General features: G+C 70.9%; 57 protein-coding genes, 4 tRNA genes and 1 pseudogene (2 of these 62 running past the window's edge). 27 read left to right on the top strand and 35 right to left on the bottom strand.

Annotated features, from left to right (window positions below; all coding sequences use genetic code 11):
- The 4 genes in view from Dvina_RS43405 to Dvina_RS43420 are tightly spaced (at most 2 nt apart) and all read left to right on the top strand, a layout consistent with a single transcriptional unit that may run on beyond the window.
- Positions 1-509: the end of a LacI family DNA-binding transcriptional regulator gene (locus Dvina_RS43405; RefSeq protein ID WP_223096598.1), read on the top strand. 538 nt of this gene lie to the left of the window's left edge; only the last 509 of its 1,047 coding nucleotides appear in the window; its start codon lies beyond the left edge, outside the window; the stop codon is at positions 507-509.
- Between the two features lie 2 nt (positions 510-511).
- A complete protein-coding gene (locus Dvina_RS43410) occupies positions 512-1,237 on the top strand; it encodes a (Fe-S)-binding protein (RefSeq protein ID WP_223096600.1) in 726 nt (241 codons plus the stop codon).
- Positions 1,234-2,685, top strand: a complete 1,452-nt coding sequence (locus tag Dvina_RS43415) for a LutB/LldF family L-lactate oxidation iron-sulfur protein (RefSeq protein WP_223096602.1) — start codon at positions 1,234-1,236, stop codon at positions 2,683-2,685. Before Dvina_RS43410 ends, Dvina_RS43415 begins: the two co-directional genes overlap by 4 nt.
- Positions 2,678-3,289, top strand: coding sequence for a LutC/YkgG family protein (locus Dvina_RS43420; protein ID WP_223096604.1), 612 nt, complete (start codon positions 2,678-2,680; stop codon positions 3,287-3,289). The genes Dvina_RS43415 and Dvina_RS43420 overlap by 8 nt, the downstream gene beginning before the upstream one ends.
- Before the next feature lie 396 nt (positions 3,290-3,685).
- Here Dvina_RS43420 and Dvina_RS43425 read toward each other — a convergent pair whose 3' ends face one another.
- From Dvina_RS43425 to Dvina_RS43455, 7 genes are read right to left on the bottom strand one after another with little or no spacing between them, the layout of a single operon-like run.
- Positions 3,686-4,348 carry a 4Fe-4S single cluster domain-containing protein gene (locus Dvina_RS43425; protein ID WP_223096616.1) on the bottom strand — a complete coding sequence of 221 codons (663 nt, stop codon included), beginning with the start codon at positions 4,346-4,348 and terminating at the stop codon, positions 3,686-3,688.
- Entirely contained in the window at positions 4,332-4,952 is a 621-nt protein-coding gene (locus Dvina_RS43430; RefSeq protein ID WP_223096618.1) for a helix-hairpin-helix domain-containing protein, read from the bottom strand. The genes Dvina_RS43425 and Dvina_RS43430 overlap by 17 nt, the downstream gene beginning before the upstream one ends.
- Entirely contained in the window at positions 4,942-5,139 is a 198-nt protein-coding gene (locus tag Dvina_RS43435; protein ID WP_223096620.1) for a DUF2997 domain-containing protein, read from the bottom strand. Before Dvina_RS43435 ends, Dvina_RS43430 begins: the two co-directional genes overlap by 11 nt.
- Complete coding sequence (locus tag Dvina_RS43440) at positions 5,139-5,582, bottom strand: hypothetical protein (protein WP_223096622.1); 444 nt, start codon at positions 5,580-5,582, stop codon at positions 5,139-5,141. Before Dvina_RS43440 ends, Dvina_RS43435 begins: the two co-directional genes overlap by 1 nt.
- A complete protein-coding gene (locus Dvina_RS43445; RefSeq protein WP_223096624.1) occupies positions 5,579-7,198 on the bottom strand; it encodes an AAA family ATPase in 1,620 nt (539 codons plus the stop codon). The genes Dvina_RS43440 and Dvina_RS43445 overlap by 4 nt, the downstream gene beginning before the upstream one ends.
- A gap of 58 nt (positions 7,199-7,256) precedes the next feature.
- Positions 7,257-7,679: a hypothetical protein gene (locus Dvina_RS43450; protein WP_223096626.1), complete on the bottom strand. Its 423-nt coding sequence runs from the start codon at positions 7,677-7,679 to the stop codon at positions 7,257-7,259.
- 4 nt (positions 7,680-7,683) lie between these two features.
- Positions 7,684-8,244, bottom strand: coding sequence for a M15 family metallopeptidase (locus Dvina_RS43455; protein WP_246655705.1), 561 nt, complete (start codon positions 8,242-8,244; stop codon positions 7,684-7,686).
- A gap of 159 nt (positions 8,245-8,403) precedes the next feature.
- On the opposite strand from Dvina_RS43455, the gene soxR reads away from it, so the two are divergent.
- Positions 8,404-8,877, top strand: a complete 474-nt coding sequence (gene soxR, locus Dvina_RS43460; RefSeq protein WP_246655706.1) for a redox-sensitive transcriptional activator SoxR — start codon at positions 8,404-8,406, stop codon at positions 8,875-8,877.
- 2 nt (positions 8,878-8,879) lie between these two features.
- Here soxR and fdxA read toward each other — a convergent pair whose 3' ends face one another.
- The 3 genes from fdxA to Dvina_RS43475 are packed head-to-tail and all read right to left on the bottom strand — an operon-like array spanning position 8,880 to position 10,434.
- Positions 8,880-9,200, bottom strand: coding sequence for a ferredoxin (fdxA, locus tag Dvina_RS43465; protein WP_223096628.1), 321 nt, complete (start codon positions 9,198-9,200; stop codon positions 8,880-8,882).
- A 53-nt stretch (positions 9,201-9,253) separates the two neighbouring features.
- Positions 9,254-9,928 carry an anti-sigma factor family protein gene (locus Dvina_RS43470; RefSeq protein WP_223096630.1) on the bottom strand — a complete coding sequence of 225 codons (675 nt, stop codon included), beginning with the start codon at positions 9,926-9,928 and terminating at the stop codon, positions 9,254-9,256.
- Positions 9,925-10,434, bottom strand: coding sequence for a sigma-70 family RNA polymerase sigma factor (locus tag Dvina_RS43475; RefSeq protein WP_246655707.1), 510 nt, complete (start codon positions 10,432-10,434; stop codon positions 9,925-9,927). Before Dvina_RS43475 ends, Dvina_RS43470 begins: the two co-directional genes overlap by 4 nt.
- Before the next feature lie 99 nt (positions 10,435-10,533).
- Here Dvina_RS43475 and Dvina_RS43480 point away from each other — a divergent pair, with 99 nt between their 5' ends.
- Entirely contained in the window at positions 10,534-11,163 is a 630-nt protein-coding gene (locus Dvina_RS43480; protein WP_246655708.1) for a (2Fe-2S)-binding protein, read from the top strand.
- Here the strand turns inward: Dvina_RS43480 and Dvina_RS43485 are convergent.
- Entirely contained in the window at positions 11,160-11,384 is a 225-nt protein-coding gene (locus Dvina_RS43485; protein WP_246655709.1) for a CbtB domain-containing protein, read from the bottom strand. The two genes, Dvina_RS43480 and Dvina_RS43485, sit on opposite strands and share 4 nt — an antisense overlap.
- Before the next feature lie 62 nt (positions 11,385-11,446).
- A complete protein-coding gene (locus Dvina_RS43490) occupies positions 11,447-12,268 on the bottom strand; it encodes a cyclase family protein (protein ID WP_223096634.1) in 822 nt (273 codons plus the stop codon).
- Between the two features lie 179 nt (positions 12,269-12,447).
- On the opposite strand from Dvina_RS43490, the gene Dvina_RS43495 reads away from it, so the two are divergent.
- The 4 genes from Dvina_RS43495 to Dvina_RS43510 all read left to right on the top strand — a co-directional run bounded on the left by Dvina_RS43495 (position 12,448) and on the right by Dvina_RS43510 (position 15,438).
- Positions 12,448-13,368, top strand: a complete 921-nt coding sequence (locus Dvina_RS43495; protein WP_223096636.1) for a DUF929 family protein — start codon at positions 12,448-12,450, stop codon at positions 13,366-13,368.
- Positions 13,355-13,831 carry a vitamin K epoxide reductase family protein gene (locus tag Dvina_RS43500; protein ID WP_223096638.1) on the top strand — a complete coding sequence of 159 codons (477 nt, stop codon included), beginning with the start codon at positions 13,355-13,357 and terminating at the stop codon, positions 13,829-13,831. The genes Dvina_RS43495 and Dvina_RS43500 overlap by 14 nt, the downstream gene beginning before the upstream one ends.
- A 73-nt stretch (positions 13,832-13,904) precedes the next feature.
- Entirely contained in the window at positions 13,905-14,630 is a 726-nt protein-coding gene (locus Dvina_RS43505) for a YcnI family protein (RefSeq protein ID WP_223096640.1), read from the top strand.
- A gap of 403 nt (positions 14,631-15,033) precedes the next feature.
- Positions 15,034-15,438 carry a GntR family transcriptional regulator gene (locus Dvina_RS43510; protein ID WP_223096642.1) on the top strand — a complete coding sequence of 135 codons (405 nt, stop codon included), beginning with the start codon at positions 15,034-15,036 and terminating at the stop codon, positions 15,436-15,438.
- On the opposite strand, the gene Dvina_RS43515 is transcribed toward Dvina_RS43510, so the two are convergent.
- From Dvina_RS43515 to Dvina_RS43530, 4 genes are all read right to left on the bottom strand, one after another.
- Positions 15,435-16,124 (bottom strand): PP2C family protein-serine/threonine phosphatase, encoded by a 690-nt coding sequence (locus tag Dvina_RS43515; protein ID WP_223096644.1) that lies wholly within the window; start codon positions 16,122-16,124, stop codon positions 15,435-15,437. The genes Dvina_RS43510 and Dvina_RS43515 overlap by 4 nt on opposite strands.
- Positions 16,125-16,230: 106 nt before the next feature.
- Complete coding sequence (locus Dvina_RS43520; RefSeq protein WP_223096646.1) at positions 16,231-16,923, bottom strand: hypothetical protein; 693 nt, start codon at positions 16,921-16,923, stop codon at positions 16,231-16,233.
- Between the two features lie 17 nt (positions 16,924-16,940).
- Positions 16,941-21,680 carry a diguanylate cyclase gene (locus tag Dvina_RS43525; RefSeq protein ID WP_223096648.1) on the bottom strand — a complete coding sequence of 1,580 codons (4,740 nt, stop codon included), beginning with the start codon at positions 21,678-21,680 and terminating at the stop codon, positions 16,941-16,943.
- 19 nt (positions 21,681-21,699) lie between these two features.
- Positions 21,700-22,509, bottom strand: a complete 810-nt coding sequence (locus tag Dvina_RS43530) for a MurR/RpiR family transcriptional regulator (protein WP_223096650.1) — start codon at positions 22,507-22,509, stop codon at positions 21,700-21,702.
- Positions 22,510-22,572: 63 nt separating this feature from the next.
- Between Dvina_RS43530 and thrC the strand changes: the two genes are divergently transcribed.
- Positions 22,573-23,562 (top strand): threonine synthase, encoded by a 990-nt coding sequence (gene thrC / locus Dvina_RS43535; RefSeq protein WP_223096652.1) that lies wholly within the window; start codon positions 22,573-22,575, stop codon positions 23,560-23,562.
- A gap of 7 nt (positions 23,563-23,569) precedes the next feature.
- Here thrC and Dvina_RS43540 read toward each other — a convergent pair whose 3' ends face one another.
- Positions 23,570-24,592, bottom strand: coding sequence for a LysR family transcriptional regulator (locus tag Dvina_RS43540; RefSeq protein ID WP_223096654.1), 1,023 nt, complete (start codon positions 24,590-24,592; stop codon positions 23,570-23,572).
- Positions 24,593-25,023: 431 nt separating this feature from the next.
- On the opposite strand from Dvina_RS43540, the gene Dvina_RS43545 reads away from it, so the two are divergent.
- Positions 25,024-25,827 (top strand): SDR family oxidoreductase, encoded by an 804-nt coding sequence (locus tag Dvina_RS43545; RefSeq protein WP_223096656.1) that lies wholly within the window; start codon positions 25,024-25,026, stop codon positions 25,825-25,827.
- A 137-nt stretch (positions 25,828-25,964) separates the two neighbouring features.
- On the opposite strand, the gene Dvina_RS43550 is transcribed toward Dvina_RS43545, so the two are convergent.
- Positions 25,965-27,782, bottom strand: coding sequence for a hypothetical protein (locus Dvina_RS43550; RefSeq protein WP_223096658.1), 1,818 nt, complete (start codon positions 27,780-27,782; stop codon positions 25,965-25,967).
- 102 nt (positions 27,783-27,884) lie between these two features.
- On the opposite strand from Dvina_RS43550, the gene Dvina_RS43555 reads away from it, so the two are divergent.
- On the top strand, positions 27,885-28,436 hold the full coding sequence (locus tag Dvina_RS43555) for a GNAT family N-acetyltransferase (RefSeq protein WP_223096660.1): 552 nt from the start codon (positions 27,885-27,887) through the stop codon (positions 28,434-28,436).
- Between the two features lie 6 nt (positions 28,437-28,442).
- On the opposite strand, the gene Dvina_RS43560 is transcribed toward Dvina_RS43555, so the two are convergent.
- From Dvina_RS43560 to Dvina_RS43575, 4 genes are all read right to left on the bottom strand, one after another.
- On the bottom strand, positions 28,443-30,476 hold the full coding sequence (locus Dvina_RS43560) for an NAD(+) synthase (RefSeq protein ID WP_223096662.1): 2,034 nt from the start codon (positions 30,474-30,476) through the stop codon (positions 28,443-28,445).
- Between the two features lie 63 nt (positions 30,477-30,539).
- Positions 30,540-31,298, bottom strand: a complete 759-nt coding sequence (locus Dvina_RS43565) for a hypothetical protein (RefSeq protein ID WP_223096664.1) — start codon at positions 31,296-31,298, stop codon at positions 30,540-30,542.
- A gap of 300 nt (positions 31,299-31,598) precedes the next feature.
- Positions 31,599-32,075 carry a hypothetical protein gene (locus Dvina_RS43570; protein WP_223096666.1) on the bottom strand — a complete coding sequence of 159 codons (477 nt, stop codon included), beginning with the start codon at positions 32,073-32,075 and terminating at the stop codon, positions 31,599-31,601.
- A complete protein-coding gene (locus Dvina_RS43575) occupies positions 32,015-32,362 on the bottom strand; it encodes a hypothetical protein (RefSeq protein ID WP_223096668.1) in 348 nt (115 codons plus the stop codon). The genes Dvina_RS43570 and Dvina_RS43575 overlap by 61 nt, the downstream gene beginning before the upstream one ends.
- Before the next feature lie 162 nt (positions 32,363-32,524).
- Here Dvina_RS43575 and Dvina_RS43580 point away from each other — a divergent pair, with 162 nt between their 5' ends.
- Entirely contained in the window at positions 32,525-33,505 is a 981-nt protein-coding gene (locus tag Dvina_RS43580; RefSeq protein ID WP_223096670.1) for a helix-turn-helix domain-containing protein, read from the top strand.
- Between the two features lie 115 nt (positions 33,506-33,620).
- On the opposite strand, the gene Dvina_RS43585 is transcribed toward Dvina_RS43580, so the two are convergent.
- Together Dvina_RS43585 and Dvina_RS43590 are read right to left on the bottom strand one after the other, a co-directional pair.
- Positions 33,621-34,256 (bottom strand): permease prefix domain 1-containing protein, encoded by a 636-nt coding sequence (locus tag Dvina_RS43585; protein WP_223096672.1) that lies wholly within the window; start codon positions 34,254-34,256, stop codon positions 33,621-33,623.
- Positions 34,253-34,585: a PadR family transcriptional regulator gene (locus Dvina_RS43590; RefSeq protein WP_223096674.1), complete on the bottom strand. Its 333-nt coding sequence runs from the start codon at positions 34,583-34,585 to the stop codon at positions 34,253-34,255. The genes Dvina_RS43585 and Dvina_RS43590 overlap by 4 nt, the downstream gene beginning before the upstream one ends.
- 33 nt (positions 34,586-34,618) lie before the next feature.
- On the opposite strand from Dvina_RS43590, the pseudogene Dvina_RS43595 reads away from it, so the two are divergent.
- Together Dvina_RS43595 and Dvina_RS43600 are read left to right on the top strand one after the other, a co-directional pair.
- Positions 34,619-35,381: pseudogene (locus Dvina_RS43595) on the top strand (site-specific integrase); the annotation flags it as partial.
- A gap of 403 nt (positions 35,382-35,784) precedes the next feature.
- Entirely contained in the window at positions 35,785-37,113 is a 1,329-nt protein-coding gene (locus Dvina_RS43600; RefSeq protein WP_223096676.1) for a hypothetical protein, read from the top strand.
- A 456-nt stretch (positions 37,114-37,569) separates the two neighbouring features.
- Here Dvina_RS43600 and Dvina_RS43605 read toward each other — a convergent pair whose 3' ends face one another.
- The 3 genes from Dvina_RS43605 to Dvina_RS43615 form a co-directional block, all read right to left on the bottom strand.
- The gene (locus Dvina_RS43605; RefSeq protein WP_223096678.1) at positions 37,570-38,505 is read right to left on the bottom strand and encodes an NAD-dependent epimerase/dehydratase family protein; all 936 of its coding nucleotides are present in this window, start codon (positions 38,503-38,505) and stop codon (positions 37,570-37,572) included.
- A 1-nt stretch (position 38,506) separates the two neighbouring features.
- Complete coding sequence (locus Dvina_RS43610) at positions 38,507-39,958, bottom strand: helix-turn-helix domain-containing protein (RefSeq protein WP_246655710.1); 1,452 nt, start codon at positions 39,956-39,958, stop codon at positions 38,507-38,509.
- A gap of 180 nt (positions 39,959-40,138) precedes the next feature.
- Positions 40,139-40,396, bottom strand: coding sequence for a hypothetical protein (locus tag Dvina_RS43615; RefSeq protein WP_223096680.1), 258 nt, complete (start codon positions 40,394-40,396; stop codon positions 40,139-40,141).
- A 100-nt stretch (positions 40,397-40,496) separates the two neighbouring features.
- Between Dvina_RS43615 and Dvina_RS43620 the strand changes: the two genes are divergently transcribed.
- From Dvina_RS43620 to Dvina_RS43635, 4 genes are all read left to right on the top strand, one after another.
- Positions 40,497-40,883: a hypothetical protein gene (locus Dvina_RS43620; protein WP_223096681.1), complete on the top strand. Its 387-nt coding sequence runs from the start codon at positions 40,497-40,499 to the stop codon at positions 40,881-40,883.
- Positions 40,880-41,698, top strand: a complete 819-nt coding sequence (locus Dvina_RS43625; RefSeq protein WP_223096683.1) for an ABC transporter permease — start codon at positions 40,880-40,882, stop codon at positions 41,696-41,698. The genes Dvina_RS43620 and Dvina_RS43625 overlap by 4 nt, the downstream gene beginning before the upstream one ends.
- An 87-nt stretch (positions 41,699-41,785) precedes the next feature.
- A complete protein-coding gene (locus Dvina_RS43630) occupies positions 41,786-43,960 on the top strand; it encodes an FtsK/SpoIIIE domain-containing protein (RefSeq protein WP_223096684.1) in 2,175 nt (724 codons plus the stop codon).
- Positions 43,961-44,104: 144 nt separating this feature from the next.
- Complete coding sequence (locus tag Dvina_RS43635; protein WP_343217069.1) at positions 44,105-44,350, top strand: hypothetical protein; 246 nt, start codon at positions 44,105-44,107, stop codon at positions 44,348-44,350.
- Between the two features lie 38 nt (positions 44,351-44,388).
- Here Dvina_RS43635 and Dvina_RS55865 read toward each other — a convergent pair whose 3' ends face one another.
- Complete coding sequence (locus Dvina_RS55865) at positions 44,389-44,598, bottom strand: hypothetical protein (protein WP_223096687.1); 210 nt, start codon at positions 44,596-44,598, stop codon at positions 44,389-44,391.
- Between the two features lies 1 nt (position 44,599).
- Between Dvina_RS55865 and Dvina_RS43645 the strand changes: the two genes are divergently transcribed.
- From Dvina_RS43645 to Dvina_RS43660, 4 genes are read left to right on the top strand one after another with little or no spacing between them, the layout of a single operon-like run.
- Complete coding sequence (locus Dvina_RS43645) at positions 44,600-45,451, top strand: bifunctional DNA primase/polymerase (protein WP_223096689.1); 852 nt, start codon at positions 44,600-44,602, stop codon at positions 45,449-45,451.
- Complete coding sequence (locus Dvina_RS43650) at positions 45,448-46,710, top strand: DUF3631 domain-containing protein (protein ID WP_223096690.1); 1,263 nt, start codon at positions 45,448-45,450, stop codon at positions 46,708-46,710. Before Dvina_RS43645 ends, Dvina_RS43650 begins: the two co-directional genes overlap by 4 nt.
- A gap of 14 nt (positions 46,711-46,724) precedes the next feature.
- Complete coding sequence (locus tag Dvina_RS43655) at positions 46,725-46,943, top strand: helix-turn-helix domain-containing protein (protein WP_380030341.1); 219 nt, start codon at positions 46,725-46,727, stop codon at positions 46,941-46,943.
- Positions 46,940-48,052, top strand: a complete 1,113-nt coding sequence (locus Dvina_RS43660) for a tyrosine-type recombinase/integrase (RefSeq protein ID WP_223096692.1) — start codon at positions 46,940-46,942, stop codon at positions 48,050-48,052. The genes Dvina_RS43655 and Dvina_RS43660 overlap by 4 nt, the downstream gene beginning before the upstream one ends.
- Before the next feature lie 69 nt (positions 48,053-48,121).
- On the opposite strand, the gene Dvina_RS43665 is transcribed toward Dvina_RS43660, so the two are convergent.
- From Dvina_RS43665 to Dvina_RS43680, 4 genes are all read right to left on the bottom strand, one after another.
- Positions 48,122-48,193: transfer RNA gene (locus tag Dvina_RS43665), tRNA-Val, on the bottom strand.
- A gap of 33 nt (positions 48,194-48,226) precedes the next feature.
- A tRNA-Cys gene (locus tag Dvina_RS43670) sits at positions 48,227-48,297 on the bottom strand.
- A 15-nt stretch (positions 48,298-48,312) separates the two neighbouring features.
- A tRNA-Gly gene (locus Dvina_RS43675) sits at positions 48,313-48,385 on the bottom strand.
- A gap of 111 nt (positions 48,386-48,496) precedes the next feature.
- On the bottom strand, positions 48,497-49,564 hold the full coding sequence (locus Dvina_RS43680) for a CapA family protein (protein WP_223096693.1): 1,068 nt from the start codon (positions 49,562-49,564) through the stop codon (positions 48,497-48,499).
- A gap of 71 nt (positions 49,565-49,635) precedes the next feature.
- Here Dvina_RS43680 and Dvina_RS43685 point away from each other — a divergent pair.
- Positions 49,636-49,708 (top strand) — tRNA-Gly (locus Dvina_RS43685).
- A 1-nt stretch (position 49,709) separates the two neighbouring features.
- On the opposite strand, the gene Dvina_RS43690 is transcribed toward Dvina_RS43685, so the two are convergent.
- Genes Dvina_RS43690 through Dvina_RS43700 form a run of 3 tightly spaced genes read right to left on the bottom strand, consistent with a single transcriptional unit; the run spans position 49,710 to position 52,638 of the window.
- On the bottom strand, positions 49,710-51,455 hold the full coding sequence (locus Dvina_RS43690) for a CehA/McbA family metallohydrolase domain-containing protein (RefSeq protein ID WP_246655713.1): 1,746 nt from the start codon (positions 51,453-51,455) through the stop codon (positions 49,710-49,712).
- 21 nt (positions 51,456-51,476) lie between these two features.
- Positions 51,477-52,217 (bottom strand): YaaA family protein, encoded by a 741-nt coding sequence (locus Dvina_RS43695; protein ID WP_223096694.1) that lies wholly within the window; start codon positions 52,215-52,217, stop codon positions 51,477-51,479.
- A gap of 16 nt (positions 52,218-52,233) precedes the next feature.
- Positions 52,234-52,638 carry a GntR family transcriptional regulator gene (locus Dvina_RS43700; protein ID WP_223096696.1) on the bottom strand — a complete coding sequence of 135 codons (405 nt, stop codon included), beginning with the start codon at positions 52,636-52,638 and terminating at the stop codon, positions 52,234-52,236.
- A 252-nt stretch (positions 52,639-52,890) separates the two neighbouring features.
- Here Dvina_RS43700 and Dvina_RS54870 point away from each other — a divergent pair, with 252 nt between their 5' ends.
- Together Dvina_RS54870 and Dvina_RS43710 are read left to right on the top strand one after the other, a co-directional pair.
- Complete coding sequence (locus Dvina_RS54870; RefSeq protein ID WP_246655714.1) at positions 52,891-54,192, top strand: NAD-dependent epimerase/dehydratase family protein; 1,302 nt, start codon at positions 52,891-52,893, stop codon at positions 54,190-54,192.
- A gap of 502 nt (positions 54,193-54,694) precedes the next feature.
- Positions 54,695-55,279, top strand: partial view of an alpha/beta fold hydrolase gene (locus Dvina_RS43710; RefSeq protein WP_223096717.1) — the 5' portion only. Its footprint extends 942 nt past the window's final position; the window shows 585 of its 1,527 coding nt (coding positions 1-585); it begins with the start codon at positions 54,695-54,697; its stop codon lies off the right edge, out of view.

The following is a 55,279-nucleotide window of genomic DNA, read 5'->3' on the forward strand; positions in this document are numbered from 1 at the left end:
ACCGGCTCATCGCGTTCGTCGGCGGCCCCACGACGATCAACCAGGTCCACGAGCGCCTGGCCGGGTGCGCCGAGGCCGTGGAGGGCCGGGCCGACCTGCTCGTGGTGCCCACGCCCAACCTGACAGTCGCCTCCGGCCGGGCCGCCGCCACCCAGATCGCGTCGCGGGACGCCGCCGACCGGCCGACGGCGGTCTTCTGCGCCAACGACCTGCTCGCCCTGGGTGTACTGCAGGAGATGACCCAGCGCGGCCTGAGGGTCCCCCAGGACGTGGCGATCGTCGGCTACGACGACATCGAGTTCGCCGCCGCGGCCGCGGTCCCGTTAAGCTCCGTGCGGCAACCCCGCGAGCAGCTCGGCCGCACGGCGGCCGCCCTGCTGCTCGAGGAGATCGAGGACGACGGCCGCCACGAGCACCGGCACGTCGTCTTCCAACCCGAGCTGATCGTGCGCGAGTCGAGCGGCCGTCCCCGCGGCCGCCGGACGAGTCATTCGAAAGCGAGCCGCTGACCATGCGTGTCGCCCTGTTCGTCACGTGCCTGGCCGACGCGATGTTTCCGCAGGTCGGCCGGGCCACGGTGACGCTGCTCGAGCGGCTCGGGCACGAGGTGGTGTTCCCCGAGGCCCAGACCTGCTGCGGGCAGATGCACGTCAACACCGGCTACCAGCGCCAGGCGGTCAAACTCGTCGAGCACCACATGCGCACGTTCGAGCCGTACGACGCGATCGTCGCCCCCTCCGGCTCGTGCGTGGGCTCGGTCCGCCACCAGCACGCCATGGTCGCCGAGCGGGCCGGCAAGCGCCAGCTCGCGGCCCGGGCCGGCGAGGTCGCCAAGCGCACCTACGAGCTGTCGGAGTTTCTGGTCGACGTGCTCGGCGTGACCGACGTCGGCGCCCGGTATCCGCACCGGGTCACCTACCACCCCACCTGCCACTCCCTGCGCATGCTCCGCGTCGGCGACCGCCCGCTGCGGCTGCTGCGGGCCGTCGAGGGCATCGACCTGGTCGAGCTGCCCGACGCCGAGCAGTGCTGCGGCTTCGGCGGCACCTTCGCGATCAAGAACGCCGACACCTCGGCCGCGATGCTCGCCGACAAGCTGCGCAACGCCCTGTCCACCTCCGCCGACGTCGTGTCCGCGGGGGACTCGTCCTGCCTGATGCACATCGGTGGCGGGCTCTCCCGGCTGTCGGTGCAGGCCCGTGCGGTACACCTCGCGGAAATCCTGGCTTCGCAATGACGACCTTTCTCGGCATGCCCGCCGTCGCCCCGCGTGGCGTCGGCCAACTGCGCGGCGACGAGCCGTTCCCGGTGGCGGCCCGGCGCGAGCTGGGCAACGAGCAGCTGCGCCGCAACCTCGGCCACGCCACCCGCACGATCCGGGCCAAGCGGGCCGCCGTGGTCGGCGAGGTCCCGGACTGGGAGGAGCTCCGGCTGGCCGGCGAGGCGCTGAAGGCCGCGACGATGGCCCGGCTGCCCGAGCTGCTGGTCCAGCTGGAGGAGCAGGTCACCGCCCGCGGCGGCCACGTGCACTGGGCCCGCGACGCCAACGAGGCGAACGCCATCGTCGCCGGCCTGGTCCGCGCGGCCGGCGCCGACGAGGTGGTCAAGGTCAAGTCGATGGCCACCCAGGAGATCGGCCTCAACGAGGCCCTGCAGGCGCAGGGCATCGCCGCGTGGGAGACCGACCTGGCCGAGCTCATCGTCCAGCTCGGCCACGACAAGCCCTCGCACATCCTGGTCCCGGCGATCCACCGCAACCGCACCGAGATCCGCGACATCTTCCTCGCGTCGATGGAGGGTGCGCCGGCCGACCTCACCGACGAGCCGCGCCAGCTGGCCATGGCCGCCCGCTCCCATCTGCGGCGCAAGTTCCTCTCCGCGAAGGTCGCCGTCTCCGGCGCCAACTTCGCCGTCGCCGAGACCGGCACCCTGGCCGTCGTCGAGTCCGAGGGCAACGGCCGCATGTGCCTCACGCTGCCGCCCACCCTGATCACGGTGATGGGCATCGAGAAGCTCGTCCCGACCTGGACCGACCTCGAGGTCTTCCTCCAGCTGCTGCCGCGCTCCTCGACCGGCGAGCGGATGAACCCGTACACCTCCCTGTGGACAGGCGTCACGCCCGGCGACGGCCCGCAGGACTTCCACCTGGTGCTGCTGGACAACGGCCGCACCGCCGTCCTGGCCGACGAGGTGGGCCGCTCCGCGCTGCACTGCATCCGCTGCAGCGCCTGCCTGAACGTGTGCCCGGTCTACGAGCGCACGGGCGGCCACGCGTACGGCTCGGTGTACCCGGGCCCGATCGGCGCCGTCCTGAGCCCCCAGCTCACCGGGGTGGAGGACAACGCCTCCCTCCCCTACGCCTCCAGCCTGTGCGGCGCCTGCTTCGACGCCTGCCCGGTCCGCATCGACATCCCGTCGCTGCTGGTCCACCTGCGCGCGAAGCACGTCGAGGCGGCCGGCCCCTCCGCCGAGGCGATCTCGATGGCCGCCGTCGCCTGGGTCATGGCCGGCGCGACCCGCTTCCGCGGCGGCGAGCGCCTCATGCGCCTGGGCCGCCTGCTGGGCCGCCGGCGCGACCGCATCTCCGCCTTGCCACCGCCCCTGTCAGCCTGGACGGCGAGCCGCGACCTGCCCCGCCCACCGGCCCAGTCCTTCCGCGAATGGTGGGCGAACCGCAATGCCTGACACCCCCTCCGCTGACGCCCGCTCGGTCATCCTGGCCCGCATCCGCACCGCGCTGGGCTCCGCTCCCACCGCGCCGCCGGTCCCCCGCGGCTACGACCCGGCCGGCACGCACGAGGCGTCGCTGGAGAAGTTCGTCGACCGCCTCCTCGACTACAAGGCGACGGTCGTCCACACCACCGCCGCCACCCTGGAAGCCGACCTGGCCGCGGCCGTCGAGGGCCTGACCCCGCTCATCGTCCCGCCGGGCCTGCCGTTCGCCGTCCCCGAGTCCACAGTGGACGACGGCACCCTGGCCCCGCCGGAGCTGGACACCTACGCCGGCGTGGTCACCTGCTGCGCCGCCGCGGTGGCGGAGACGGGGACGATAGCCCTGGACGGCTCCCCGGACCAGGGCCGCCGGGCCATCACCCTGGTCCCGGACCGCCACTTCTGCGTGGTCCGCGCCGACCAGGTGGTCGCCGCCGTCCCCGACCTGCTGGCCCGCCTCACCCCGACCCGCCCGCTGACCCTGATCAGCGGCCCGTCGGCGACGAGCGACATCGAGCTCAACCGCGTGGAAGGCGTCCACGGCCCGCGCACCCTGGTCGTCCTCCTGGTCCGCTGAGGCAAGGCTCGCGACCGCGATCGCCGCCCCACCGGCCTCGACATGGACGCCGCCGGTGACGCGGTCGCGGACCACCGTGCCGTCGACCGGCTGCGTGCGCAGGCTGTTGCCGATGGCCCACCCATCGACGTCCACCCACCCCCGGGCTGGGCGGCACGTTGCCCAGGCTGCTGACGTAGGGAAGCCGCCCGCCACCACGTAGATGCCGCCGTTGCCGTAGTTGCGCACCTTCGTGCCGTCCGCGGGGTACTGCGGCATGGCGGCGATGGTCGCGCCCGGCACGACGGTGTAGGCGTGCGGCCAGGGCACGGCGCTCAGGCTCGTGACGTACATCGGCGCGCCGCCGGCCATGATGTTGTAGTCCATCAGGTGGGCCTCTCCGGCTCGCTCGGCTCCCTATGGGCGGCGGGGCCGGGGGCGGGCGAGGTCGTGGAGGAGGGCGTCGAGTGTCTCGTCGTCGGCCCAGCCGTTGACGGCCAGGGTGCCGTCCGGGGCGACGGTGATCTCCAGGCGGTCCGGGGTCGTGGTGGCGGCGGCGAGCAGGTCGGGGAAGCGGGAGCCGCGCTCGACGAACTCCTGGTTCGTCGAGCCGGCCCAGGGGCGGTCGCGGTCGACGAGCGCGGCCACGTACGGCCCCGCGATCAGCAGGTCCGTCGCGTCCAGCAGCGCGGCCACGTCCCGGCGTCCACTGTGGACGGATTGGTGCAGCTGGGCCGTGGTGTAGCCGGAGAACGTCATCACCGAGCGGCCGGCGGCGCGGGTGCCGGCGGCTATGACGGCCAGCGGGGCGGCGTGGTCGAACGGCTCGCCGCCCAGCAGGGTCAGGCCGTCCGTTTCGGCGGCCAGCACGCGGGCCAGCACCTCCGCGGTCGGGGCCGGGGTGCCGCCGCGGAACGTCCACAGGTGCGGGTTGAAGCAGCCCGCGCAGCGGATCGTGCAGCCCTGGACCCACAGCGCCGTGCGCTCGCCCGGGCCCTCGGCGACCGTGCGGTCGACGAACCGGCCCAGTTGCAGGACGTCGGCCGGGATCGGGGGGCGGGGGTCAGAAGTCGAGGACACGGCCGGGGCCCTGCGGTGGCGGCTGGGGTGCGCGCGGGCGGGGCGTGCAGGTGAGCTGGGCGCGGAGGCGGGCGAACTCGTGGGGCTGCAGGGCGGCGGCCATCGCGAACTCCTCGACGGTCTGGAAGCCGCCCCTGGCCTCGCGGTCGGCGACGATTCGGGCCGCGCGCGGGGCGTCCAGGCCGGCGGCGCTCAGCGCGGCGGCCGACGCCGTGTTCACGTCAAGCGCGAGCGGGAGCGGGGCCGGAGGCGGTGCCAGCGCGGTGGCCGGCTGGGGCTGGGGTTCGAACCACTGGCGGTTCGCGGCCCGCCAGCGCAGCCAGGAGCCGTTGAGGATCAGCGCGTGCACGACGCTGGCGAACCACAGCACGAAGTACGCCACGGCGATCGCGGTGCTGAGCTGGGAGTCCTCGCCGAGGCGGTTGATGGCCACCAGCCCGGCCCAGGGCAGCACCAGATAGGCGATGCCGAAGGTCCACCACAGCGGCTTGCGGGCGGTGATGCCGATGTAGAGGAAGCCGGAGCCGCCCAGGCAGCCCACTCCAAGGATCGTGAGCAGCACCCACCAGCTGTTGCGCAGCCGCCATCCGAGGCTAGTACCCATCGTGCTGCTCCTGGCGGGTCACGGCCTGAAGACCCTGAAACTCCCGGGTGTACTCGCTGTGCACCGTCTGCGCCGCCAGCAGATCCTCGAGCAGGGCGACGTAGTCCAGGCACTTGGAGCCGGTGACGCCGAGGGTTTCGGCGGCGACCGTGCCGTCCTCGGCCACCGTCACGACGATGCGTTGCATCAGGCCCGCTCCACGGCGAAGACCAGGCGCACGGCCCGGTCGGGGGTGACGGAGCGCGACTCCAGGCGCAGGCCCGCGGCGGGCGCGCGCCGGGTCAGGCGCTCCAGGACGGCCGCCTGGACCTGGCGGCCGTAGGCGGCGTCGATCGCGCGGACGATGTCCACGGCCTGGGGCTCGGTGACGTCGCCGGTGAAGTGGGCGGTCCATATCTGCTGCTCGTCGCGGACGAAGCGGGCCCGCACGCCCGCCCAGTCCGCGACGAGCCCGTCCCGGTCGGATGTCACAGCGGCCCGGGTGTCGCGCAGCGCCGCCCCGAGCAGGTTCGCGTCGCGCATCCGGGTCTGGACCTGGCACACCGACACGGCGTCCCGGCCTTGCTGCAGCCCCGCGTGCGCCGCGGTCGCGGCGATCACCAGCGGGACCAGGATCAGCGAGACGCTCATACCTCGATCGTCCGTCCGTGTGCGCCGACGACCGGAATGGCCGCCGTCGGGGGCGCCTCGTCGGCATCCCAGTCCTCGGCCGCGGTTGCGGCGACCGCGCGGGTGCGGGCCCAGTCCCTGATCGCGTCGAGCTTGTCGGACTGGGTGACGCTGAGCGGTACAGTCGACGAAACCGCTTTGAGCAGATCCTCCCGTTGGAGCGGGCGGCGCTCGGAGAAGGCGTCGAACAGGGCCGCGACCACTGCCTGCTCGATCTCGGCGCCCGAGTAACCGGTCGAGATGGTGCACATCTCGTGCAGCAGCCGGTCGTCGACCTGCAGCCGGCCCTGCACCGCGGGGCGGGCCAGCCGCCGCTGCAGGTGCACACCCCAGATCGAGGCGCGCTCGGCCCGGCTCGGCAGGTCGACGAAGAAGATCTCGTCGAACCGGCCCTTGCGCAGCAGCTCCGGCGGAAGCCGCTCGATGTCGTTGGCGGTGGCGATGACGAACACCGCGCCGGTCTTCTCCTGCATCCAGGTCAGGAACGTGCCGAAGACCCGGTTGGTGGTACCGCCGTCATTGCCCGCGCTCGCCGCGAAGCCCTTCTCGATCTCGTCGACCCACAGCACGCACGGCGCCGAGGCCTCGGCGGTGCGCAGGGCGGCCCGCATGTTCTGCTCGCTCGAACCGATGAGCCCGGAGAACACCCGCCCGATGTCCAGGCGCAGCAGCGGCAGCCCCCACGCCGCGGCGACGGCCTTGGCGGTGAGCGACTTCCCGCAGCCCGGCACCCCGGTGATGAGCACGCCCTTGGGCGCCGGCAGCCCGTAGTCGGCGGCCGCGGCCAGCCACGAGTTGTCCCGCTTGGCCAGCCAGCGCTTGAGGTTCTCCAGCCCGCCGACCTGGTCGAGCCGCACGTCGGCGTCGACGTATTCGAGCACGCCGGCTTTGCGCACCGCCTGCCGCTTCTCCTCGTGCACCACGCCGAGGTCGGCCAGGTCCAGGACGCCGTCGTTGACCATGGCCCGGGCGAACGCGTTCTCGGCCTCGTTGAGCGTGAGCCCGGCCGCCGCCTTCGCGAACTTCTCCCGCCCGATCGGGTCGAGCTCAATACGGATCCGCCCGCCTGACGCGTTCCCGGCGATCATGGCCTCCAGCACGCCGCGGATCTCGGCCTCGCTCGGCAGCGGGAAGTCGACGATCGTCACGTCCTTCTCCAGGTCCGCCGGGATGCGCAGGACGGGGGCGACGATGACGAGCGTCCGCGGTGCCGCACCCGCCTTGAACGCGGCCGCGATGTCCCGCAGCCGCCGCACGACGCTCGGCAGCACCGGCACGTCGCCGCCGAGCGAGTTGTGCAGGTCGCGGAAGACGAACAGCCCGGGCTGCTGCAGGCGCAGGACGGTGTCGAGGGCGTTGTCGGGCTCGGTGGTGTACTGCACCGCGACCCCGTCGGGCTGCAGGAGCCCGCTGGTGGCCGACCAGGTCCACACCGGGCGCGGGGTCCGCACGAGCCCCGCGTCCGCCGCGACCGCCGCGAGCTCCGTGAGCACGCGGTGCTCTTCGTACGACTCGACGTACAGGACCGGGAACCTGGCCTTGAGCAGCTGCGCCAGGTCGTGCCTGAAACCGGTCACTGCCTGTCCTCTCCTTACCGTTGTTTGATCGCAAACGACCTTAACCGCGGTAGGGAGATCAGAAGAGTCCGCTGGTTGCCGCCAGACCTGTCAGAAAGGCGCCACCGGCCAGGATCGTCATCGTCCACGCCTGGAGCCGCAGGCTGCGCCGGAACCTCTGCCGCTCCGCCGGCAGCGCGAACACCCGCCGGGGCCAGTGCCGCCAGCTGACGTTGGCGAAGACGGCGGCGGCGAGGAGGTACACCGGAATCAGCGGATAGAACTTCGCCGGGACGGCGGTGAGCAGGAGCGCGGCGATCAGCGGGATCACTTTCCAGCGGTTGCCGTGAGCCATGACGAGCAGGAAGTCCTCGTACTCGTCGTCGCTTCGCTCCCGGAAGAACCGCTCGGCCTTGGGCTGCACGACGAGCAGGCTGTAGCCCATGGCGCCGGCCCAGGCGGCGGCGAGGGCCAGGTGGACGGTGGTGAAGAGAGCGATCACCCTCTCATTTTGCGGGTCTGTACGCCCAGTGCCACGGCTCGCGCGGGGTCGTCTCGGCGAAGCCGAACCGCCCGGCGTTGGCCCGCATCCACGCCTGCGCCCGGCCGTCCAGGTCGAGGTCGACGGCCATCCCCCAGCCGTGGTCACTCGTCCCCGGCTTGGCCGCGAGGCCGCCCTGCGAGTACAGCCCCTTGCGCTTGACCAGGTCGACCTGCTCGGCGAGCGGCCGGTAGGAGTCGGTGATCCCGATGTTCACCCCCTGCGCCCGCGCGGCCCGCATGAGCGCGTCGAGCGAGGCCGCGGCCGGCGCCCACAGCCGGTGACCCGTGCTCCCGACCCGTTCGAGCGCGTTCTCGGGAATCTTGCCGTTGCCGTACCGGGCCAGCTCGACGGGCACCCCTTCGGGCGTCCGCGCGGTCCGCACGGTGGCGTCGAGCGCCTGCTGGAACGCCGCACCGGACCCGGACACCGCCTCGGCCCCGGTCGCGGGCGGCCGGAACGAGGCGATCTGCGTCCGGATCTCCGCCATCCGGGTCGCGATCGCGGCTACACCTGTGGCCTCCACACCGCAACCATCGGCCACCCGGACGGCAACCTTTGCCTTCAGGAGTACCTGAAGCCGGCTCTACCGTGACGGCATGGCCGCACGTGCTCGAGGTCGATCGCGCCGCGGCGAGCGTGCGGAGCTTGATCTCAACCTGACTTGAGGTTCTACGGTCCACTCGTGTCGTCGGAGTCGCCCGCCCACTCGGAGGAGCTGCTCACCGTCGGTGAGGTCACGGCCCGCACCGGGGTGGCGGCTTCGGCGCTGCGCTTCTACGAGGCCGAGGGGCTCATCACGGCCGAGCGGAGCCGCGGCAACCAGCGGTTGTACCGGCGGCACATGCTGCGGCGGATCTCGCTCATTCTGGCCGCCCGGCGCCTGGGGATCTCGCTCGCCGACGTGGCCGAGGTGTTCACGACGCTGCCGGTCGACGAGCCGCCCAGCCATCGCGACTGGGTAAGGGTGTCACGCTCCTGGAAGAGCCAGCTGGAAGAGCGGCGGCGGTACATCCAGAGCCTCGAACGGCAGCTCATCGCGTGCATCGGCTGCGGCTGTCTGTCGATGCGCGCGTGCGACCTGCTCAACCCGGACGACCGGCTCCGGACCCGCGGCCAGGGCCCGGTGCGGCTGCAGGAGCCGGACGAGCCCGGGTGAGCTCACGCCTGCGCCGGCAGTGCGGAGACCCGCGGGTGGTCGCCGGTGCTGATCGGCCCGAGCCGCGAGGCACCGCCGGGCGAGCCGATCGTGGCGAAGAACTCGCTGTTGACCGCCGCATATCCGGCGTACTCGGCGGGCAGGTCGTCCTCGTAGTAGATGGCCTCCACGGGGCACACCGGCTCGCAGGCGCCACAGTCCGTGCACTCGTCCGGCTGCACGTACAGCATCCGGTCCCCCGCGTAGATGCAGTCGATGGGGCACTCCTCGACGCAGGCCTTGTCGGTGACGTCGACACAGGGCAGCGCGATCACGTAGGTCATGCCGCGGACGCTACGAGCTCAAGGGCACTTGAGCGCAAGCACCGGCGCCGTGCTCAGCGCAGGCGGGCGGAGCCGAGGGTCTTGCCGTCGTGGTCGGCGATCTGGATGGAGTCGACGTCGGCCAGCTGGATCGAGCTCGCCCCGGTGACGCGGGCCTGGGCCGACTGGGTGCGGCCCCAGCAGGCGGCCTGCTCGGCCTGGCCGCCGCGGTCCAGGACCTTCATCATGAACGGGCCGTCGCCGGAGAGGCCCGCGAGCTCCAGCGAGACCGAGACGCCCCACTGGCGCGGGGTCAGCAGGGCGCGGCCGGACAGCCCGCTGCCCGCGGCCGCGATGAACTGCACCTCGGTGCCGGCGGAGACCGAGACGGCCGGCGACGGGGCGGCCAGCGGCGGCGCCGGGGCGGTGGTGGGGCGCAGCGCGAGGATGCCCACGACGATCGCCAGGATCAGGCAGGCCGCGCTCAGCGCGAGGATCGGCAGGCGGCGCGGGCGGGCGCGGCGCAGGAAGGCGTCCAGGCCGGCCCGGGACGGCGGTTCGAGCGGGGCGCCGGGGCCCTCGGGGAGGCGCTGGAGGAGCTCCGGCACGGCGGCCAGGCGGCCCACCTCGGTGCGGCACTCGGCGCACGTGCTCAGGTGGGCGTCGACCGTGTGCTGATCGGTGTCGTCGAGACCGCCCAGGACGTAGGCCCCGAGCAGCCGGCGCACCGCGTCGTGGCCGGCGGTCACCGTAACACCCCCATCTCCTCGAACACCGCCCGAAGCGCGCGGACCGCGTAGTACGCGCGCGACTTGACGGTACCTTCAGGTACCGACAGGCGTCTGGCGGTGTCGGCGACCGTACGGCCGTCGTAGTACACCGAGCGGATCACCTCGCGGTGCTCGGCGGACAGGCGGTCGAGGGCGGCGGTGATCAGCCAGCCCTCCACGAGCTCGTCGACGTTGTCGTGCTCGGCGACGGCCTCCACCGCGTCGGGGTCGGAGACGAGCTTGGGGCGGCGCTGCTCGGCCCGCCAGTTGTTGCTGACGACGTTGCGGGCGATCGTGATCAGGTACGCCCGGGTCGTGTCGCGGCTGACGTCGATCCGCTCGATGTGCCGCCAGGCCCGCAGGAGCGTGTCCTGGACGAGGTCCTCGGCGCGGTGGCGGTCCCGCTCATACCGCGAGACGAACGCGAGCAGCACACCGTAGTGCTCGGTGTACAGCGCGGTCATGAGCTCTTCGTCGCGCGTCACGCGCAGCCCCTCTCGACGGCCTCCCTGGGCATCTCTACCCCACCAGACCGTTGCGGGTTCAACCAAATCCGCGGAAATTTCGCGCGGTACCGTACCGGCGTGAATCCGTACTTCGTCTGGGAGCCCTTCGACGGCGGCGCGGGCTGGCGGCCGTTCGCGGAGCTGCTGGACCCGGCGGTGGCCGCGCAGCGGGTGGCCGTGTCGCGCCAGGCCCTGGTGGCCATGTTCGGCCTCGCGGAGGATGCGGTGCCGGAGCGTGTGGTGGCGTCGGTGCTGTTCCTGGGCTACGCGTCCCGCCTGGTCTCGCCCCCGCTGGCGGCGGCGCTGGCCGGCCAGGTGCCGGACGTGGGCCCGGCCGACCTCTGGTGGCGGGAGGTGCCCGGGGGGCCGCTGCCGCTCGCGGTACGCCCGAAAGCCGAGCGGCCGGCGCATGACTATTTCGACGTCGTGGTGCTCGGCCTGGTGGCGCCGCTCGCCGAGGTCTTCATGGACCGGTTCCACCTGTCGCCGCACGTGGTGTGGGGCAACGTGGCGTCGGCCCTCGGCGGCGCGGCCGGGCAGATCGGCTCGGCGAGCGCCTGGGCGAGCGTCGCCGAGCTCCTCCGGCGGGCCCCGCTCAAGGGCCGGGCGGACGTGCACGGAGCCGCGCTCCGCCGGCGCAACTGCTGCCTCTACTACCGCATCCCGGGCGGCGGCACCTGCGGCGACTGCGTGCTGCGCAAGGCCTAGTGGCAGGGGAAGCCCAGGAAGTGGCGGCCGTCGTGGACGAACTCGTGCACGTGGGCGTCGGCGCCGAAGACTGACACGGCACCCTGGTCGATGCCGATGAAGTAGTACAGCAGCAGGGCGAGCAGGGCGGTGCCGCCGAGCCAGACCAGCGAGCGTGAGATGGGCAGGACCAGCGGGGTGGTCGCCACCTGGGGCGACTCGGCTCCGGACATCGCGCTCATAAAAGGACACTAAGCGTGGGCCGGTCCTTACGTCAATCAGGGCCGGCCCACGCGGTGCCCGATCAGGCCGGAATGACGCCGAAAATCAGGGCCGTCGATCCCGAACCCTTGTGGTTGATGAATCCGCCGGCCAGCACCGAACCGCCGGTGGCCGGAAACTTCGCGAGGCCGGCGAGGATTTCCAGGCTGATCCGGTGCCGCTGGTACACCAGCAGCGAGGCCAGGAAGTTGGGGTCGGTGCCGAGGTCCGGGCCGAACGTGTCGATGCCGGTGCCGCCGTTGCGCCCGATCCGGCCGGTGTCGATGAACCACTGCACGGTTTCCGGTGCGAACCCGGGCTGGTGCAGAACGCCGTCCGCGTCCAGGTTGGGAAAGGCGGGAGTGCCCCACTTGTACTCCCAGCCGGTCCACATGATGATCATGGATTCGTTCGGGATGCGGCCGTACCGGCGCTCCCACGCGCGGACGTCGTCGACGGTCAGGGCGTAATCGGCGTTGCGGGCGCACTTGTCCCGCACGTCGATCTTCACCGCCGGCAAGAACAGGTCGTTGGGGTCGAGGTCGTCGGCGAGCGGCTCGCCGGCGTTGAAGTGGCCCGGGGCGCCCCAGTGGGTGCCGGTGGCCTCGCCCTCGCGGACGTACTGCAGGTAGTAGCCCTCGTTCTCGATCGTCGCGATCGTCTCGAGGGTGAACTCCGGGTCGCCGGGGTAGATGTTGGTCTTGGCCGGGTCGTTGACGTGCGAGAGGCTGATCAGCCGGGTCTTGCCGGGGCGTAACGCGGCGGCACTGGAGTCGGTGGTCCCGGCGGAAGCGGTGCCGGCGAGGGCGGCGGCGCCCGCGACGGCCCCTCCGGCGGCGGCTGCGAGCAGGTTTCGTCTCTGCATGAGCGTCAATCTAAGGGCTGTTGGTCATCAGCAACCTGGGACCTTCGGCCTGGGTTTGTTCACAGCCGGATCACCTACCATCGAACGCGGCGGGTGATCTTTCGCCCGAATCGCGGAACCGACGCCCCGCCGTGTGCGACTAAGTGACAGGACGCACCGGATTTCAGGAGGTTGGCCGCGTGTCGAAACGGCAGCGGGACTCGCGCGACTATGCGCGCCGCATGCGCTTGATCCAGGAGCGGGCGACCGCGCGCCGGGGCCGGATGCGCACCGCGTATTCCGCGATCGGCGCCGTGCTGCTCGTCTTCGTGGTGATGGGGCTGGTGAAGCTCGGCTCGGGCGGCGGCGGGAGTGCGGCGCCGAGCGCCCTGCCGTCCGGGGCCTCGGCCGAGTCGATCGTCAGCGGCGTGACCTCGGTGCCGGCGACCACGCTCGACACCGTCGCGGCCGGGGCGAAGCCGAGCCTGCCCACGGCGCTGACCGGCCAGCCCGCGCTCACCGACGGCGGGAAACCGCTGATCCTCTACGTCGGCGCCGAGTACTGCCCGTTCTGTGCGGCCCAGCGCTGGCCGGTCGTGATCGCGCTGTCCCGGTTCGGCACGTTCAGCGGCCTGACGCTCACCACTTCCGCCGCGGATGATTCCTATCCGAATACGCCGACGCTGTCGTTCCACGGCTCGACGTACCAGAGCCAATATCTGTCCTTCCAGGGCGTCGAAACGACGACGAACACGAGGAAGAACGGCCAGTACGGGCAGCTGGACACGCTCACCGCGGCGCAGCAGCAGGTCGTGGCGAAATACAACGCTGCGCCGTTCGTCCCGGCGGACTCGGCCGGCGCGATCCCGTTCATCGACTTCGCGAACAAGGCGCTGCAGGCCGGCGCCTCCTACAGCCCGGAACTGCTGGCCGACCACACGCACCAGCAGGTCCTCGACGCCATCAAGAATCCGGACAGCCAGGTCGGCCGGGCAATCGACGGCAGCGCCAACGCCATGACCGCCCTGCTGTGCAAAATCACCGGGAACCAGCCCGGCGACGTGTGTTCGAGCGCGGCCGTCAAAGCCTTCCAGGGGGAGTTCGCCAATGTCGGCCAGTGAGATCGAGATGGACCGGTCGCTGGTCCAGCCGTGGGTTCCGCTGACCTCGCTGATCCTGTCGGTGGTCGGCCTCGGGATCTCGGTGTACCTCACCGTCGAGCACTTCACCGCCTCGTCGACACTCGCCTGCCCGGACACCGGCGCGCTCAACTGCCTCAAGGTGACGACGTCGCAGCAGTCGGCGGTGTTCGGCATTCCGGTGGCCGTCCTGGGCCTGGTGTACTTCGTGGCGATGCTGGCCGTCTCGCCCGGCCCACTGTGGCGCTCCAAGCTCCCGGCCGTGCGCTACGGCCGCCTGGCGCTTGCCGCGATAGGCGTGCTGTTCGTGTTCTACCTGGTCTTCGCCGAGTTCTTCACCCTCAATGCGATATGCCTCTGGTGCACCGGCGTCCACGTGCTGGCGGTGGGGCTCTTCGCCGTGACCGCCATCGGCACCGCATACGCCGACCCGTCGGATCTGTAGGAATTCACGGATCTGTAGGAATTCACGGTGCCGGGCCCGGAACTTGTTCCGGGTCCGGGCCGACTACCGGATCATGCGCCTTGCCCACGTAGCCCGCATCGGGATCGCCCTCGCGGCGGCCGCCACCGCCGCGCTCGCCTTCCCCGCCGCCGCCTCCGCCCACGTCACGGTCAACCCGAACACCGCCGTCCAGGGCGGCTACACCAAGGTGACCTTCCGCGTGCCGACCGAGCGCGACGACGCCAGCACCACCAAGGTCGAGATCGCCATCCCGACCGACAAGCCGATCGCCTCGGTCTCCCTCAAGCCGGTCCAGGGCTGGACCGCCGCGACCGAGACCAGCAAGCTCACCACCCCCATCAAGACCGGCGACGGCGAGCTCACCGAAGCCGTCTCGAAGATCACCTGGACCGCGGACGGCGACGCCGCCATCAAGCCGCACCAGTTCCAGGAGTTCGACGTCTCCCTGGGCCCCCTCCCGCAGACCGACCAGATCGTCTTCAAGGCCCTGCAGACCTACTCGAGCGGCGAGGTCGTCCGCTGGATCGACGAGCCGGCCGCGGGCGCCGAGGCCGAGCACCCGGCCCCGGTGCTAAAACTGTCCAAGAAGACCGACACCGCCGCCGGCGCGACCACGTCCGCCGCCCCCATCGCCACCGCGACCGGCTCGGCCCCGTCGTCGTCCTCGTCCTCGGACGGCACCGCCATCGGCCTGGGCATTGCGGGCCTGGTCCTGGGCCTGGCCGGCCTGGTCATGGGCATCCTGGCCTACCGCCGCCACCCGGCCCCGTCCGCCTGACACCGCACACTCCCGCCGGCGCCGCCACTGCCATCGGCGGCGCCGGCTCTGCGCTCCGCCGGCTCCCACCCCGGAGCGGGCGCTGCGGGTGGCGCCGCCCCGTGCGGGCAACGTTCGCGACGCCCCGCGCGGTCGCCACCGCCCCCCGATGGACGGCCCGCGGGTCGCGCCGCGCCCGTCCGCGAAGCCCTGATCTCCGCCGCTGGGGCCGTGGCCGCTGACGGGCGGCCCCGGCGGCCGGGGCCATCGGGCCCGCCGGCGCGGGATCCGCCCGTCGCGCCGCAGCGGTTCGGGGGCACCGGAGCCGGGCGCTGCGGGTCGGGCATGGTCGGGCCACGGAAACGGGACCGCACCGCTATTGGGGGGTTCCGAGCGCTGTGGCCACTTGGCTACATTGAGGGGCGTGGCGCGTTATGACCAGATCGCTGAGGTGCTCCGGGAGCGGGTGGCGCGCGGGGACATGGCCGTCGGGGATGTGGTGCCCTCGGCCGACCGGCTGGCCCGGGAGTTCGCGGTCGGGCGGGACACGGCGCTCAAGGCGGTTCGGATCCTGCGCAACGAGGGAGTGTTCGCGCTCGGGCGGGACTGTGTCGTGCGGGTCGAGCGGCGGGTCGGGCCGGTGCCGGACGCGCCGGGCAGTGTCGTCGACGCGCCGGCCCTGAGTGTGGTCAAGGCGCGGATGCCCACGCCCCGGGAGCGGGAGGAGCTCGGCCTGGCCGACGGGGTGCCAGTGATCGTCGTCTGCCTCGGCGACGTCGAGGAGGTGCACCCCGCCGCCGGCACCGGGGTGCGGATGAGCCGGGGCTAGTGCGCCTCGACGTTGTCGACCACGACCACCGTCACGTTGTCGCGGCCGCCGGCCAGGACGGCCCGGCGGACCAGCTCGTCGGCGGCGGCCTGTGGTTCGGCGCAGTCGCCCAGGACCTGGGCGATCTCCTCGTCGGTCAGCTCCAGGGAGAGGCCGTCCGAGCAGACCAGGAAGCGCTCGCCCGCCTCGGCGGTGCGCACCCACAGGTCGGGGCGCGGGCCGGGGTCGGTGCCCAGGGCGCGCGTGATGACGCCTCGGCGCATGGTGACGGCCTCGGGGGCCACGTGGTCGACGGTGAGCTGGTCGAGCGTGCCCGACTCGAAGCGGTACACCCGCGAGTCTCCGACATTGAACACGATCCAGCACTCGTCGCCGTCGACCTTGCCCAGGCAGAGCCCGGCGGCCGTCGTGCCCATGCCGCCCTGGGTCGGGTCGGCGGCGGCCGCGGCCAGGATGTCGGCGTTGGCCTGGACGATCTCGTCGCGGATGTCCAGGGGGCCCGGGCCGGCGACGCCGTCCAGGCGCTGCAGCGCGGTCACGGCTATGCGGCTGGCCACGTCCCCGGCCGCGTGGCCGCCCATGCCGTCGGCCACGGCGAAGATGCAGTCGCCGATCAGGGCGCTGTCCTCGTTGCGGCGGCGGACCTTCCCGACGTCGGTCGCCATGCCGGCCCGGATTGTCGCCATCAGCCCTCCACCACCCTCACAACCTGAACGCCAATCAAGATCCCACCAACTGTCAAGATCGCGCCATCGGCGAAACGACTGGACACATCGGACCGCCCAGAGCCAATCACACGCCCACCGGCTGCGCGAGCAGGGACAGCAGCCGGGCCACCACAGCCGCCCGGGCCAGCGGGCGGCCCGGGTCCGGTCGTTCCAACGAGTCGGACATGAACCAGGCACCGGCGGCGCTGCGGGCGACCGCGACGCCTGACTCGCCGGCCGCGCCGGCCTGCGTGCGGATCAGGACGGTGGCCGCGCCGTCGCCGGAGGTGCACAGGTCCAGGAAGCGCAGGACCGGGGCGGACAGCGGCTCGGCGGCGTCGATGAGCTCGACCGCGAATACACCGTACGCCCCCGGGTAGACGGCCAGCCGCCCGGCCACCCCGGAGAACAGGTGGACCACGACCGGGCGCTCGTCGAGCCAGCCGGCCGCCTCCGTGCTCGTGTGCCGGGTGGTCAGGGCGGCGATGGCCCCCTGGATGAACTCGCCCGGGACGACCCGGCTCTCCTGCAGGTGGCCCTCCTGCAGGTGGCCCTCCTCCAAGTGGCACAGGTCGCGGGCGAGCAGCGAGGCCACGCCGGAGGCGACGACGATGCCGGTGGAGACGCCGGGCTGGAAGTTGAGGCGGCGGCGGACGTCGTCGACGTCGGCGCCGCGCTCGGCCGCGCTGCGCAGGACGAACTCGAGCTCGGCGAACGTCAGCGCCACCGGCCCGCCGGCCGACTCGCCGGTGGGCTGGTCCGCGCGATTGTCGGCCATTCCCGTTGCCTTTTCCCTCAAAGCCCTGAGGGTACCGGTGGGCGCAGTCCCGGCTCGACCCGGTTGCGCCCGCCCCGCTTCGCCTCGTAGAGCGCGACGTCGGCCGCCTCGACAAGCTTCTCCGGGTCACCGCCACCACTGGGCCGGGCGGCGGCCACCCCGACGCTCACGGTCACGACGCCGGCGTCGGTGCGCGGGTGCGGCTGCGAAAGCGCCTCGATCGCCGCTCGTATCCGCTCGGCCGCGATCCCCGCGGTGGCGAGCTCGGCCTCGGGCAGCACGACGGCGAACTCCTCACCGCCGAGCCGGGCCACCAGGTCGGTGCCGCGCACCGCCCGCTGCAGCGTGGAGGCGACGAGCCGCAGGCAGGCGTCGCCGCCCGGGTGCCCGAAGTGATCGTTGTACAGCTTGAAGTGGTCGATGTCGATCATCGCGATGGCCAGCGACTGTCCGTTGCGGGCGGCCCGGCGCCACTCCTCGCCCAGGCCATCGACGAACTTGCGGCGGTTGGCCAGGCCGGTCAGCGGGTCGGTGACGCTGAGCCGGGCCAGCCGCTCGTTCGCGGCCTCCAGGGCCTCGGTGCGCTCGGCGACCTTGCGCTCGAGGGAGGCGTACAGCAGCGCGTTGTCGAGGGAGACGGCCAGCTGCCCGGCGATGAGGTCGACGGCGTCGAGGCGGTCGGCGGTGAACGCGCCGCGGCTGAGGCGGTTCTCCAGCACGAGCATCGCCCGCGGCTGGCCCTGCACCAGGACGGGCAGCACCATGAGCGAGCAGGTGGCCAGGCCGGCGAAGTACGGGTCGCGGGCGAACCGGCCGTCGGTGACCGCGTCGGCGACGACGAGCGGCTCGCGGACCCGGTCGGCGTAGCGCACGGCGGCGACCGGCAGCAGGCCCGCGACGCCGGCGTCGTCGACGGTCTGGTCGCCGGCGGCGGTGGAGAGCCGCCAGGCCCGTGCGTCGGGGTTCCACAGCAGCAGCCGGACCGCCGTCGCCCCGGTCATCGCGCTCAGCACCTCGGCGACCTGGTCGCGCAGCCGGTCGAGGCTCGTCTGCGAGCTCAGTGCCCGCGAAGCCGCCAGCACCGCCATCAGGTCTATCGCCTCGCTCGTCACCAGCTCTTCCGAGGTGACGAGATGTCCGAAGAAGCCGGCGCCGGACTTGTCGGGCAAGCCACCGGCCAGGAACGGATGGGCGGCGACGAGCGCCGCGACCTTGGCCTTGGCCCCCCACGCGGCGTAGAGCCGGCGCGCCTCGGCCAGCATGCCCCGGCCCGAATACGTCAGCCCGGCGGCCAGGTGGGCGAGTGCGGCGCGCTCGGTGATGTAGGCGCGCTGCCAGGGTCGGGGCTGCGGCGGTACCAGATCCAGGGCTCGTTGGAAGGACAGCAGATCGGCCGACCGCTCGGCGTCGATGAGCGCGGCCAGGTGGGCGAAGGTGCCCGGGGACTCCTCGGCCCGGCGGCGCAGCCAGGCGTGGACGCAGTCGAGCTCCTCCGGGTCGCCGTCGCCGCGGGTCAGCGCCAGGGCGCGGACCAGGTGGGCGGTGGCTGTCGTGTAGATGCCGGGGATCGCGCCGAGCATGGTCATCGCGGTCGCGCTGTGCTCGCGCAGGGCGTCGTCGTCGCCGAGGATGGCGGCTTCGAGGGCGCGGTACACGTGGAAGTTGGCCAGGCCGACCGGCTGCCTGCTGTAGTCGGGGTCGGCGGCCCGGGGCTCGCCGCGCAGCGCCCGCAGCAGCTGCGCGAACGGCTCGTACGCGATGGTGCCGATCTCGTTGCGGGTGCGCTCGGACAGGGCGAGGCCGGCGGCGATCTCGGCCGACCAGGCGTCGAGGGTCGGGGCGCAGTCGAGCAGGGCGGCGATCGAGAAGTCGTAGGCGAAGCAGGCGTACTGCACGTCGCCGGTGTGCAGCACCTCCTCCCGGGCCCGCTCCAGCGTGGCGACGTTCTCCTCGAGGGGCTCGAACCAGGGCTGGACGAACCCGGCGAAGACGTACCGGACCCGGCCGGTGGCGGCACCGTATCCGCGCGCCTCCCCCACCGCCAGGACGTGCCGGGCGGCGTCGTAGGCGGTGCGGTAGTCCTGGGCCGAGGCGATGACGACCGTCGGGATGCGCCCGAGCCCGGCCATGAGCGAGACGTTCGGGCCGTGCTCGACCCAGCGCCGGTGACTCTCCAGCACCACCCAGATGAACGCCATCCGGTCGCAGAAGAACGCCGGGGACAGCATCTTCTCCAGGATCTTGCCGATCCCGTCGTGCAGCGGGTCGCGCCGCTCGGGGCGGTCGTCGCGGCCCTGGGCCACCGCGGCCGCCCACCGGGCCAGCTCCCGCAGCCGCTCGCCGAGCGTGTCGCCGAGGTCGGCCGGGCGGGCGACGCCGAGCCGGGCCAGCAGCCGCTCCCCCAGCGCCACGGCCTCGGCCGAGCGGTGCCGGTTGGTGAGGCTGTAGATCTGCACGCACGTCGCGTCGACGAGCTCCAGCGGCTCGGTGCCGCGCCGCTCCAGGTCGGCGTAGAGCTCGTCGGCCTCGGGCAGGCGGCCCAGCTGATACAGCGTGGAGTGCAGATCGGTGAGCAGCTGCGCGTCGGGGGCCTGGCCGGGCGGGACCAGGTCGCGGGCGGCGAGGAGGAACCGCTCGGCCATGGTGCCGTTCATGAGCCGGATCGCGCCGGCCGCGGCCCGGAACAGCCCGGCCACCCGGGCCTTCTCCTCCGGGTTGGCGAGCAGGTCGACGGCCTGGAGGTACTGCTCGGCGGCGATGCTGGGGTCGGCGATACGCCGGGCGATGCGCAGGTGCCGTTCGCGGCGGCGCTCCGCGGTGAGCATCCCGTAGGCCGCCTGCTGCACCCGGTCGTGCCGGAACCGGATCACGGCGCGCTGCCGGTCCAGGACGAGCAGCCCGTCCTCCAGGGCCGGCACGAGCTGCGTGTCGTCCTCGATGGTGGCCAGGTCGATCTCGCCGCCGAGGCAGGCGAGGGTCTGCAGCGCGTCGCGGGTGCCGGGCGGCAGTGCCTCGATCCGGGCGATGACGAGGTCGAGGACGCCCGCGTGCCCGATGTGGCCGCGGACCGCGGCGGGGTCCCAGCGCCAGCCGGACGCCTCCAGGGTGAGCACCCGTTCGCGGCGCAGGGCGTTGACGAGCTCGACGGTGTCGTACGGGTTGCCGCCGGTGTGCCGCCCGATGGCCGCGGCGAGGTCGGCCGCCCGGGCCGGCTCCAGGCGCAGCATCTCGGCGAGGAACGCGGTGAGGTCGGCCGGGGCCAGGTTCTCCAGGCGCAGGACGGCCGGCGGGTCGGGGCGGCGGGCCCAGCGGGCCTGGGTGGCGGCGAGCGGGTGGGCCTCACCGACCTCCGCGTCCCGGTACGCGCCGACGACGAGCACCCCGTGCAGCGTGCTGTCCGACAGGATGGCGTCGATGACCCCGATCGGGAAGGCGCCGGCCCACTGCAGGTCGTCGAGGACCATGACCACCGGCTGCACCGGCGAGGCCACGGCCCGCAGGATGTCGACGGCCGCCTGCTGGAGGCGGTGGCCCATCTCGACCTCGTTGGTCTCGGCGGTGGGCTCGACGCCGAGCAGTACCGCAAACTCGGGCAGCGCCCCCGCGATGAGCCCGGCGTTGGGGCCGAGGGCCGCCCGCAGCCGGGCCCCCAGGCCCCGGTCGGGCTCGGCCAGCAGCAGCCGGGCCAGGGCGCGCATCGCCTGGCGGACGGCGTCGGCCTCGGTGTCGCGGCGGTACTGGTCGAACTTGCCCATGACGAACCAGCCGCCGCCCTGCGTCACCAGGGGCCGCAGCTCGTCGATGAGCGCCGTCTTGCCCACGCCCGGCGCGCCCGCCGCGAGCAGCCCGCGGGCCCGGCCGGCCATGGCGTCGGCGAACGTGCGGTGCAGCTCCTCGACCTCCCGCTCCCGGCCGATCAGGCGCGACGGCGGGCTCAGGCGGCGGGCGAAGTCCCGCTCGCCGAGGACGGCCGGGCGCGTGAGGAGGTCGTGGCGCAGACCCTCGGCGCTCTGGTACCGCCGGTCGGGCTCCTTCTCCAGGAGCTTCGCGATGATCGGCCAGAGCTCCGACTCCAGCGGCTGCGGGGGCGTGGTGAGGTGGTCGTGGATCAGCTGCAGCGCGGTGTCGGCCTGGAACGGCGGCCGGCCGGAGGCGTACTCGTAGAGGCTGGCGCCGAGGGAGTAGAGGTCGGCGCGCTGGTCGACCGGGCGCCCGGTCCGCCCGGTCTGCTCCGGCGCCATGTAGGCAAGCGCGCCCGCGATCTCGTCCTGATGCGTGAATCCGGGCCGCTCCTCGGCGAACGTGGTGGCAAGATCGAAGTCGACCAGGAACGGCCCGGCGCCGGTCTTGTAGATGTTGCCCGGGTTGACGTTCTTGTGCACGACCCCGCGCTCGTGCACGTCGGCGAGGATGCGGGCCAGCCCGATGGCGAGCTCGCGCAGCCGGTCGGGCAGCAGCGGCCCGACGACCGGGGAGATCCCGGTGATCAGCTCCTCGCCGGTGGTCGGGTCGCGCACGGCGATCGGCCGGCCGCCGGCGGCCGGAGCCCGCACGGTGTCGGCCATCAGCAGGCAGGTGCCGTCGCACGGCTCGAGCACGACAGGCACCCCGGGCACGCCGGCGAGGCGCTCGAGGATGGCCTCCTCGCGCCGCAGCCGCTCGCCCGCGTCGTCGCCGCTCCACTCCTTGCGCATCGCGACGCGCCCGTCGGGCAGGGTGACGGGCGTCAGCGTCTTTCGTCCCGCCTCAGGGTTCACACGCCCCAGATCGGCGGATTCACTCCAAACCTGACAATTCGCGCGTCACGTTTTCGAGCTCGGCCAGCCGCTCGGCCGGGGCCAGCCGGGCCGCCACGGTGACCAGGACCAGCTCGGTGACCGCGACCTCGAGCGTGATGGGGTCGATCGGCCCGGCCGCCTCGCGGGGCAGCCGCACCAGCACGTCGGCCCGCCGGGCCAGCGGCGACTCCCAGGCGTCGGTCACCAGCACGAGACGGGCCCCACGGGTCACCGCCGCATTGACGAACAGGGCATTGTGAGTGTTGTACCGCCTGAAGTCGTACGCCACCAGAAGATCGCCGGCACCGATGTCGAGCAGCACCCGGGCCCGCTCGGCCGCCGTCGCTGGCACGTGCCGCACGCCCGGTCGCAGGCTGGCCAGCTGCCGGACGAGATACTCGGCGGCCAGCTCGCTGAGCCGACCGCCCAGCGCCCACACCGCCCGGGCCCGGGTCAGCTGCTCGGCCACCGTTTCCAGCAGCGGCTCCGGGACGGCGGCCAGGCACCCGTCGAGGCCCTTCCGGAGCGTCAGGGCCGCCTGCGCCAGGTCGGCCGGGTCGGCGACGAAGGACCGCAGCCGCGACCGGTCGTTGTGCTGGATCGCCAGCTGGAGCTCGGCGTAGGTGGCGAACCCGAGCCGCGTGACGAGCCGCGAGACGGTCGGCGGGCTCACCCCGGACCGCTGGGCCAGGGCGCGCAGGGAGCCGAGTGCGGCGTACGGGAAGTCGTCGAGGATGACGCGCGCGACGGCCCGCTCCCCCGGGGTCAGCTCGGCGTACACGCCGCTCAGTCGAGCCTCCAGATCCACGTAACAGATGTTACAGGATTTTCTACTTGCTCGCGATTACGGAACATGTGTTAGCGTCCGGCCATGACCTCCTGGCGTGGGCTGCTTGACAGTGGGTACCGCTCCCGGCTGCCGGTCTCGGCCGCCACCCCGACCGTTTCGCTGCACGAGGGGAACACTCCCCTGCTGCACTCGCCGCACCTGTCCGCGCTGACCGGCTGCGACGTCTGGCTCAAGATCGAAGGGGCGAACCCGACCGGATCGTTCAAGGACCGCGGGATGACTGTCGCCGTCAGCCGGGCCGCCGAGGCCGGGGCCGAGCTCGTGCTGTGCGCCTCCACCGGCAACACGAGCGCGTCCGCGGCGGCCTACGCGGCCCGGGCCGGGCTGCGCTCGGCGGCGCTCGTCCCGGCGTCGGGGGTGGCGCGGGGAAAGCTGGCCCAGGCGGCCCGGTACGGCGCGCAGATCGTCGCGGTGCCCGGCTCCTTCGACGACTGCCTGCGCGTGGCCCGGCAGCTCGCCTCCGCACCCGGGGTGGCGCTCGTCAACTCCGTCGGCAACGAGCTGCGCCTCGCGGGCCAGCGCACAGTGGCCTACGAGATCGTCGACGCCCTCGGCTCCGCCCCCGACATCCACTGCCTGCCGGTCGGCAACGGCGGCAACATCACGGCCACCTGGGAGGGCTACGTCGCCTACGGCCGCGGCCTCCCCCGGATCTGGGGCTTCCGGGCCGCCTCACCGCAGACCGAGGCCACGGCCATCCGCATCCAGTCGCCGGCCTCGTGGGAGCCCGCGGTCGCGGCCCGGGACGCGTCGGGCGGCCTGATCGAGTCCGTCTCCGACACAGCGATCTTCGCCGCGTACCGGGAGCTGGGCCGCCACGACGGCGTGTTCGCGGAGCCGGCCTCGGCCGCGGGCGTCGCCGGCCTGCTGGCCCTGCACGCCGCGGGCCGGGTGGCGCCGGGGCAGCGGATCGTGGTGACGCTGACCGGCAACGGCCTGAAGGACCCGGACGCCGCCTCGGACTATGCGGTGGTCGACGTCGACACGTTCGCCGGATCGCTGGCGGGCTGATTCGCCGCTACTGCCCGGCCCGGCGGGCCGCCTCGCTTTGACGAGTCGCTTCGGTTTGGTGGTTGCCATCGGTCCGGTGGGTGGCCTCGGTTTGGCGGATGGTCTCGGCTTGGCGGCTCGCCTCGGTCTGGCGGGTCGCCTCGGTCTGGCGGATGGCCTCGGCCAGCCGGGCGGTTGCCGGGCGGATCTCGCCGGGTAGCCGGGCCAGCAGGAGGCGGCGCAGTTCCCGCGGTCCGCCGTGCACCTCCAGGACCTTCACGCCGTCCGGGACCGGCATGGCCGACGGCACGGTCGTCGCACCGAGCCCGGCCGCGACCAGGTTGAGCTTGGCCAGCCAGTCCCGGGCGGTGTGGGCGATCACGGGCCGCCCGCCGAGCCCGGGCCAGACGCCCATCAGCTGCTCGTCGGCCCCGGACTGCCCGGCGATCCACGCCAGGCCCCGCAGGTCTTCCACCTCGACATGGCTACCGGCCGCCAGCGGATGCCGCGCCGGCACCGCCACCCGCAACTGCCGCTCCGCCAGCACTTCCAGGTGCAGCGGCGGCTCCTCGCCGTCCGGCGCCCGAAACGGCGGCGCGGTGGCGAGCAGGGCCAGGTCGAGGTGGCCGGCCCGCAGCCCGCGTGCGAGAACCTTGGAGCTGCCCTCGCGGGACTGCACGCCGATGCCCGGATCGGTCCGCCTCAGCAGCGCGAGCGCACATGGCACGATCGCCGCCCCCGCACTGGCGAACCACCCGAGCCGGACCGTGCCCGCCGCGTCCCCCTGCCGCAGCTCCCGAGCCGCCGCATCGACCTCGTCGAGGATCGCCGCCGCCCGCCGCAGCACGATCCGCCCTTCCCCGGTGAGCCTGACACCGTTGTGCTGCCGATCGAGCACCTTCACACCGACAGCCCGCTCGAGCGCCGCGATCTGCCGCGAGACAGCGGACTGCGTGTACCCGAGCGCGGCGGCGGCGGCAGTGAGCGTGCCCCGGGCCGCCACTTCCCGAAACACCTTGAGCCCGACCATTGAGACGTCCGCGAAGGCCATGACCGATAGGCATACCAGGTGTGCGCTTCTCTCGTTGGCCGCATGCCCCGGCCGCTCCTACGGTTCGGGGTATGACCACCGCACTAGTCACGGGAGCCACCCAGGGCCTGGGCCTGGCCCTGGTCACCGGCCTGGCATCTCGTTTGGGTCCGAACGACACCGTCTACCTGACCGGCCGCGACCCGGCCCGCGTAGGGGCCGCGGCAGCCGCTGTGGAACAAGCCCTGACCGAGCCCGACAACAGGCCGGCACCACCCTCCCAGCCGACAACCTCCGACCGTCGACGTGCTACGACGGCATCATTCGGACCCGAACGATCAGCCCCCTCATCGTTCGGACCCGAACCAACTGCCTCGAACCAGCTCACCCCCACGGCCACCGCCGCGAATGCACTCGCCACCACTGCCGCACCCGCCATGCCTGCGCCTGCTATGTCCGCGCCCGCTCCAGGACAGCACGGAGGCGACCGGCATGACGCAGGGCCGGACGTGCGCGATGCAGCGGGGCCCGGCGCCGGCGATTTGGGGGCGGCGGGCGAGCGCGATGTGCCGGGGTCAGGCGTGCGCGACGCGGCGGGGTCGGGTGGGTCGGGGCGGGCGCGGGTTGTCGGGCTCGTGTTCGATGTCGCTGATCCGGACGCCGCGCACGCTGTCGCCGAGGCGGTGGGCGAGATCGACATCGTGTTCGGCAACGCGGTGATGCGGGTCGGGCCGCAGGATGAGCCGCGGGCGATCATCGACGAGTACACGCAGGTCAACAACTTCGGTACCACCCGGCTGCTGCGGGCCTTCGGCGCGCGGGTCCGGCCCGGCGGCCGGATGTTGATCGTCGCCAGCTCCCTCGGGACTCTGCGCCACCTGGCCCCGGTGCTGCACGGGCGCTTCGACGGGCTCGGCTCGCTCGACGAGGTGGATGCGGCCACCGCGCGCTGGCGGGACGAGGTTGCCGATGGGCGGGCTCAGGCTATGGCGTGGCCGGGGTTCGTCAACATCCCTTCGAAGATCGCCCAGGTGGCCGCGGTCCGGGCGGTGGCGGCGGCGCGGCGGGACATCCTCGTGGCGGCCGTCTGCCCGGGGATGATCAACACGCCGACGTCGGGGCTCTGGTGGGACGTGCGCGATGCCGCTTCGCCGGCCCAGGCCGCGGAGGCGCTGCTCGACCTGGCACTTGGCGAGATCGACCCGGCCCACCATGGCGAGCTGGTCCGATTCGGTCAGGTCGTTCCGTGGAAATGACGCTCCACGAGTCCCTCACCCCGGCGGCCCCGTTCCGTCTTCCCCACCGTACCCCGCGCGTCCTAATCGATCTTGCAAGAATCACGCCACGCAATCGCGCTGTCACGCACCAATCGAACAGCGGGCCGACCCCCAACCTACAGCGGCCGGTACGAGCACTGCCGGCCCGTGTGGACGGTCTCGCGCAGATGCCGGCCCAGCGCCGCGTCCGCCTCCTCCACGCGGGCTATCGCGCGGCGGATCGCCTTGCCCACCGCGACCCTCGCCCGCTCCGCGTTGTCGACGAACCGGCGTGACCGGCCGCCGATCCCCACGCTGCCGGCCAGCTCCGCCAGCAACGCCTCGCTCTCCTGCCGCGCCGCCTCCGCCCGGCGCGCGTCAGCCGATGACTCCATCTCGTCGCGCAGCTCGGCGACCCGATGGCGGTACCGCCGCATCGCCTCCTCGTCCAGGACGGCCTGCGGTGACGAGCGGGCCCCGGCCGCCGCGGCCAGGCCGGTGACGCCCATCGCCAGCTCGACCGCCGGGATCTCGGTGCCCGCGTTGGCCAGCAGGACGGCCAGGTGCAGCATCCCCACGCTGTTCTCGACCACGACCGCCCGCGAGCCCCACGTCAGCCGCCAGTGCTGGCGCTCGCGCACGCACACGGCCGGCGCGGGCTGGGCCGGCTCCAGGCGCTCCAACGCCTTGCGCGACTCCTCGGCGGCGGGCCAGTGGCCCAGAGCCCGGTTGTGCTCGACGGCCCGTGTCAGGTGGGTGGCGGCCAGCTCGCGGCGGCCGGAGACGAGCGCGGCGATGCCGAGCGCGTGGTGTACCGAGCCGAAGCACGCGATCCCGAGACTCACCATCGCCGGCATCTCCGCGTGCGGGAGGAGGAGGTCGTAGGCCTCCTCGGCCAGCTCGGCGTCGCCCAGGAGCCGGGCCGCCTCGACGATCCCCTGCATGGTGACCAGCCAGCTGCCCGAGCGCGGCAGCTCCTTGAGGGCCGGCCCGCGCAGCCGGGCCAGGGCGCCGGCGGCGGTGCGGGTCTCGCCGGCGGCGGCCGCCGCGACCGCGTGCACCGCGAAGTACGCGTTGTCGACCACTGACAGCGTCGGCCAGTGGACGAGCTTGTCGAGCATCGGGCGCAGCTCCTGCAGCCGGCCCTGGTACCACCGGATCGCGACGAGCTGCGCGCCGTACCAGCCCGCGGCGTCGGCGTCGCCGGCCTCGTTGCCGCGCTCGAAGCACGCCGCGGCCGCGGCCTCGGCCTCGGCGAAGCGGCCGGCCCGGATCTCGCGCATCACGTCGATGGCGTCGGCGACGTAGCCGGCGGCGAGGTGCGGGCGGTCGGCCAGGGCGCCGCGCAGCTCCGACAGCCGGCGCTCCGCGTGCCGGTCGCCGTCGAGGAAGCGGTCCGCGGTACACCAGAGCAGGGCCATCACCAGGTCGCCGCGGCGCCCGGTGCGGGTGCTGACGCCGAGGAGCTCGGTGGCGATCTCCTGGCGCAGCTGGCGCTGCTCGGGGCCGAGCAGGCAGTGATGGGCCAGGCTCAGCGCCTCGGCGTGGGCGACGGTGTCACCGCACGCGCGGGCCTCTTCCAGAGCGGCCAGGATCGCGTCGCTGCGGCCCTCGCGGTAGTCGCGCTCGGCGGCCAGGCGGGCGCGGAGACGTACCGCCAAAGTCCCTTCCGGGTCGACGAGCCCCAGGAGTCGGGTCAGCCGCTGCTCCAGCACTGCGGCCGCGGCCCCGACGCGGTGCTCGTGCACCCATACGCCGGCGAAGCCCAGTGCGGCCTCGGCCATGCCGGGCACGTCCCAGGCCGCCTCGGCGCGCGTGTACGCCACGTCGAAGAGCCGGCGTGCGGTGTTGAGGTCCCCGTTGGTGTGCAGCGCGTGCAACGCCGCGGCGACCGGATCGATGTCACTGGCGATGTCAGTCTCGACGCATCCGTGCGCGCCGGAACCCGACGTCATTGCGGTACTCCAACCTCTGCCCGCAGCAATCATCGTCGAAGTCCGCGCGATCGCCTCGGCCGCGACAAGTTCTCGACAGACTGCAACCGTTACGCTGTCTCGATGAACTCCGCAGAGGTGGACATCCCGGACGTGAGGCTGCGGCCCGTCTCGGCGGCCGACTTCTGGCTCCTGGAGCTTCAGGCCGACGACCCGGAGGCCGGGGGGCAGTTCAACTGGTCCGGATACCGCGACATCGCCGCGACCCGCCGCCGGTTCGAGGAGAGCCGGCTGATCGAGCCGGACCGGGGTCAGCTGATCGTGCAGGTCGGCGGCGCGGTCGCGGGCACGGTGCAGTGGGGCCGGCACGCCTACGGGGTGCCGCATTGGAGCTGCTGGAACATCGGGATCGGGCTGCTGGCCCCGTATCGCGGGCGCGGGGTGGGGACTATCGCGCAGCGGATGCTCACCGCGTACCTCTTCGACACCACCGCGGTGGAGCGGGTGGAGGCGTACACCGACGTGGAGAACGTGGCCGAGCAGCGGGCGCTGGAGAAGGCCGGGTTCACCCGGGAGGGCCGGATCCGCTCGGCGCAGTTCCGCGAGGGGCGGTGGCGGGACCTTTACCTGTACTCGCTGATCCGCGACGAGTTCAAGGCCGCCGCCCTCCCATAGCCGCGGTCACGTCCAGTCCCACCGCTCCAGGTCACGCAGCCAGGCGTTCGCGTTGCCGTCGGACGGGGCGCGCCAGTCGCCGCGCGGGGACAGTGAGCCCCCGGCCGACACCTTCGGGCCGTTGGGCAGGGCCGAGCGCTTGAACTGCGCGAAGCCGAAGAACCGCTTGCAGAACACCTCGAGCCAGTGGCGGATGGCCGGCAGGTCGTAGGCGACGCGCCGGTGGTCGGGGAAGTGCACCGGCCACGCGCCGGCCTCCGTGTCGTGCCACGCGTGCCAGGCCAGGAAGGCGATCTTCGACGGGCGCATGCCGTAGCGCAGGACGTGGAAGAGCGTGAAGTCCTGCAGCGCGTAGGGGCCGACCTTCGACTCCGACGACTGGAGCTCCTCCCCCGGCACCAGCTCGGGGCTGATCTCCTGCTCGACGATGACACTCAGGATCTTGCCGACCTCGTCGTCGAACTCGCCGTTGTTCGCGACCCAGCGGATCAGGTGCTGGATGAGCGTCTTCGGCACCCCGCCGTTGACGTTGTAGTGGCTCATGTGGTCGCCGACGCCGTAGGTCGACCAGCCCAGCGCCAGCTCCGAAAGGTCTCCGGTGCCCAGCACGATGCCGTTGCGGTAGTTGGCGATCCGGAACAGATAGTCGTAGCGCAGGCCCGCCTGGACGTTCTCGAACGTCACGTCGTACACCGGCTCACCCGCGGCGAACGGATGGCCGAGCTCCGCGAGCATCAGGCGGGCCGTCGGGGTGATGTCGAGCTCGTGGACGCTGACGCCGAGCGCGCGCATCAAAGCAAAGGCGTTGTCCTTGGTACCGCCGGACGTCGCGAACCCCGGCATGGTGTACGCGAGGATGTCGGTGCGGGGCCGACCGGCCCGGTCCATCGCGCGAGCGGCCACGATGAGCGCGTGGGTCGAGTCCAGCCCGCCGGACACGCCGATCACGATCTTGGGTTCGCCGATGGCGGACAGGCGCTGCCGAAGACCCGAGACCTGGATGTTGTACGCCTCGTAGCAGTCCTGGTTCAGCCGTTCGACATCCGCCGGTACAAATGGAAATCGCTCGACGACGCGGCGAAGGCCGAGGTCGGTCGCGGGCGGCTCCAGCGTGAGCGCGACCTGGCGGAAGTCGCCGGTCCGGGCCGCGTGGGTGCGCCGGTTGTCGTCGAAGGTGCCCATCCGCTGCCGCTCCTGCCGCAGCAGGTCGAGGTCGACGTCGGCGACCGAGCGCCGGTCGCCGTCCGGGAACCGCTCGGTCTCGGCCAGCAGCACGCCGTTCTCGTAGATCATCGTCTGGCCGTCCCACGACAGGTCGGTCGAGGACTCGCCGAGGCCGGCCGCGGCGTAGACGTACGCGGCCAGGCACCGCGACGACGCCGACCGGCACAGCAGCTTCCGGTCCTCGGCCCGGCCGACGGTGATCGGGCTGCCGGACAGGTTGGCCAGCACCGTCGCGCCGGCCAGCGCGGCCTCGGCGCTGGGCGGGACCGGCACCCACATGTCCTCGCAGATCTCCACGTGCAGCACGAACCCGGGCACGTCGGCCGCCGCGAACAGCAGGTCGTTGCCGAACGGCACGTCCTCGCCCAGGAGCCGGATCGCCCCGCCGCGCTCCAGGTCGCCCGGGGTCAGCTGGCGCGCCTCGTAGAACTCCCGGTAGTTGGGCAGGTACGACTTCGGCGCGACGCCGAGCACCCGCCCGCGGTGGACGACGACGGCGCAGTTGTAAACGCGGTCGCGGTGCCGCAGCGGCGCCCCGACGACCAGGATCGGCAGCAGGCCGGCCGACCCGGCGACGACCCGGGCCAGCCCGTCCTCGACCCCGTCGAGCACGGCGTCCTGGAGCAGGAGGTCTTCGATGCTGTACCCGCTGAGGCCCAGCTCCGGGAAGACCGCCAGGACGACCCCGTCCCGGGCGCACTCCTCCGCCTGCGCCAGGATCGCGGCCGCGTTGGCGAGCGGGTCGGCGATGGCGGTCCGCCCGGTGCAGGCGGCCACCCGGGCAAAGCCGTGTGCGTAGATCGACCGGAAGTTCACAGCTCCATCATGGTCCACGCCGTCGCCCTTGTTCGCGACGGCGTGGACCGCGGTGGCCGATCCTTACTTCCGGATGACCGCGCCGCGCTCGATGGCGCACGTCAGGTGGCCGGCGAAGGCCCGGAAGTCGGCGGACGGAGGGACGATGTTGCCGTCCGGGTCGATCGCCTGGCGCAGGATCGACAGGCACGCCGTCCCGGCCGGGATCTCCTGCGACCAGCGCTGGCCGGACCTGATCGCGAGTAGCCCCCCGTTGGTGCCGGGGAACGGGGAGAACCCTTCGTTGCCGGTCGAGTACCAGATCCGCAGCGCGTAGGGCTGGCCCGTGTCGTTGCAGAAGTTCAGCCACGCCGAGCGCGGGTCGGCCGCGCCGCCCTGCACCGGCGGGATGGTCAGCGAGGTGAGGCCCTCGCGCTCGATGGTGATCGGACCGAACGAAGCGCCCATGTCGTCGTCATCCTCCTCGCCGGCGACATCCGCGCCGATGGTCTGCCAGGGTTGTGTCCCGTCCGCCCGCGCATCGCCGACGACGGAGAGGTGGCCGTGCGTGAAGTGCTTGTCACCGTTCTTGGGGTTGTAGGGCCGCCAGTCCCACGCCCCGTATCCGCTCACCGCATAGCTGGAGTAGATCTGCCCATTGGAGATCCCGTACTTCACCCGCGGGTCACGCGACCGCCGGATGTCGTCGAGCACCCGATGCGCGTCGAGCCCCAGATCGGGCCGGTTGGGGAAATCGGCCGCCGTGACGATCTGCGACCCCCAGCCCGGAAAATTGTGCGGCGTGTGATCCGACGTCGGATCATGCGCCGCGTCCCCGATCAACCCCCACTCGTCCGCCCCTGTAGCCGGCGGCCGCGCCCGCGGCGCCCCGGCCTGTAACTGCTGGTGGAGGACCGTCAACGAGCGTGCGGCTCTCCATGCCATCGCTACCTCCCGTTGTAGGTATCGCCGCCGACGCTAGCCGCCCCCGCGGAGATCGACGACAGCAACCATGCATCCGGCGCCCCACTCCCGAGTGACCCCCCACTTCCGTCCCCACCCGGTCACACTGCGCAACCGCCCGTCGTGCGGTCCCGACCCCCGCCGCGGCCGGGCGGGCGCGGCGGCGGGGGCGGACCGGGTTCAGCAGCCGTGCAGCTTGGCGGCGATGTCGGCCGGCACGTGGCCGGTGCAGATATCGTCAGTGCCGACGTTGAGCATGCGCCAGCCAGCCGTGGCGGTGTCGAACCCGAAGACGAAGTCGGACGGCTGGTGGACGCCGTCGTAGACCGAGGCGGCGAAGGCGTATCCGCGCACGCACGAGACGTCCTTCAGACCGGCGGCCGGCCGCCAGTGCTCCGTCAGGACGTCCATGAGCGTGGCCGCCGTGACGGGGCAGGGGGCGGCCGGGGCGGTGCTCGTCCCCGGCGGGCGGGTTGCCGCGGCCGTGGACGAGGCCGGCGCGTTGGCCGGGGCGGCCGACGTGGCGGTGACGGCCGGCGCGGCGTCGCCCGGCGCGGCCGGCGGCTGGATAGCCGCCGAGCAGGCGGTGAGAGCGGTCAGGCCGACGGCCATGGTGGCGCCGAGGGCAGCGGTCCGGAATCGCGGTGAAGTCGACACAGTGTGCTCCATTTCGTGGAATATGGTTCGTCGTGAAGCCGCCAGCCGGCGGATTGCGGCTGGCGCTCGAGTGCTTTCCTGCACAAACGCAGGGCGATTGTTTCGGCCGTTTTCCGGTCGCGGGCCAGGCAGAAGATGCCGACCTGCAGGACGTCCGGTCCGGCGTGGGTGCTGACGTGCTCGAATCCGTCTTCCGGCCCCGCCTGGGCGCCGACCTCCCGGGCCATCGCAGCCGGGTCGAGGGCGGATTCTCCGATCCGTTCAATGATGACGGTGATCAGGTACATCGCATTGTCGTTCTCCTTTTCGGTGCTGTTTTCCTCCGGTGAGTAATACTGTTCCCGACCGGGGCGCCGGCCGGAAGACCTCGTCGATGTCCCGTTCCGGCCTGGCCGGAAGTGTCCAGCGCGTGCGAGACTCGCGTCGCTCGATCGCTACGGGGGGCTTCTGTGCTGGAGTACTTCGGCCTGGACACGACCGCCGAGGGCGTCTACCGCCTGCTTCTGGCCCATCCGGCCTGGGGCGTCGCCGAGCTCGCGGCCGAGCTGCAGGTGGGTCCGGACGCGGTCCGGGCCGCGCTGGACGCGCTGTTCGAGCTGTCGCTGCTGCGCCGGTCGGCCGAGCGGGAGTCGCACCTGCGTGCGGTCAGCCCGGCCGTCGGGCTCCAGTCGCTGCTGGCCCAGCAGCAGGCCGACCTGGAGCGGCGCACCCAGCGCATCGCCGCCGGGCAGGCCGCGATGGCGGCCATGGTCGCCGACTACGCGGACAATCAGCCGGCGCGGGCCTCGGCCGACGCGACGCAGGTCGTCGGGATGGACGCGATCCTGCGGGAGATCGAGGAACTTTCCGGCGCCGCCCGCGTCGAGCTGCTCAGCATCATGCCCGGCGTGCAGTCGCCGCAGAACGTGGAGGCGGCCCGGTCCAACAACGCCGCGCTCATCGCCCGCAACGTCACGATCCGCACCGCGATGCAGGAGAGCGCCCGCAACGACCGGGACACCCTCGCGTATGCGCAGAGCCTTACCGATGCCGGTGCCGAGGTCCGGGCCGCGCCGCTACTGCCGCCGCGGATGCTGGTGTTCGACCGGGCCACCGCGATCGTGCCGATCGACCCGGCGAACACCCGCGACGGCGTGCTCCGCCTGACCGGGCGGGGCGTGGTGACCTCGCTTGTCGCGCTGTTCGAGCAGGTGTGGACGAGCGCGGTGCCGCTGGGCGCCAGCCGGGCCCGCGACCGCGAAGGCGCGACACCTCAGGAGCGGGAGCTGCTGAAGCTGCTCGGGCACGGCCACACCGACGAGTCGGCGGCCAAGCGGCTGGGCGTCTCCGAGCGCACCTGCCGCCGGATGATGGCCGACATGATGGAGCGGTTGGGCGCGCGCAGCCGCTTCGAGGCCGGCCTGCTCGCCGCGCGGGCGGGGTGGCTGTAGCAGTACGACCGCGGCGACCGCTGCGGCGCCGGCACCAGCGTCTCGGCTCTGCACCGCCTGGACGCCGGCGCGCTGACCACAGGTACCACCGCCCGCGCCCGAGCGGTCGTCGACCTCACCCTGCTCCGCTGACCGCCACCGCCTCGGCTCGGCGCCGCCAGCCCACTCCCCGCACGACCCCGACCACCAGCAGGTTGACCGCGGCGACAAGCGTGACAAGCCCCGCCGCCTGCCGGTGCAGCCCGGCCTCGCCGAGGGCCAGCCCGACGACGAGCGGCACGTCGACGAGCACCACGACGCCCGCCAGCGCAACCCCGGCCGCCGCCAGCCACGCGTAGGGCGGCCGGGACCGGACGGTGACCAGGGCTGCCCCGCCCGCACCCAGCAGCACCACACCGACGACGGCCGTCTGCCGCATGATCGCCTCGCTGGAGCCCCACTGGAGCAGGGCCAGCGCCGCCCCGAGGTACACCCCGGCGAGCATCAGCAACGCCAGCCCGGCGGTGGCCGCCGCGTTCACCGGGCGGGCCCCCGGGCGAACCCGCTCGACCAGCCCCGCGACGAGGTCCGCCGCCCCGAACCGGGCAACCGCCTCCCGCTCCGCCTCCGCCACCGGCACACCTGCGGCGACCCGCTCGGCGGCAGCCGTTCGCAGGTGCTGCTCGGCCTCCTCCAACATCCGTCGCCCGGCACTCCCGTGCCCGGCGAGCCGGTCGAACAACTCGTCCAGGTATCGCTCGATGTCGCTCACGCCAACCCCTCCACAGCGCCCGGCCCCAGGGTGGCCCGAACCCCTCGCTCGAACACCGTCCACTCCCGCCGCTTGACCGCAACCGCCGCCGCCCCGGCATCGGTCAGCCGATACACCCGCCGCCGCCGCGGCTGATCGGTACTCCACTCACTGTCGACAAGCCCGTCCCGCTCCAGCCGGTGCAGCGCCGGATACACGGTCCCCTCGGGCAGGTCGAACGCCCCGTCCGACCCTTGCCGGAGCGCCGCGATGAGCGCGTAGGCATGCACGGGCCCCACCCGCCGCAACGTGGCGAGTAACAGGAGGTCCAGATGCCCGCGCAGGTCCATACCTAGAAAGCTAGGCATTGAAGCCGCGGCGGTCAAGCGCATGTCCTGCCGCACCTCGGGCCCCGGAAGCTCAAAGGGTTGACGGCGACCGACATAAACCGCTGGTTGGCCGGGCGGGCGAAGGTGCTGAGCACGGCGAGCCTCAGCCAGGTGTACTCCTGCCTGCGGCGCGCGGTGCGCCGGGCGATGGCGCGCAACCGGGTCGCCCGCAATGTGCTCGAACTGTGCGACCTCCCGGCCGGCCGAACCGGACGACCATCCAAATCGCTCACGTTGGAGCAGGCGTCCGCACTGCTCAAGGCGGCGGAGGGCACTCCGTTCTACGCCTACCTGGTGCTGTCGCTGCTCGTCAGTCCGGGAGCACGGCGACACCAAGACCAAGAAGTCTCGCCGAACGCTGGCTCTGCCTGCCCTGTGCGTCTACGCGCTCAGGCTGCACAAGCAGTGGCAAGACGGCGCCCGGAGGCGGGCGGACGCCGACTGGCAGCAGACCGGCTTGGTGTTCACCTCGCAGGTCGGGACGGCGCTCGATGCCGCCAACGTGCGGCGGTGGATGCGCCGGGTGGCGAAGGCGGCCGGGCTCGACGCGAAGCAGTGGACGCCCCGGGAGCTACGCCACAGCTTCGTGTCGATCGCCTCGGCGCTCGGGCTGACCCTGGAGCAGATCGCCGACCTTGTCGGGCACGCCGGGACGAGGGTCACCGAGGCGGTCTACCGCCACCAGCTCCGGCCGGTACTGCCGAGTGGAGCGGAGATCATGAACGGCATGTTCGGGGTGCCGGGGGAGGCCGCGTAGCGACTTAGACCCCCTGAACGAATCAGAGGCCGTTTCCGGATCACCGGAAACGGCCTCTGACCTGCTGGTGGGCGATACTGGGTTTGAACCAGTGACCTCTTCCGTGTCAAGGTGCAACAAGCACCCTATGGCCTGCGAAGGTGTCCGCTTGACTGCGATTGCCGCGCCTCCGCCGTCCGCGTGTGTTCGCTCGCGTCCAGCACTGTTGGCACTCAATCCGGCACTCAGTCGAATTGCAAGCCGAGGCGGTCCACACCGAGAGCAACCTTGTGACCAATATAGGTTCTTTAGTCTAGCTTGACCGGAAACCTATCACCCCTCTGGGGACTTTTCAGAAAATCTGATTTGCTGTAAAGCAGCGTTCAATAACCGAAGGGTTGCGCCGGATGGTTACAGTCAATGGATGACCTCAGATTTCAGGCCAGCAACGTATTTCGGCGTTGCTGATATTAGGCTGGAGCGCCTAATCGACCAGCAAACGTTCGAACGCCTCTTAGTTGAGGCAATCCTTTTTGAGCCGAGTATAGTTGTATCCGACGTATTTCTTTTCCACCCGTTGGTGCGAAATCACATCGAGCGCTCAGCTTCATCGGGCGCGCAATCGCTATTTGAAACCGCACTCGTTGAGGGCGTGGTAATTCCCGCCGTGCGAAAGCCTGTAAGCGGATTGGGAGGAATCTCGAGTTCGCTTACCGAAAAAGACGTGGACGGACTGGGAATTCCGAGAAATGTTTTTGTTGGGCTTTCCAGCAGATATAACCTGCTCATTGCTCGGAACTGGGAGCCGCGACACTGGGCACCCAAGATGGCCGACCGGTTTTACAACCTCCTTGATGGCTCTCTGGGTGTCGACACACCACCGCACGTATCGATGAAGGAACTGTGGGAAGATTCCAAGGACCTGCGCACAGAATTGATTCAAGAGGCTTATTCTGCGGAAGTTGCTAACGGAGGCTATGGCGTACGGCGCGCCGATGTAATCACCAGGGCTGGTCGTTATATGGGCGTAGTCGCTGCCGGACAGAACGAGCCGAACGGCAATAATATCGTCGACCTTCTAAAAGATGATCCTAGGAAACGGAGGGTTGCGGAAAAATTCTTCGATTGGATTGACGAGATCTATCGCCTGAACCAGGCATTGAGCTTTGGATCGTACCCGATGACTGTCGCGCAAAAAAAGTCCGATTTTGCTCTTATCGGGCGAGCTATGCTTACCGCGAAGAATCTCCGCTATGTCGTCACGGAGTCTGCAAGAACGTCAGGAACTACGGAACGGCTATACTTGCATACCCGCATTCCGCGACTTGACTATCTCGCGAAATTGGAACCAACTAAAATATTGGAGCTACGCAACTACGGTCACGACTGGCGTTCGAAAGCAGAGGCTTTCGTAGCGATGCCGACAAGTACTTCAAGGTTGGCAGCTGAAAAGGCGTTGGAGGTATTCGCCAAAAAATTAAGGTCAGACGTCAAGATGGACAAACTAGAGGCAACTAAGTTTGTTCTTATTGCAACACTTGGGACGCAACTGCTTAGCCCGCCGGTAGAATTCATCGAGAGTCACTTCCAAACGTTGCCTTGGCATGTGATCGCCTCATTTGTGACAGGAGGTATCGTCGCGGCGGGCTTCGTGCGCGCGATGCACAATGAGACGGTCTCAGTTTCACGCGGTGATACGATCCGGCAGATCACCAGCTTGCACAGGGCCTCACCAGGGGAGCATGGCGTATGAAAGAAGCAGGACTAGATGATATGGCGCCAAAAGGCTACCACTTTGGTTCAGCGCCATCAGAGTCGCTGTTGGACAAAGGTTGGCTTATCGGTCATTTCTTCAAGGATGAGGCCGACGTACGGTCGACCCGCGACGTTGAGGTGAAGTGGTCCAATCATGCCGAGGGTGAGCAGCGAGACCAATGGACTGCGGGAGAAACGCGCACAACCTTGTCGCTCCTGATTACTGGCCAATTTGAGATCGCTCTATCTACCGGAGTTTTCATTCTTAAGAACCCTGGCGACTATTTGTTATGGGATCGGGGAATTGAGCACTCCTGGCGAGCAATTCGAGATAGCACCATACTGACCGTCCGTTGGCCTTCAGTGCCTGGGCAGCGTCGATCCAGTGCAATAAAATCTGTGCGATGAATTCCGTGAGTGTAGACGTTGTAAGGCCCGGCCGCCCGCCGCCATCTTAAAGCCAAACGGCCCAAGCATCCGATATCATGGTCGTTAGGTTTGACCGCCGAGGAAGCCATCCAAGCTTGGAGGTTATCAGTTCGATGTCAGCGACAAGACTTTGAGCTTCTGGTTTTGATGGGTTTCTGATGATCGGCACATGGCGCCCGGTAACCTGCTCCGACGTCGCGATAATTTCCGCGACGCTGTTGCCATGGCCACTCGCGACATTGAAGATATGTGCGTTTCCCGCGGAAGGGCTTTCGATGGCGGCTCGAAAGGCAGCGGCAGCATCCATCACATGTACGAAATCACGGACCGCTGATCCGTCCCCATTCAACATGACGTGATTCGCTTGCCCGGAGATCGCCCGGAAGACGTTTGGAATAATGCGTGCAGTATCTGTGTCACCGACTTCTCCCGCCGCACCCGCCAGGTTGAATACTCGCAGCACAACCGCATTAATTCCGCCTGTGGCGGCGTAGGCGTTCACAATGTCCTCAGCGGCCGCCTTTGAAGCTCCGTACGGGCTATTTGGTTGTAAGGGCAGATTCTCTGCCAAGGTGCCCTCGTGGCCAGCGCCATACACCACATGAGACGACGCAAAGACAAACCGTGCCGGCTGACGTTCGTGCTTAAATCTGTCAAGTGCGAGGAGTAGATTAAGCGTTCCGCCGGTGTTGACGTCCCAGTAAGTCAGCGGATCGGCGAACGACTCGCGGCCCTGCGTAACAGCGGCGAGGTGGCACACGCCATCGAAGTTCCCTGTGCGGACAATCGCTGCGACGCGTGCGCGGTCGCGAATGTCGCCCACGACAAGCTCGGCGGCCGCTGGTGGTTTAGCGTCGGTGCGGCCGCGAGTCATGACAGTGACGTCGTGGCCCGCAGCCTGGAGCTCGAGCGTGACGGCATGCCCGAGGTAGCCGAGTCCGCCGGTGACCAGTACCCGCACGTCAGTTCCTCCTGAGGATCGTGTGGCGGTGTTGCCAGGCCAGCTCAAGACATCCTGCCGCAGCCGGGGCAAGGCGTCCGCCATGGGCCAGCTCATCCAACACGTGCCGGGTGAACGGCAGGGCTGACGTGGGTTGCACCCTGCCGGTCTTGACGATGGTGCCTTCGTCGTTGTGGTCGACCATGTCGGCGAACAGCCGGTCGTACGTCTCCCCGTCGAACACCGCCACGGTCAGCAGCTCCCCGTACAGGGTCAGCGCGTCGAGCGCGACGCCGAGGCAGAACACGCGGATGCGGCCGGCCGCTCGAGCTGCCTCGAACGAAGCAAGAGGCTCGACGGCGTAGTCGGCCGGGTTACCGTCGCCGCCGTGTTCGGCGTTGCCGAGGAATTCCTCGCTGAACTCGCGCATGATGTTGCGCCAAAGGTCGAAGTCGGCCGTTTGGGCGGCCGGCAGGATGCTCGAGGGCTGGAAGACGCCGGCCGGCATGATGTGCAGCATGCCGCCGGCCACGGCGACGTTGCCCGCGCTGCGGTTGTGCAGGACGAACGTCGCGCCGTCCGCATCGGCCCGGATGGTCAGGGTGTCGGTGGATGAGACCAGGGCGCGGCGGTAGAGGTCGAACGGGTCGCCGAGATGTCGGCGGAACGTCAGGCCGCGCCACGAGGCGGGTGAGATGCCCCCGGCCGCGCCGGTCAGGTGCTGGGCGGCCATCTCGTGCGCGAGCGCCTCGGCGGTGTCGACCATGCCGAAGTACGTCGAGGTGGCGAAGGCCAGCGCGTCGGCCTGGTCCCAGTCGACGTCGGTCAGACGCCAGGCAAGGCGGTTCTCGAACAGCCGCGGGTGGTCAACGTCGCGAATGGCCTGGCTGTACCGTGCGTACCGCCGCTCCTCGCTGGCCAGTGGGCGGGTGGCCGCGCTGGCTTCCTCGCTGCCGGTGACGTCCGGCTCGCCGGCGGCGTTGTCGTAGGCGATGCCGAAGGTGGACAGCTCTCGAGGGGTGCTCGGCAACCAGCTGGGCGGCGCGATGAGTCCAGAGGTGCCGACGCGCAGCTCGGCGTCGTAGAGGCGCGCAGCTTCTCGAGCCAGGGCGACCCGATGGGCGTTGAGCGCGCGGCGTGTCGTCCTCCACTGCTGCTGGCTCTCGGCGACGCGGCGGGGCATCTCAGGCCCCTCGGTGTCCGTGCGGATCGCGAACGCGTCGGACTCCTCAGTGCGGGCCGGCGCGGCGGTCACCTTCGGGCGGGTGAGGCCGAGCTCGGCGACGGAGACGCCGAAGTGCTCGGCGAGCAGCTTGCGGTAGAACGCCGATGGGAAGACCACGCCGCGTTCCCAGCGGCTCAGCTGGTTGGCGGTGATGGCGAGTCGCCGGCCGTGCACGGCGCCCAGCTCGTTGAGCGCGTCGGCGACATCCTGCTGCGTCTCGCCGGCGTTGTCACGGAGGTTGTACAGCACGACGTTCGGTCTTGCCTCAGCCGCGCTCGACGGCACTTCGTACCTCCCCAGGTAGTTGCGTTCTGCCCGTTGTGACGCCGGATGCCTAGTGGATGCCTACCCGGTGGCGTTTGGCGGGCGAATCGCTGGTGTTCGATGTGGGCTGCTCAGCGGGTTTGCTTAAGGCATGACGGAGATGGCTCAAGACGCGACGGCGGACCGCTTGGGTCCGGGTGGCGCCGGCGGGATGCCGTGGTCCCTGGCGACCTTCCGGATGTACGCCCCGGTGAACGGTGACAGCCGCTCGACCTCGGTCGGCGGGACGCCGGCGTTCAGTGCCGCGACCACGGCCGCGATGGCTTCCTGGCGGGCCTGCTCATGGGCGGTTTCAGTGCGCCGGTAGCGCTTCGTGGCGGCGGTTAGTCCGTCGCGGACATCGACTGCGGGTTCATCGCTCACGCACACACCGTACCGCAACAGGCTTGCGCAACAGACCCGCGTATCGCTACTGTGTTGCGCAACAGGCAAGCGCAACTCTTCCTGATGGAGGTTGAGGAAGTTGTTCACCACAACGGTCCACTTCGGCCCTGGTCATCCCCTGGCCGACGTCGCGCGACGGCACTGCGATGCGCACCGTCCGCCGCTCGCTCGCATCGTGGCTTGCGGCGCCTGCTGGGAGCTGGCGATCCGGGACGACGAGCGATTTGCGGTCGAGTGCGGCTTGCCCCGCGAGCTGACGCCCGACCCCAACTACGTCGACGAGATCGCCGTTGACCTGGCCTGTCGGGGCGAGCGGGTCGAGTTGACCCGCGCCGAGTTCACCGCCGCCGTGGTCCGGCTGCACGGGCGGGGCATGACGCCGAGCGCCATCTCCAAGCGGCTGCACGCGTCGTTTCTCGCCGTTCTGGCCGCCTTCCCCGCTGAGCTGATCGGAGCTGCCGCATGACCACCACGACCGCGCCGAGCGCGTACCCGTTTGACCTGTCCGCCCTCCTGCCTCGTGCTCAGGAGATCGCCTCGAGTCTGGGCAAGGTCCCGTCCCGCAATCAGCTCATGAAGGAGCTGAAGGTGGGTGCGCCGAAGGCGACCGCGCTGCGGGAGGCGCTGCAGGCCGCCGAGTTCACCGCCGCGCCGGCCGCGCCGCCGGTGCTGCCCGATGTCTTGGCGGACTCAGAGCCGACGACGGTCGAGCCGGTTCCCGAGGTGGTTGAGATGCCCCCGCCGGCCGAGCCGGTGGCTGAGGTGGCGCCGCTGCTCACGGGTGATGGACACCCGGATGCGACCAGTGACCCGGAGCCGATCCTCATCCCGCACGTCCGGGTGCCTCGGAAGGTGCGCAAGGCGCGCTCCTGGCCGGTGATGCTCCTGGCCCTGCCGGCGTTCGTGGCGATCTGGTCCGGGTGGGTGGGGCTCGGTGAGCTGACCGGGTTCGGCGTCGTGCATCCGCTGCCGGGCATCTGGAGCGACCTCAGCCTGAACACCGCCATCACCCTGCCGATCGGTGTCGAGACCTACGCGGCGTACGCCCTGGCGGTCTGGCTCACCGGTACCGCCCCGGCCGCCGCGCGGCGGTTCGCCCGCTGGTCCGCGATCGGCTCCCTGGTCTTCGGTGGCGCGGGACAGGTGGCCTACCACCTGCTGACCGCCGCCGGCATCACCCACGCCCCGTGGCAGATCACCACGGCGGTCGCCTGCCTGCCCGTCGCCGTGCTCGGCATGGGCGCCGCCCTGGCCCACCTCATCCACGCCCACCACGAGTAGCTACGCCCGGTGCGCGGCCTCGAGGCCTAGGAAACCCGGCCGCGCACCGGTCCCCATCCCTCCAGAAGGAGTCAGGAGACCTTCAGCATGACGACGAATGAGCCGGACCGCGACCGCCCGGAAGGGTTGGATTGGTCCCGCTACGAGAACGAGATGACCGACAACGTGGTCGACCTCGACGCCGCCCGGGAGCGCCGGCAGCGCGACGACGACCACGAGGACCAGGACGACGCCGCCGGCCCGGTGCTGGTCGACTCGCTCGAGGCGCAGCGCAAGCCGAAGCTGGACCGTCGTGGCGCCGAGCGCCGGCCGCTGCTGCCCGCCTGGTTGCGTTCGCGCGCCGAGCTGCGCGACGCGGTGGCGTGGGCGGCCGGCTACACCGCGCACGTCGCGGCGTATCACGCGCTGCGCCTGCCGAAGTACGCCGGCAAGCTTGCGCTGCGCTCGCCCGTTGGCTTGGGGCGAACGGTCGGTGGTGCGATGCGCTGGCTGTTCGATCTCGAGGGTGAACCGGTCCGGCAGGCCACGGTCCGCACGGAGAACGCGGAGCAGTACCTGCACCTGTCCCGCCAGCGCGACCGGCGTGTGCGGTGGCGGGGCATCGTCGCCCTGGTCGTCATCGTGACGCTGATCCTGGCCGCCGTGGCGCTGTTGCTGGCGCCGGCGTGGGTCCGGTGGGCCGTGCTCGGCGTGGCTGTCGCGGTGTTCGGGCTGCGCGGGGCGCCGGCGGATCGGCCGTTGCTGGACCGCGCGGTGGTGGGCACGCAGGTGGCCAAGCTGACCTCGGACATCGTGGTCCGGGCGCTGTCGGTGCTCGGCATCGCGGGCGTCAACCAGGCGCTGGCCAAGCAGGGCAACGGCGCCATCACGTTCCCGGCGCCGATCGTGCGGGACGGGCCGGGCTGGCGAGCCGATGTCGACTTGCCGCCCGGCGTGACCGTGGGCGACGTGCTCGACCGCCGTGACCGGCTCGCGTCGGGGCTTGGCCGGCCGCTGGGCTGTGTCTGGCCGGAGGGCAACGCGGACATCAGCCCATCACGGCTGGTCCTCTGGGTGGGTGACCGGCCTATGTCTCAGGTACCGCCTCCGGTGTGGCCGCTGCTGAAGGCGTCCACGGTGGACGTGGCCAAGCCGTTCCCGTTCGGTACCGATCCGCGTGGCCGGGTGGTCACGATGGAGCTGCCGTACACGAACGTCCTGATCGGTTCGATCCCCGGCTACGGCAAGACCGCTTCGGTGCAGCTGCCGATGCTGGTTGCCGCCCTTGATCCGCACACGGAGCTGTGGGGGTTCGATTTCAAGGGCACCGGTGGTCTCGACCCGTTGGCGCGGGTGTGCGCCCGGTACGCGTCGGGGCAGGATGACGACACCGCTGAGGCGGGGCTGGTGGCCCTGCGAGAGCTGCGCGCCGAGTGTCAGCGCCGCGCCGCCGCTATCAAGAAGCTGCCCAAGGACGTGTGCCCGGACAACAAGGTCACGCCTGAGCTGGCCCGGCGCATCAAGGGCCTGCAATGGCTGGTCGCGATCTTCGATGAGTGTCAGGACCTGTTCGCGCACGCGGAGTTCGGCAAGGAAGCGGGGGAGCTGGCCGAGAAGATCATCAAGCTGGGCCGCGCCCTGGGCGTGATCCTTATCCTCGCCACGCAACGCCCTGACGCCAAGAGCCTGCCTACCGGCGTCTCAGCCAACGTGGGGACGCGGTTCTGCCTGCGGGTGATGGGGCAATTGGAGAACGACATGGTGCTGGGCACCTCCAGCTACCGCAACGGCCTGCGCGCCACGATGTTCACCAAGAAGGACCTGGGCGTGGGGTACCTGGTCGGGGCGGCCGATGACGCGCAGATCGTGCGCACGTACTACCTCGACGGGCCGACCGTGGAGAAGCTGGCGGCCCGCGCGTACGCCGCTCGAGTCGCGGCCGGCACGCTCACCGGACAGGCCGCCGGCGACCAGCCCGAAACGCCGGCCACGCGGCGGGAGACGCTGCTCGAGGACACCCTCTCGGTGTTCCAAGCCGATGAGGCGAAGCTCTGGGCCGAAACGCTCGTGGAGCGCCTCATCGCGCTGCGGCCCGAGGTGTACGCCGAGCTGACGCGGGACCAGCTGGGCGCCGCGCTCAAGCCGTACGGCATCACCACGACACAGGTGTGGGGCACCGACCCGGCCACAGGCAAGGGCGCCAACCGGCGCGGCATCGACCGCACCGCAGTCGCCGAGGCGGTTGCCGAGCGTAACCGTCGCCGAGGCGAGTCGGCCGCGTAAAGCACCGCTAAGTCTAGCGGCCGGCCCTGCTAGACCTAGCACCCCCGCTAGCACTCCATTCGATACCTGATCAGCGCGCTAGCCCCTAGTCGCGCCGACCCTTCACGCCCGCAAACAGCCTTCAGGAGGCATTCCGTGGGGTCCATGATCCTGCTCGCTAGCCTCGCCGCCGCCGGTTACTCCCTGTACTACATCGGCGCGTGCGCGATCTTCCCGTTCGGCTCCTGCCGCCGCTGCGACGGCACCGGCAAGCTCCGCAACCCGCTCTCCCGCAAGATGTTCCGGCTCTGCCCGCGCTGCACCGGCACCGGCCGCCGTGTCCGCATCGGCCGGCGCATCTACGAACACCTGCGCGCCGAACACCGCAACGGCACCCGGGGCACCCGATGACCCCGCACACCAGCTGGTGCGCCGGCGGGCACCGCTGCTCACTCGGCGAGCACCGCGCCGACCCGCTCGTGGTCGACATCCCGCGCCAGGGCCGAATCGCCCTCACCCGCGTGCGTTCGGCCGCCGGCCGTGAGCACGCCGAGATCCGGCTCACCGTCGCCCTGGCCGTCACCGAGCCGCACGCGCGTCGGCAGCTCGCCGTCCTCCTCGACCGCCTGACCCAAGCGCTGCACGAAGGGAGCTTCCACCGTGGAACCGTTGCTGCGTAACGCCCTCGACTACGCCGGGCGTGGCTGGCCGGTGTTCCTGCTCGGCCGGACCAAGCGGCCGATGGCCAACTGCGACGCCTGCCGCGACGCCGGCCCGGACCACGACCGCGACGCCTGCCCGTGCCTGTTCTGCCACGGCCTCTACGCCGCGACCACCGACCCCGAGCGCATCGCCGCCATGGTCGCCGCCCAGCCGACCGGACTGCTGGCCATCCGCACCGGCGCGGTCGCCGGTCTGGTCGTGGTCGACATCGACCCGGGCCACGGTGGCGCGCTCGACCCGGCGCTCATGCCCCAGACGGCCTGTGTCGTCACCGGCAGCGGCGGGTGGCACTTGTACTATCGCCACCCCGGAACGCCGGTCCTGAACAGTCAGGGGCGCCTTGGTGAAGGCATCGACGTTCGCGGGGACGGTGGTTACGTCGTAGCGCCACCGTCGATCCACCCGCGCACCCGACGCCCGTACCGGTGGGCGGGTGGCCGACCGGTGGTTGAGATGCCCCCGGCCCTCATCACCGCTTGCCGGCCCGCGCCGGCCGCGACGACGACGACGCCCAGGGTGACCAGCTCGACGCCGGCCGGGGGCATCTCATCACCCGACGCGCTGCTGCGCTCCCTACTCGACACCGTGCGCCACGCACCCAAAGGCCGCCGCCGCTCCACGCTCTACGGCTGCGCTCGAGGAGTCGCCCGAATGGTCGCCGCCGACGCCATCAGTCTCCGCGACGCCATGAACGCCCTCTACGACGCCGGCATGGGCGCCGGCCAGACCGACCGCGAGACCCGCGCCGCCATCGCCGGCGGCTTCCGAGACGAGGGAGTGGCCGCGTGAACGACCAACCAACCAACGGCGCCGACATCCTCGACGCCCTGCACCGCACCCTGACTCGTTACGTCGTGCTGCCCTCGCCCGAGGCGGTCGACGCCGTAACCCTCTGGATCGCCGCCAGCCACGCCCAGGCCGCGTGGGCGCACGCCCCACGGCTGGTCATCCGAGGGCCGGAGAAACGCTGCGGCAAGTCGCGGCTGCTCGACATCGTGGAGGGCACAAGCTGCAACCCCCTCATCACCGTCAACGCCTCACCAGCCGCCGTCTACCGGGCGATCGGTACCGACGAGCCGCCAACGCTCCTGGTGGACGAGGCAGACACCATCTTCGGCGGTAAGAACGCCGAAGCGAACGAGGACCTGCGGGGACTGCTCAACGCCGGCCACCAGCGCAACCGGCCCGCGATCCGCTGGGACAACAACACCCACCGGCTCGAGAAGATCCCCACGTTCGCCATGGCCGCCCTCGCCGGCATCGGCGTCATGCCCGACACCATCGAAGACCGCGCCGTCGTGGTCCGGATGCGCCGGCGGATGGCATCCGAGAAGGTGGCGCCCTACCGGCACCGCCGCGACGGTCCGGCGCTGCGACAGCTGGCCGCCGATCTCTTCCAGTGGTTGCGGGGGCATCTCGAGACCTTGGAACGCGCGGAGCCGGCCATGCCGCTCGAGGACCGCGCCGCCGACACGTGGGAGCCGCTGATCGCGGTCGCCGACCTCGCCGGCGGCAACTGGCCGACGCGCGCTCGGGTCGCTGCCTCAACGCTCGTGGCTGAGGCGGACGAGACCGGACCGGTGTCCCATCGCATCCGGTTGCTGGCCGACATCCGAGCCGCGTTCACGACGCTCGGCGATCCACCGGCCGCGACCACGGCTGATCTGTTGGCCGCGTTGAACGACGATGCGGAAGGCCCGTGGCAGAGCTTCGGTCCGACCGGGCTGACAGGAAAGCGTCTCGGCGACATGCTGCGAGAGTTCGGCGTCAGTTCGACTACGCTGCGTTTCCCCGTTGGTCAGGCGAAGGGGTACCACCGGGAGGCGTTCACCGACGCCTGGCAGCGCTACTGCCCGACTTCCGGCGCCCCATCCGTACCAAACGTACCAAGCTCCTTTTCCCAGGTCAGTGCTGGTACGGATTGCATCCCTGGTACGGATCAATCCGTACCACCCAACCAATCCGTACCAGGGTTGAGCAGCAAAAATGAGCTTGGTACGGATGGTACGGATACCCCACGGGAAGTGCGCGCGGGAGGTGCCGCGTGACCATCGTGGCCAACCTGCCGGCACCCGCAGCACCATCACCTTCAGTCACCGTACGTAAGGCCCTGTGGAAGATCCCCGAGGCAATGGAGTTGCTGAGTATCAGCCGAACCGTCATCTACGAGCAGATCCGCGCCGGTCGCCTCCGCACCGTCAAGTGCGGCCGCACGCGGCTTGTGCCTGACACCGCGATCGCCGAATACGTTGCCCTGCTCGAGCGGGAGACCGGCCGATGACGACGGCGCGGCGGGGGCCTGGTGAGGGAAGCCTCTACTGGGACGAACAGCGACAGCGGTACATCGCTGCCGTCGTGATCGGCTACACGCCGGCGGGGAAGCGCATCATGCGGCGGGGGAGCGGGAAGACCAAGACGGAGGCCCGGGCCAAGCTCAAGGATGTGCTACGCGACCACGAGGACGGACTGGCGATTGCGCCGGCCAACTACACCGTGGCCGATGCCGTGAAGGACTGGCTGGCCTACGGGCTCGCCGGACGGTCGCCGAAGACCGTGGAGAAGTGCACCGGGCTGTGCAACACCCACGTGATCCCGGCCCTGGGAGCACGCAAGCTGCGGGCGCTCAGCGCGACCGACGTCGACAAGTGGTTGGCAGAGAAGGCCAAGACGCTCAGCACGGCAACACTCGGGAGCCTCCACAACTACCTCAACCGGGCCGTGAAGAGGGCGATGGCTCGAGACAAGGTCAAGCGCAACGTAGTGGCGCTCTGCGGCATCCCGACCGGTCAGCCCGGACGGCCGTCGAAGTCGCTCACGCTCGCCGAGGCGACGGCGCTGCTCGACAAGGCTCAGGGTGCGCCGCTTGAGGCGTACATCGTGGTGTCGTTGCTGACCGGCGCGCGGACAGAGGAGCTGCGGGCGCTCACCTGGGAGCACGTCGATTTGGAGGGCGATCCGCCGGCCATGCAGGTGTGGCGGTCCGTCCGGGCCGGCGGGGACACGAAGACCAAGAAGTCTCGGCGGACGCTGGCGCTGCCTGCCCGGTGCGTTGCGGTGCTGCGGGCGCATCGCGCGAGAGGGAGTGGGAGAGGTCTGGTGTTCGCCACCTCGAGCGGTGGTGAGCTGGACGCGGCGAACGTGCGGCGGGCGTTCCGGGCGGTTGCCAAGAAGGCCGGCCTTACGGATCACAACTGGACGCCTCGGGAGCTGCGGCACAGCTTCGTGTCGCTGCTCTCGAGCGGGGGAATGCGGATCGAGGAGATCGCTGATCTCATGGGCCACGCCGGCACGCGGGTGACGGAGGCGGTCTACCGGCACGAGCTCCGGCCGGTGCTGCTCAGCGGGGCGACGGCCATGGACCGGATCTTCAGGGTGACCCAAGAGGCTTAGGCACTCAGTTGGGCACTCAGGCACAAGCAGAGGGCCGGTCGACTGTGTCGACCGGCGCTCTGACCTGCGTGGGCGATACTGGGTTTGAACCAGTGACCTCTTCCGTGTCAAGGAAGCGCGCTCCCACTGCGCCAATCGCCCTTCAAGGTGCCACCGTGGTTATGGTGGTCCTCGAGGTGGGAACGGGATTTGAACCCGTGTACACGGCTTTGCAGGCCGTTGCCTCGCCTCTCGGCCACCCCACCGTGGTGACTTTCCCGAGCGGACGACCGGATTCGAACCGGCGACCCTCACCTTGGCAAGGTGATGCGCTACCAGCTGCGCTACGTCCGCACCGTCACCGCTGTTCCCTGGTGACGGATGCAAACTTTAGCCGACCGTCATCCCCCATGCCAAACCGGTATCCCGCTTCGGCGCGTCGAGGGGGTCCGAGCTGCGGTTTCTCTATGCCGGCGAGGGGGACAGGGCGGCGCAGGTGCGCAACGAGGAGTACCGGCGAGACAGGCTTTGGGCTTTTGCGCCCTCCAGCAGCGTCGGCTGGCCGGTGTCGGAGACGACCGCGGGGAGGAACTCGGCGGCGGTGACCGTGCGGGAGCGGACGGTCAGGCGGAGGATGCCGGTCTCGGTGCTCTTGGAGTCTCCGTACCAGAGGAAGTTGCCCATGCCGTACGCGACGAACGTGTGGCCGATCCAGCCGTTGCCCTGCAGGGTGTGGGCGTGCGCGCCGATGATCACGTCGGCGCCGGCTCGGGACAGTTGGGTGGCGAAGGTCTTCTGCTCCGTGGTCGGGCAGCCGTTGCCCTCCTCGCCCCAGTGGTTGAACACGATCACCAGGTCGGCCTGGGTGCGTGCCGCCGTTACTGCGGCCAGCGCGCGGTTGGTGTCGAAGGCCAGCGCGACGCCCGGTTTGTCGGGGCCGGGGGCCCACGTGGAGGCGAGCTCGTGGACCTGGCTGAAGCCGAGCAGTGCGATCTTCACGCCCTTGACCGTGAGGTTCAGGGGCGCGTAGGCGTCGTCAGTGTTGCGGCCCGCCCCGAAGTACGGATAGTCGGCACTGTGCAGAGCGTCGAGGGTGTCCAGCAGCCCGACGCGGCCGTAGTCGAGCACGTGGTTGTTCGCAATCGTCACGGCATCGATGCCCGCCGCTTGCAAAGCGTCGAGCGCCTTCGGCTCGGTCCGGAAGTGGTACGTCTTGGGCTCCTCCGTCCCGCGTGAAGTAATAGCGGTTTCCAGGTTCACCACGGTGAGATCGGCGTCGCTGAGTGTTGTCGCGATCGGGCCGAACGCGGTGGACGGGTGCTGGAGCAGCGCGGCGGTGCGGTCCGTGAAGTGCACGTCGCCGGCGAACGCCAGGCGGAGCTCGGCGGCCGGCGCGGAAGGCGGCGCCGGAGCCGACGGCGAAAGCGGAGCCGGAGGCGAAAGCGCAGGTGAGGCCGGTGGTGGCGGCGGGGCCGCGGTCGGGCCACCGCAGCTCGCGAGCAGCAGCGGCAGGGCGAGCACGCGCACCTTCACGAACGTCACGCTAACGGGTGACGACCCCCTGGGGCAGACCCGGCGGGTGATGCGCTAGAGTCCTTCGCAGTGCGGACGTAGCGCAGCTGGTAGCGCATCACCTTGCCAAGGTGAGGGTCGCCGGTTCGAATCCGGTCGTCCGCTCTTACAGTTCCAGGTTCCGCAGCCTGACTGCGGGAATAGGCCGCTTCGGCGCCTTTTCCAGCACCCACAATGGGTTGGACACGCCCACCACTTCACCGCCCGCCAGTTTGACCTGGACTCGGACGTAGTGGCCCGGCGACACCGTGACGCTCGACGATTTCGTCGCTTTCTTCGACGGTACCGCCGCCGCTTCATCGGCCACGCCGACAATCACCTCGGCCTTCGCCCCGCTGGGCAGGCCCGTCGCGATCGCGTCGACCTTCACCGCCGTCTTCGACATCAGCACGGCACCCATGTGGGAAACGCCGCCGATGCGAAGGTCCAGGCTCCCGCGGTACCGGGCCAGGTCCGTGAACCACGCGGCGCCCTTCGTCAGCGCGGCCAGCAAATCCGGCTGCGATTTCGAGGTCGCCCAGACATACGTGATGTCGTGCTCCGGCTCCTTCGCCCAGTCCTTGGCGTCATGGTCGTCGCTGCTGCCGACGGCGGTGAAGAACAGCGCATTGCGCGCGGCGACGTCGAGCACCCACATCAGGTCGTCGTACGGTTTCCGGCCGATCTCCACCAGGTCCACGCCGAGGAAGTCCCGTTCGAGCATGAGCCTCACGAGCTCGTCGCGCTTGGCGACGTCCATCGGGTGGTTCCAGCAGACGAGCCCGCCGTGCGACCTGAGATATTTCACCATCGACGCCGTCAGATCGGGACTGTTGTCGCGCACCGGCGGGCTCGGAAACGGCGGGAACTGCAGGTCGCCGCCGAACCAGTTGAGGTGGCGCACCAATGACACCTCGAGCGCCCGGTAATGCGTCAGGCCCGCGCCGTGCCGGGCCGCCGCGGCCGCGATGACCTCGGCCCGCAGCTGCTCACCGGCCTGGCCCGCGCGCCGTTTCCGGTGGAATGTCAGCCGGTCGACGACGAAACCCGCGTTCTGCACACCGATGCGCAGGCCGGTCAGCGCGTTGTCGCCCGCGGCGATGTCGGGCCAGAGCTTGGCGATGTCGTCGAGGAGGACGAACGTGAACTCCTGCCACTGCGCCGGCTTCACCGGCAACTGCACGGTCCCGACGGCGCCGGCCGCCGTGTGCGTCGCGCTTGCGAAGGGCCCGATCTGGTACCGCAGCCGCAGCACCCCTTTGCCGGGATGGTTCGACAGCTGCAGTTCGAAGAGCAGGGAGCCGTCCTTCGGGAGCGTTTCGGGCAGCACGTCGAGCGTCAGTTCGGTGTCGGCGATGCAGGCGTTCATGGTGTTGTTCCCGGATTGCCCGCGGTACCAGAGGATGTCCCGGCTCTTGCCTTTGGCGCGCAGCCGCAGTGCCTTGCCGGTGCCGTCCTGCGGCGAATGCGGCGAGGCCACGAACTCGGCGACGGTGGCGGTGGGTTTGCCCTCGGTCGCCTCCGCCCATTTCCAGGCGAAACCGGCCTCGGGCTCGGCGGCCCCGTCGAAGTGCACCGCCTGCCGGTGCCCGAACGCGGCGATCCGGAAGTCGTGATCGGTCCACCAGATCACGTCGACGCCGTTCTTGCGGGCCTGTTCGAGGTGCGCGGAAAAGCTCGCCAGCCCCTCACTGAACGGCCCGTGAATGTGCATCGCCATGCTGACCGGCTGCGCCGGGCCGGCCGTTCCCCAGTCCTCCGTCGGCGCGGTGGAAGGGGGCAGCACGCCCGCGGTGAGCGCGGCGCCGGCGGTGCTCAGCAGGGCACGTCGAGTCAGTGTGGGGTCCACATTCCCTGACGTTCCCGGATGCACACCCCGCCCGCAGCCGTTTCGCTAAAGGTGCTCCACGTGGATGTCCAGCTGACCCGATCGGGGCTCTTCGACGCGGTACCCGAGCGACTTCAGCGCCTCGGTGAGCTTCGCACTCGTTCTCGGCCGCACGCCCGACGTGAGCAGCGCTCGCACGATCCGCCCTTTGGTCGCCTTGTTGAAGTGACTCACCACTTTGCCGCCGTGGAGCACTTTGACGGTGACCGCATTTGTCGGCGTCCACATGCTCGCGTATGCCGACGAGCGCAGATCGAGCACCAACTCGTCCCCGACGAGCGCATCGAGCGGCTCTTTGAGCGCCCTTTTCCAATGCGCCGCCAGTACCCCCACGGCCGGCAGCTTGACCCCGATCGAGCACCGATAGGGCGGAATCCGATCCCGCAGCCCGACCACGCCCCACAGCCCCGAGAAGATCAGCAGCTCGCGCCCCGCCCGGCTCTTCGCCTTGGCGTCGAGGCTGTCGAGGTCGAGCGCGTCGTAGAGCACTCCCGTGTACACCTTGCCGGCCGTCTGCGTGGCCGCGCTCTCGAGCCGCGCATTCCGCTCGACCTCGGCCCCCTGCCCCGCCCCGAGCCCGAGCGTCTCGATCGCCGCCTCCGGCTCGGCCGCGAGCTTCACCAGATCGTCGATGACCGCCCGGCGGGCCTCGGTGAGCGCGGGCACGGACAGCTTGGCGAGATCCACCGCCGCCCCTCGCCTGGGGGCGTCGGCCTTGCCCTCGGAGGGCGGCAGCAGGATGAACACTCGCGGACAGTACCGCCTAGTCGCCCGCCACCACCTCGACGGCCTCCGCGTTCAACCGCTCCACCCGCCCGTCCCCGCACCTGATCTCGAGGATGGGCACACCGCGATCGAGGCCGAGCTCCTTGCGCTCCTCCTCGCTCGGCATCCGGCCGGTGACCACGCAGCCCTTCTCCAGCACGACAGCGCGCCGCTGCGGGGCGGCCCGAACCGTCGCCGGCCGCCCGCGCCGGGTGGCGATGAGCCCCTCTTCCCGCAGGACGGCCAGCGCCCGGCGGACGGTGACCTGACTGACCTCGAACTCCCGCCCGAGCTCGGCCTCCGGCGGCAACCGGCACCCTCCCCGGTACTCGCCGGCGCCGATGCGCGCACGGAGCCGATCGGCGACGGCGCGGTACCGCACACCCTCCGCCCACCTCTCCACGGCGGCGATTCTAGGGCCAGATGGCCCTATGGCCCTCCTGAACTCGGCCGAGCCCAGCGCCGTGACTGCCGGATGCTGACGGGCACGCCGAGTGGGTTGCCGCGTTGACGGTGGTGTCGCTGCCGGGCGAGCGGCCGCTGATGGTCTCAGGCAGTCACGACGGCATGGTCCGGCTCTGGGACCTCACCGCACTCGAGCAGGTGGGGCTGGTCGAGCTGCCGGGGAGGGTAAGCGCGCTGGCGGAGCTCTCGGGTGGGCGGCTCGCTGTCGGGTACGGGGAGCAGGTTGCCGTTGTGCGGCTGTCGTCCGCTCGAACTCGCCACCTTCGGCATCGCGCTCGACAGCAGCGCCGATGAACCGACCGTCATCGGTACCGAGGACGCCAGCGCACATGCGCGACCACTCGCGAGCGAAGAGCGGCACTATCTCCGATATAGCCAAGCAATCCGCGACGTAGACCACCCTCGCCTGTTCGACAACCGGCTTGCGTGGCGCCTGACCGGTGTCGACTGGGACCAGGCCGATGCGCTGCGGTTCGGCACGTCGACGTACTTCGGCATGGTCGACACCGCCGAGGCGCTCGCGCACGAAATGGCCAGCCAACACGTCACAGGCGCGGCCGGGAACATCTCGCCCGCCTCGTGCCCGCTGCGGCAGGATGTCTCGAACTGGCCTGGCAGCACCGACACACGATCCTCGGGAGGAACTGACGTGCGGGTACTGGTCACCGGTGGTCTCGGCTACCTCGGACATGCGGTCACACTCGAACTCCAGTCCGCAGGCCACGAAGTCACCGTCATGACCCGCGGCCGGGCCGACGCCAAACCACGCGCAGGCGCCGAACTGGTCGAGGGCGACATTCGCGACCGCGAGCGTGTTGCCGACATCGTGAAGACCGGGCACTTCGACGGGGTGTGCCACCTGGCGGCGGTGACGCAGGGACGGGAGTCGTTCGCTGACCCGCTGACGTACTGGGACGTCAACACCGGCGGCACGCTCAACCTGTTGCTGGCGCTTGATGCGGTCAAGCACGAACGAGCGCCGATCCGGCTCGTCAACGCCTCGTCGCACGTCGTCTACGGCGCTGAGTACCAAGAGACGTTGACGGAGGATCTCCCTGCGCGGCCAAACAGCCCATACAGCGCGTCCAAAGCAGCGGCCGAGGATCTCGTCCGGGCCTACGCCTCCACGGGCGCCATCGGCGCCATAACCCTGCGGTGCTTCAACCTGGCCGGCGCAGTCGGCGGCCTCGGCGACACCGACACCGCCCGCATCATCCCAAACGTCTTTCGGGCGATCACGGGACAGCTTGACCACCTCACGATCAACGGCCCCGGTTCTGCGGTGCGCGACTTTGTACACGTTCGGGATGCTGCCTCGGCCGTGCTGAGCGCGCTCAACGCTGCGCAGATCGGTGAATGCCGGACATACAACATCGCCAGCGGACAGGGAGTAAGCGTCGCCGAGATCATCAAAGCCGCCGAGGCAGCGAGTGGCCGGGCGGTGCCGGTGCAGCACAACCCGCCGCATCTGGTCCAGCACACGCACCGGTGAGCCGGGGCTCACGTCCCGCCGAGTGTCGAGGCCGACTCCCACAGCTCCGTCAGATCACGCAGCAGCGTCGCGACCACGGTTGCGGTCGCTGGAGTGCCGGCCATGGATCGCCGAGCATTGGTACCGGCCGTGGCGCCAGGCGCGCCTTCTGCGGATACCGCCCGGTGGCCGCCGGTTGTAACAGCCACATCGCGAACCCCGCTGCGCCGCTGGTGCGCAGCCGGCTCGCCGCCGTCCAGTGCCGCGAACCCCGGCTCGTTGAGCGTGGCGGTCGGGCCGTACAAGGCGACGAGCACCGGCGGCACCCTGACCATCAACGCCGAGGGCGATGGCTTCGCGACGCCTCACCACGGCCGTCGCCGCCGGCACGACTCTCCATGTCAGCACTGCCGACGGCGCCGATGAGCGCCGGCGGCTCCGTTGCAACTCGGCACGGCGCGGTAGGCAACCTTTTTGGCCGCGTTTACGTGATAGGTGCATGAGATATCCGCGAATCGCATCTGTGGGCATTTTCGCCACGGTCGCGCTGGTGCTGCTCAGCGGCGGGGGCGCGGCGGCGTCCCCGGCCACCGCGTCGCCGCCGGGTGGGCTGCCGGGCGTCGCCGTGCCGGTCCTGAGCTGGGCCGACTGCGGCGACGGGGTGTACCAGTGCAGCTCCGCCAAGGTGCCGCTGGACTATCATCGGCCGGCTGGGGCGAGCGTGACGCTGCAGTTGCGGCGCTGGGTCGCCGCCGACCCGGCGCACCGGATCGGCACGCTGTTCCTCTACGCCGGTGGGCCCGGGAGCTCCGGGTACGACTGGGTCTCGTCCTTCGCCAGCTCGTCGCCTCAGGAGATCCGCGACAAGTTCGACATCGTCGGGTACGACCCGCGCGGTGTGCAGCGCAGCCAACCGGTGAGCTGCCTCGACGGGGACGACTACGCGGCGCAGTGGGCGCAGGTCTCGACCCGGCCGGTGCCGGGCGCGTTCGGCACCGCGCTGCGGCTGGCCGGGCAGTGGGACGCCGCCTGTCGGGCCAACTCGGCCGCGCTGCTGCCGTTCATCGGTACCGAGGCGCAGGCCCGCGACCTCGACGTGCTGCGGGCT

The organism is Dactylosporangium vinaceum (genome assembly GCF_019904175.1).
Classification (GTDB): domain Bacteria; phylum Actinomycetota; class Actinomycetes; order Mycobacteriales; family Micromonosporaceae; genus Dactylosporangium; species Dactylosporangium vinaceum.

What these genes read in the sequence shown, in the direction of transcription:
- Dvina_RS43410 (WP_223096600.1), top strand. Translation starts at nt 512, where the DNA reads ATGCGTGTCGCCCTGTTCGTCACGTGCCTGGCCGACGCGATGTTTCCG.
- Dvina_RS43415 (WP_223096602.1), top strand. Translation starts at nt 1,234, where the DNA reads ATGACGACCTTTCTCGGCATGCCCGCCGTCGCCCCGCGTGGCGTCGGC.
- Dvina_RS43420 (WP_223096604.1), top strand. Translation starts at nt 2,678, where the DNA reads ATGCCTGACACCCCCTCCGCTGACGCCCGCTCGGTCATCCTGGCCCGC.
- Dvina_RS43430 (WP_223096618.1), bottom strand. Translation starts at nt 4,952, where the DNA reads ATGGGTACTAGCCTCGGATGGCGGCTGCGCAACAGCTGGTGGGTGCTG.
- Dvina_RS43435 (WP_223096620.1), bottom strand. Translation starts at nt 5,139, where the DNA reads ATGCAACGCATCGTCGTGACGGTGGCCGAGGACGGCACGGTCGCCGCC.
- Dvina_RS43440 (WP_223096622.1), bottom strand. Translation starts at nt 5,582, where the DNA reads ATGAGCGTCTCGCTGATCCTGGTCCCGCTGGTGATCGCCGCGACCGCG.
- fdxA (WP_223096628.1), bottom strand. Translation starts at nt 9,200, where the DNA reads ATGACCTACGTGATCGCGCTGCCCTGTGTCGACGTCACCGACAAGGCC.
- Dvina_RS43485 (WP_246655709.1), bottom strand. Translation starts at nt 11,384, where the DNA reads ATGAGCGCGATGTCCGGAGCCGAGTCGCCCCAGGTGGCGACCACCCCG.
- Dvina_RS43490 (WP_223096634.1), bottom strand. Translation starts at nt 12,268, where the DNA reads ATGCAGAGACGAAACCTGCTCGCAGCCGCCGCCGGAGGGGCCGTCGCG.
- Dvina_RS43500 (WP_223096638.1), top strand. Translation starts at nt 13,355, where the DNA reads ATGTCGGCCAGTGAGATCGAGATGGACCGGTCGCTGGTCCAGCCGTGG.
- Dvina_RS43505 (WP_223096640.1), top strand. Translation starts at nt 13,905, where the DNA reads ATGCGCCTTGCCCACGTAGCCCGCATCGGGATCGCCCTCGCGGCGGCC.
- Dvina_RS43515 (WP_223096644.1), bottom strand. Translation starts at nt 16,124, where the DNA reads ATGGCGACAATCCGGGCCGGCATGGCGACCGACGTCGGGAAGGTCCGC.
- Dvina_RS43520 (WP_223096646.1), bottom strand. Translation starts at nt 16,923, where the DNA reads ATGGCCGACAATCGCGCGGACCAGCCCACCGGCGAGTCGGCCGGCGGG.
- thrC (WP_223096652.1), top strand. Translation starts at nt 22,573, where the DNA reads ATGACCTCCTGGCGTGGGCTGCTTGACAGTGGGTACCGCTCCCGGCTG.
- Dvina_RS43540 (WP_223096654.1), bottom strand. Translation starts at nt 24,592, where the DNA reads ATGGCCTTCGCGGACGTCTCAATGGTCGGGCTCAAGGTGTTTCGGGAA.
- Dvina_RS43545 (WP_223096656.1), top strand. Translation starts at nt 25,024, where the DNA reads ATGTCCGCGCCCGCTCCAGGACAGCACGGAGGCGACCGGCATGACGCA.
- Dvina_RS43550 (WP_223096658.1), bottom strand. Translation starts at nt 27,782, where the DNA reads ATGACGTCGGGTTCCGGCGCGCACGGATGCGTCGAGACTGACATCGCC.
- Dvina_RS43555 (WP_223096660.1), top strand. Translation starts at nt 27,885, where the DNA reads ATGAACTCCGCAGAGGTGGACATCCCGGACGTGAGGCTGCGGCCCGTC.
- Dvina_RS43575 (WP_223096668.1), bottom strand. Translation starts at nt 32,362, where the DNA reads ATGTACCTGATCACCGTCATCATTGAACGGATCGGAGAATCCGCCCTC.
- Dvina_RS43590 (WP_223096674.1), bottom strand. Translation starts at nt 34,585, where the DNA reads ATGGACCTGCGCGGGCATCTGGACCTCCTGTTACTCGCCACGTTGCGG.
- Dvina_RS43600 (WP_223096676.1), top strand. Translation starts at nt 35,785, where the DNA reads ATGACCTCAGATTTCAGGCCAGCAACGTATTTCGGCGTTGCTGATATT.
- Dvina_RS43625 (WP_223096683.1), top strand. Translation starts at nt 40,880, where the DNA reads ATGACCACCACGACCGCGCCGAGCGCGTACCCGTTTGACCTGTCCGCC.
- Dvina_RS43630 (WP_223096684.1), top strand. Translation starts at nt 41,786, where the DNA reads ATGACGACGAATGAGCCGGACCGCGACCGCCCGGAAGGGTTGGATTGG.
- Dvina_RS43635 (WP_343217069.1), top strand. Translation starts at nt 44,105, where the DNA reads ATGATCCTGCTCGCTAGCCTCGCCGCCGCCGGTTACTCCCTGTACTAC.
- Dvina_RS43660 (WP_223096692.1), top strand. Translation starts at nt 46,940, where the DNA reads ATGACGACGGCGCGGCGGGGGCCTGGTGAGGGAAGCCTCTACTGGGAC.